The organism is Roseicella aerolata, from assembly GCF_020523605.1.
GTDB lineage: Bacteria > Pseudomonadota > Alphaproteobacteria > Acetobacterales > Acetobacteraceae > Paracraurococcus > Paracraurococcus aerolatus.
Genome location: NZ_JAJAQI010000030.1, coordinates 1 through 55460, shown reverse-complemented (window position 1 = coordinate 55460; position 55460 = coordinate 1). Strand labels below are relative to the sequence as shown.

The following is a 55460-nucleotide window of genomic DNA, read 5'->3' as shown; positions in this document are numbered from 1 at the left end:
GCCGAGCTCGCGCCCGCCCTGCATCAGCACGAAGGTCGGGGTGAAGCGCCAATGCGCGAAGCCGGCGAGGTCGGCCGGCATCCCCTGCGCGACATCCACCCGGCGCAGCGGCGCGCGGCGGCCGAGGTCGGAGGCGTTCCAGGACGCCTCTCCCACCTCGCGCAGCCAGCGCCGGCACCAAGGGCAGTCGTGCCGCTCGAGCATGACGAACTGCGCCACGGGCAGCTCCGCCGCGCCGGCGGCGCGCATCGCCATCCCGAGCCCGAGCAGCACGAGGCCGCGCCGGCGCATCGCCCCCGGCCTCAGCGCGCGCCGGTCGCCTGGCGCAGATAGGCGATCAGGTCGTTCATCTGCTGCTCGTTCCTGAGGCCGGCATAGGACATGGAGCCGGCCGGCACCACCGCCTTGGGGTTGGCGATGTAGGCGCGCAGGTTCTCCTCGGTCCAGGTGAGGCCGCCCTCCGCCTTCTCCCGCATCGAGGCGGAGTAGCGGAAACCCTCGACGCTACCCGCCTTGCGGTCGAAGACGCCGTGCAGGTTGGGGCCGACGCCGTTGCGTCCCCCCGCGTCCACGGTGTGGCAGGCGCGGCACTGGTTGAAGACGCGCTGCCCCGCCGCCGCGTCCTGCGCCAGGGCGAGGCCGGGCGCGCCAAGGGCAAGGGTCGCGGCAAGCAGGGCGGTACGGAATGCCATGGATCGGGTCCTCCCTCACCGTGCAAGCGCACGGGAATGAAACTGCGCCGTCGTGCGTCAGACACTCACTCTGGACACGCTGGGCTGGACCCTGGACGCAATGACAATGCCGCACGCACCAAGAAAGTAAAGCGAAACCGGAGGGAGGAACGGCCGGATGCGCAAAGCGACGATCCTGGCCCTGACCATGCTGGCGATGCCGGCAGCCGCGCAGGAGCGCGGCCTGCTGCTCGCCGGCGCGTGCCAGGGCTGCCATGGCGTCTCGGGTGGCGGGTCGCATGGCATACCGGCCATCGCGGCCACGCATCGCCGCGCGGAATTCGCCGCCATCCTGCGCGACTTCCGCGAGAACCGGCGGGAGGCGACGGTGATGGGCCGCATCGCCCGCGGCTATTCCGATGAGGATATCGCCGCCCTTGCCGCGCATTACGCGGCGCGCGACTGAAGGAGGACCGCAGCATGCCGATTCAGCGTCGCGCCCTCCTCGTCGCCGCGGCCGCCGGCGTCCTCGCCGCCCCGCGCCTCGCCCGCGCCCAGCAGGGCGGCGGCCGCCTCGTCATCCTCGGCGGCGGCTTCGGCGGCGCCTCCGCCGCGCGCTTCGCCCGCGACCACCACCCGGATCTCGAGGTCACGCTGGTGGAGCGCAGCCCGCGCTTCACCACCTGCCCCTATGGCAACCTGGTACTTGCCGGAAGGCGCGACATCGAGAGCATCACCTTCGGCTATGACCGCCTGGCGGCGCGCGGCGTGCGCGTGGTGCACCAGGGCGCGACCGCCGTGGATGCCGGGCGCAAGCGCCTGCGCCTCGCGGACGGGGCGGAGATCCCCTATGACAAGCTGATCATGTCGCCGGGCATCGACCTGCGCTGGGGCGCGGTCGAGGGCTATGACGAGGCGGCCGCGACGCGCATGCCGCATGGCTGGATCCCCTCGCAGCAGCCGATCACGGTGCTGCAGAAGCAACTGGAGGCGATGCCCGAGGGCGGCGTCTTCGTGATGACGATCCCGGACAATCCCTTCCGCTGCCCGCCCGGACCCTATGAGCGCATCAGCATGGTGGCGGAATACCTGCAGCGGGCGAAGCCGCGGGCGAAGCTGATCGCGCTCGATGCCAAGAACGGCTTCTCCAAGCAGCCGCTCTTCCAGGATGCCTGGGCGGAGCTCTATCCGGATATCGTCGAATGGCGCGGCGCCTCCGAGGATGGGCGGGTGGTGCGGGTGAATCCGGCTGCCATGGAGGTAGAAACGGAATTTGGCGACAAGGTGAAGGGCGATGTCGTCAACGTCATCCCGCCGCAGATGGCGGCGCGCATCGCGCGCGAGGCCGGGCTCGCCAACGAGACCGGCTGGTGCCCGGTGAAGCCGGCGACCATGGAATCCGCGCTGGTGCCGGACATCCACGTCATCGGCGACGCCTGCATCGCCGCACCCATGCCGAAATCCGGTTTCGCCGCGAATTCCCATGCCAAGCACGCGGTCGCCTGCGCCGCCGCCGCGCTGGCGGGACGGGCGGCGCCGCCGGCCACCTATTTCAACACCTGCTACAGCCATGTCGGGCCCGACTACGGGATCTCGATCGTCGGCGTGTATCGCGGCACGCCGCAGCGGCTGGAGGAGGTGCCGGGCTCGGGCGGCATCAGCCCGCGCACCGCCGTGCTGGGCGAACGCGCGGCGGAGCATCGCCGGCTGGAGGCGCTCTACGCCGATGGCTGGTACGAGAGCATCACCCAGGACATGTTCGGCATCGCCTGAGGCGGCGCGGACGGGAGGAGACGAGGCACCGCATGACGGAGTTGCAGCGATCAGGCACCGCGTCCCGGCGCGGCCTGCTGAAGGTGGCGGCGGCGGGCACGCTGGCCGCCGGCGCCGCCTCGGCGGCGGAGGGCAACCCGGCGAACCTGCCGCCCAACACGCCGGAATGGGCGAAGAGCCTCGGCCCCGGCGTGATCGAGGAGGCCTATGGCACGCGCAGCCGGCACGAGACGGCGGTGCGCCGCTACGTGCCCTGGCTGACGCAGGACCGGCAATCCTCCGTCTCCTTCACGCCGCTGGCGGAGATGCACGGCATCATCACGCCCTCGGGGCTGCATTTCGAACGGCACCATGGCGGCGTGCCGGATGTGGTGCCGGCGGACTGGCGGCTGATGATCCACGGCCTGGTGGAACGGCCGCTGCAATTCACGCTGGAGGACCTGAAGCGCCTGCCCAGCGTCTCCCGCATCCATTTCATCGAATGCCCCGCCAATGGCGGCATGGAATGGCGTGGCGCGCAGATGTCGGGCGTGCAGTTCACCCATGGCATGCTGTCCTGCTCGGAATGGACGGGCGTGCCGCTGAAGGCCCTGCTGGCGCAGACGGGGCTGCGGCCCAACGCCTCCTGGCTGCTGGCCGAGGGCGGCGATGCCAGCCTGATGACGCGCTCCATCCCGCTGGCCAAGGCGCTGGACGACGTCATCCTCGCCTATGGCCAGAACGGGGAGGCCGTGCGGCCGCAGCAGGGCTATCCCGTGCGGCTGGTGGTGCCGGGCTGGGAGGGCAATGTCTGGATCAAGTGGCTGCGCCGGATCGAACTGGGTGACCGCCCCTGGTACCACCGGGAGGAAACGCGCCACTACACCGATCTGATGCCGGACGGGCGCGCGCGGAAATTCACCTTCGTCAACGAGGTCAACAGCGTCATCACCGCCCCCTGCCCGGAGAAGCCGCTGCGCGGCAAGCCGGGCTTCGTCGAGATCACCGGCCTGGCCTGGAGCGGCGTGGGGCGGATCACGCGCGTCGATGTCTCGGTGGATGGCGGCGACAGCTGGCGGTCGGCGCAACTGCAGGAGCCGGTGCTGGGCAAGGCACTGACCCGCTTCCGCATCCCCTGGGAATGGCAAGAGGGGCAGCGCGCCTTCCTGCAATCCCGCGCCATGGACGAGACGGGGCGGGTGCAGCCGACCATGGCCACGCTGCGCAAGGCCCGCGGGGTCGAGAGCATCTACCACAAGAACGCGATCCATACCTGGCTGGTCGAGCCGGACGGGACGGTGGTCAATGTCCAGATCGATGCGTAAGGCGCTGCTCCTCGGTGCGCTTGGCCTCGCCGCGCTGGCGGCGGGCGGCGTGGTGCGGGCGCAGCCCGGCGGCGACCGCGCCGCGCTGTACCGGCCTTTCCCCCTGCCGCAAGGCGGCGGCGCCGCCGGCCCCTTCGCCGCCTGGCCGGCGCCGCCTGGCGCGGCGGAGGCGCTGCCGCGCCCCATCGCCGGCATCGGCCGCCCGGCCAGCCCGCAGGAGATCGCCGGCTGGGACATCGATGTGCGCGGCGACGGGGAGGGGCTGCCGCCCGGCCGCGGCACGGTGAAGGACGGCGAGGAGCTGTTCGTGCAGCAATGCGCCGCCTGCCACGGCGATTTCGGGGAGGGGCTGGAGCGCTGGCCGGCGCTGATCGGCGGCCGCGGCAGCCTCAACACCGATCAGCCGCGGCGGACCATCGGCAGCTACTGGCCCTATGCGCCGCCGGTCTTCGACTATATCCGCCGCGCCATGCCCTATGCGACGCCGATGACGCTCTCGAACGAGGAGGTCTACGCGCTGACCGCCTATGTGCTGCACCTGAACGAACTGCTGCCGGAGGATGCCGAGCTGGATGCGGAGAAGCTGAAGGCGATCCGCATGCCGAACCGGGAGGGATTCGTGCTGGAGGCGCGGCCGGACACGCCGGACGAGGCCTGCATGAGCGGGTGCCGCCAGGGCCGGCCGGTGACGGTCACCATGGACAGCCGGCAATTCGTGCAGCCGGGCTCCGATTCCGGCTTCTCGGAGCCGCAATAGCGGCGCCTCGGGCCGGCGCCCTTCAGGCGGGGGCCTGGCTCTCGGCCCAGGCGATGATGGTGCGGGCGGGCATGGCGCCGGCCTGACGCGCCACTTCCCGCCCCCCGGCGAAAAGGGCGAGCGTCGGGATGCTGCGGATGCCGAGCTCGGCCGCGAGGCTGGGCGCTTCCTCGGTGGAGACCTTCACCAACCGCATGCGCGGCTCGAGCGCCTGCGCCGCCTGCTCGAAGGCGGGGGCCATCATGCGGCACGGCCCGCACCAAGAGGCCCAGAAATCCACCAGCAGCGGGATGCCGCTGTGGCGGAGGTGGTGGCGGAAGCGCGCCTCGCCCAGCGCCACGGGCGCTGCCGTGAACAGCGCCGCCTTGCAGGCGCCGCAGCGTGGCCGCTCCGCGAGCCGGTGGGCGGGAAGCCGGTTGATGGCATCGCATTCCGGGCAGACGACCTGCAGGCTTTCGGTCATGCTTCGCTATCCTGTCCTGGGGCGGCGCGGTCCGCGCGCGGCGGCCGATCCGGGGTGGTGGTCCGGTCCCGGGTGCCTGCCCTGACGGCCGGCAGGCAGACGGCGCGCATCGGGCTCACATCCTTCTCCGCATGCCGGCCCGGCCCGGTGGTGGCGGGGCCGGGACGGAACCGGGCTGGGCCATCATATGGTGCTTCCACGGCGTCCGGTCTGCCTTGACCCGCCGCAAGCGGTCCGCCCGGCCTTGGCCAGCGCCCGCTCCGGCGGCACACTTCCCGGCAAGCAAACCCGGGAGTGAAGCGCATGTCCGCCCCTGCCGCCGCGGCAGCCGAAACCCGCACGGGGTCCGTCCCCACCCACGACGCCATCATCATCGGCGCCGGCATCGCCGGCATGTACCAGCTCTACCGCCTGCGGGAACTCGGCCTTTCGGTCCAGGTCTTCGAAACCGGCAGCGGCGTGGGCGGAACCTGGTACTGGAACCGCTATCCCGGCGCCCGTTTCGACTCCGAGAGCTATACCTACGGCTATGCCTTCGACGAGCAGTTGCTCCAGGAGTGGAACTGGAGCGAGCATTTCTCCGCCCAGCCGGAGACGCTGCGCTACCTGAACCATGTGGCGGACCGCTTCGACCTGCGGCGCCACATCCGGTTCAACAGCCGCGTCGCCGAAGCCAGCTTCGACGAGGCGAAGCGGGAATGGGAGGTCGCGCTGGAAAGCGGCGAGCGCCAGCGCAGCCGCTTCCTCATCACCTGCATCGGCCCGCTCTCGGCCGATACCCTGCCGCGCATTCCCGGGGTGCATGACTTCGAGGGGCAGTCCTTCCACACCTATCGCTGGCCGCATGAGCCGGTGGACTTCGCCGGCAAGCGCGTGGCCGTCATCGGCACCGGCGCGACCGGCGTGCAGGTGATCCAGACCATCGCGCCGCTGGTCGGGCAACTCACCGTGTTCCAGCGGACGCCCAATTGGTGCACGCCGCTGCACAACCGTCCGATCACGGAGGAGGAGCAGGCGAGGATCAAGGCCAACTACCCCGCCATGTTCGAACTGCTCCGCACGACACCCGGCTGCTACATCCACAACACCGACCCGCGCGGCACCTTCGAGGTGACGGAGGAGGAACGCGAGGCCTTCTGGGAGAAGCTGTATGGCGAGCCGGGCTTCGGCATCTGGATGGCGAATTTCCGCGACGTCCTGACCGATCCGAGAGCCAATGCGCTGTTCAGCGACTTCGTCGCGCGCAAGATCCGGCAGCGCGTGAAGGACCCGGCGACGGCGGAGAAGCTGATCCCGAGATGCCACGGCTTCGGCACCCGCCGCGTGCCGCAGGAGACCCGCTACTACGAGGCCTTCAACCTGCCGCATGTCCGCCTGGTGGACACGCGGGAGACGCCGATCGAGCGGATCACCGGGACCGGCATCCGGACCAGCGATGCCGAATACGACTTCGACATGATCATCTACGCGACCGGCTTCGATGCCATCACCGGCGCCTTCGACCGGATCGAGTTCCGCGGCACGGGCGGCGAGCGGCTGAAGGACCACTGGAAGGACGGGCCGAAGACCTATCTCGGCCTGATGTCGGCGGGTTTTCCCAACATGCTGACCATCGTCGGGCCGCACAATGCCTCGACGCGCTGCAACATCCCGCGCTGCATCGAGCAGAATGTGGACTGGGCGACGGACCTGCTGCGGCACGCGACGGAGCGGGGCATCACCCGGGTGGAGGCGACGCCGGAGGCCGAAGCCGAGTGGTCCCGCCATATCGAGGAACTCGCCGCGGGCATGCTCTACACCCAGATCGATTCCTGGGCGACCGGCATCAACCGCAATGTCGAGGGCAAGGATGTGCGCCGCATCCTGCAATATCAGGGCGGGGCGCCGCAGTACCGGGCGCGCTGCGAAGCGGTGGCGGCGCAGGGCTATGCCGGCATGACCCTGTCCTGAACGGGGGGGGCGGCATCTCCGTCCGCCGCGCCTTGGTCTGTCCGGGACGGGAAGGCCGGTGCCCGCTCCGCGCTACTCCGGCAGGATCTCGGCCTTCAGCGGCAGCGGGGGGCCGAGCCAGAGGGCGTGCCGGACATGGTCGGCCCGCTGCCGCCCCGTTTCCGGGTGCACCAGCACCGAGAGATCCCCGCGGTTCAGCGCCAGCCAGGGCACCAGCCCGGCGAAGAGCGCCGGGGCGAAGGCCACTTGGTACATGGCGGCGGTATGCGGCCCGACCGGCTGGTCGTGCCAGCGGCCGAGCACCGCCGCCGGGAAGGTTTCGGCAATGCCTGCGCGCACTGCCTCGGCCGCCGCGCGGGTCGCGGTGGGCTCGTAATAGACGTGCGCGTGCCAGCCGCTGATGGGAAGATCCATGGAAGGAAGGTCGGATCGGGCGGGCAGGCGGTCAAGTCAGGGGCTGGCCGCGAGCCGGTCGGCCAGCTTCTCGTGATCTGGCGGCGCCTTGCGGGGGGCGGCAGCGATCCGCAGCCCAGGGGCGCCGTCGATAGTTCCATCCCGGCGACCAGCATCCGGCATGGCGCCGAAGGAGCCAGGGTTGACCGGCAGGACATCCGGGCCGGGCGCCAATGCGGCCTTGCTGTCGCGCAGGAAGGGGCGGGGCAGCCACGGACGGCAAGTCGTTTCCGTGGCATCCTCCGCGAATGATCGATCTTGCGGCCTATGGCAGCCTCTTCCTGGCGGCCCTTGCCGCCGCGACCATTGTCCCGATGCAGTCCGAGGCCGTGCTGGTCGGCCTGCTGCTGGCTGGCGAGCAGCAGGCCTGGCTGCTGGTGCTGGTCGCCAGCATCGGCAATGTGCTGGGCTCGGTGGTGAATTGGGGGCTCGGCCGCTGGATCCATCGCTGGCGCGACCGCCCCTGGTTCCCGGTGAAGCCGGATGCCCTGGCGCGGGCGGAGGGCTGGTACCGCCGCTGGGGCCGCTGGTCGCTGCTGCTGAGCTGGGCGCCGATCATCGGGGATCCCTTGACAGTCATCGCGGGCGTGCTGCGCGAGCCCCTCTGGGTGCTCCTGGTCCTGGTCGCGATCGCCAAGGCCGGGCGCTACATCGCCCTCGCGCTGCTGACCCTGGGGCTGGTCCCGGGCGGCTGAGGCCGGAGCGGGCCCTGGCGCCGCGGCCGGACGGGGCGCCGCCGGTCACGTGCTGTGGCGCCGGGGGAAGGCCCGTGCCTCCCCCATGCCCGCACCGCCAAGGACCGAAGGGCCCTTGGGACCCTTGTGAGTCAACTCGTCAGAACGGCAGCAGGATGTCCAGCACCTGGGAGCCGAGGCGCGGCTGCTGCAGGTCCGAGAGCGTACCGCGCCCGCCATAGGCGATGCGTGCCTCCGCCAGCCGGTCGTGGCGGATGGTGTTGTCGCTGGCGATGTCCTGCGGCCGGATCACGCCCTGCACCGCCAGTTCCCGCAACTCCCCGCTGACGCGCACCTCCTGCTTGCCGCTGACCACCAGGTTGCCGTTGGGCAGCACCTGGGTGACGGTCGCGGCCAGGCGCAGCGCCACCGTCTCCGTCCGCCGCACCGTGCCGTTGCCGTCCGTCTCCTGCTGGCCGCTCGCCTGCACCAGCCGCTCGACATTGGCGGGCGGCGGGAACCAGCGGGTCTGCAGGCCGAAGACCTGCGGGATGCCCATGCTGTCGCTGCCGCTGCGCGCCCGCTGGGTGCGGTTCTGCAACTGCGCCTCGTCCTGGATGGAGACCAGCACGGTGATCAGGTCACCCACCTGCGCCGCGCGCTGGTCCCGCAGGAAGGTGCGGCTGCCCGGCCGCCACAGGCTGTTGGCCGGCGCCGGCGGGTCCTGCGCGGCCGGCATGGGCATCGCCACCGGCCGCCAGGCCGGGTCGGCCGTCGGGTCCTGCACCGCCGAGAGCGCCGGCGCGCCGCCGACCCGCGAGAGCCGCTCCAGCGTCCCGCAGCCTGCGAGCAGGAGGGCCGGAAGGAGAAGGGCCAGCGCGCGCATCACCGTGCCTCCGCCCGCAGCGGCGCCGCGCCCATCGCGACCCGCACCCGCCCCGGCCCGATCACCTGCCCTTCCACCACCGTCCGGCTGGCGAGGTTCATCACCGGCACCAGGGCACCGCGCGGCGCCGCTTCCAGCGCCCGCCCCTGGGCGGTGAGGGCGAGGCCCGGCGCCTCCACCTCCATCGTCACCAGCGCGTTCTTCTCGACCAGCGCGGGCGGGGCGAGATCGGCGCTGAGGAATGGGGCCTCCGCGCCCATCGGCCGCCTTAGCTGCTGGCCGATCACCTGCCCCGGCCGCTCCACCGTGCCGGGCCGCACCCGTTCGGCGCGCAGCCGGACCAGCCGGACATCGCCGGGCCCGACCACCTCGCCGAGCGCCAGCCGGCGCGTCGCCACCACCGCCGGCAGGGTGGCCACCACCCGCCCGGCGACACGCTGCCGGAGCACCGGCATCCCCTCCGCCATGACGACCAGCGTGGCGCCGAAGCGGCTCCTGGCCGGATCGAGGCTCGCCGCCTCGGCCGCCAGTTGCGGCGGCGTGCCGGGCGGGACCATCGGCGAGGTGAGCGGGCCCAGTTCCAGCTCGGCCTCCGCATCGAGGCCATGGACGAGCAGTGCCGCCCGCAGCGCCGCCAGGATCTCCTCCCGCGGCACGGCCTGGCCCGGCCGCTCCACCACCACCCGCTCCTGCGCCGAGAGCGGCCGCCAGGCAAGGCCATGTGCGCGCGCCAGCGCCAGGAGTTGCGGCGCCTCGATCACCAGCCGTTGGCCGGGCGCCGGGGCCGCGCCGACCGGCTGTGCCGCCCGCGGCCCGGCACCTTCGAAGATGTCGCCGAGGCGCAGCACGGGATCGGCCGCGACCACCAGCGGTCGCGGCCCGGCCAGTTCCTGCGCGGCGGCCGCCAGGGGAAGGCAGGATGCGAGGAGGAGCAGCAGGGCAGCGATGCGCATGGCCGCCTCACCGCATCCGCGACAGCGTCGAGAGCATCTCGTCGCTCGCCGTGATCACCTTGCTGTTCATCTCATAGGCCCGCTGGGCGGTGATCAGGCTGGTGATCTCCTGCACCACATTGACATTGGAGCTTTCGATGAAGCCCTGCAGCACCTGGCCATGGCCGGGCTGCCCAGGTGCCGCGAGCTGCGCCTGCCCGGAGGCCGGCGTTGCCAGCAGCAGGTTGTCGCCCATTGCCTCCAGCCCGCCCTCATTGGCGAAGATTGCGGTCTGGATCTGGCCGACATTCTGCGGCGCCACCTGGCCGTCCAGCTTGGCCAGCACCTCGCCCGCCGCATTGATGGTGACGTCGCGTGCCGCGGCCGGGATGGCGATGCCGGGCAGCACCAGGAAGCCCTCCGCCGTCACGATCTGGCCTTCCGCCGAAAGGCCGAAGGTGCCGTCCCGCGTATAGGCGATCTCGCCCGAGGGAAGCTGCACCTGGAAGAAGCCGTTGCCCCGGATCGCCAGGTCGAAGCGGTTCTCGGTCTGCTGCAGGCTGCCCTGCTCGCCGATGCGGTAGATGGCGGAGGTCTTCACGCCGAGGCCGATCTGCGCGCCGGAGGGCAGGATGCTGCCGTTCTCCGAGCTCTGCGAGCCGACGCGGCGGATGTTCTGGTAGAGCAGGTCCTGGAACTCGGCCCGCCGGCGCTTGAAGCCGGTGGTGCTCATATTGGCGATGTTGTTGGAGATGACCTCGACATTCGTCTGCTGGGCCATCATGCCGGTGCCGGCGATCTGGAGCGCACGCATCGTCACTCTCCCAAGCCGGCGAAGCGCCGGTGCAATGCGAAGGACCGGCCCGCGGTCTGCCAGGCGCGCATCGGTCAGCCTCCTCCGGATCAGCCGCGGCGGCGCAGAATGCGCTCGACGGCGGTCTGCAGCCGCTCGCCCTCGCGCTCGGCGAAGCTGGTGGCGAGCTGGAACTCGCGCACCTCCTCTGTCATGCGCACCATCTCCAGCACCGGGCGCACATTGCTGCCCTCCACCGCGCCCTGCACCACGCCGGGGCGTTCCACCGGCTGCGGCGCCTCCTCGGCGGCGAAGAGCCGGTCGCCCACCGCGCGCAGCTTCTGCGGCGCCTCGAAGCGCACCACGCGCAACTGGCCCAGCGGGCCATTCTCCGACCGGATGGTGCCGTCCCCCTGGATCTCGATGCGCGTGTCGCCGGGGCCGATCACGATGGGTGTGCCGCGCGCATCCAGCGCGGCATTGCCTTCCGCATCCACCAGCCGCCCATCGGGCGAGAGGCCGAAGCGGCCGGCACGGGTGTAGCGCTCCTCGCCGCCCGGGGTCTCGACCGCGAAGAACCCCTCGCCGCGCAGGGCGACATCCAGCGGATTGCCGGTGGTGGTCAGCGGGCCGGGCGTGGCCTGCCGCCAAGTGGCGCGGTCGATGCTGTAGGCGGTGCTAGCGCCGCGTGGCCCGTCCGGCGGCGTCTGCAGATGCTGCGCGAAGACCGGCCGCTGCGCCTGGAAGCCGGGCGTGTCGGCATTGGCCAGGTTGTGTGCGAGCACCTGCGTCGCGCGCAACTGGGCGCCGAGGCGGGAGAGGATGACGTAGCCGGGCGTGTCCATGCGTCCCTCCGGGGCGGCGCCCTCCTGGCGCCAGGTCACGCCGCCCCTGCCGCAAGCACCGTGCCAGCGGGGCTGGGCTCCTGGGCCGGCGGAGCCTGCCGCCTGCGGCAGGATCTGCCGCACCCCCCGGCCGCCCCTGCCGGTGCAAGCCTTCCTTAAGCCCCGGCGCGGCAGGATGGACCCCCGGAGAGGCGAGGAGCGGATGTCGGAGAAGGCGGTCGCGGCGGAGGGCGCGGAGGCACCGGCCAAGGGTGGCAAGCGCAAGCTGCTGCTGCTTGCGCTGCCGGTCGTGCTGGCCGCGATCGGCGGAGGCCTCTGGTTCACCGGCATCCTGCCCAAGCTGCTCGGCATGGGGGGCGGGGAAGCGGCAGCGGAGGAGTCCGCGCCGGCCGTCGCGGCCCGTCCGCCGGTCTTCTTCGACATGCCGGAGATCGTCGCCAATCTGAACGCCCCCGGCCGCCGCGCCAGCTACATCCGCCTGCGCAGCAAGCTGGAACTGGCGAAGCCGGAGGACGCGGCGGCGGTGCAGGCCGCCTTGCCGCGCCTGCTCGATCTCTTCACCACTTACTTGAGGGAGATGCGGCCCGAGGAGCTGCGCGGCAGCGCCGGCACGCAGAGGTTGCGGGAGGAGCTGATCGCCCGCGCCAGCCTGGCCGCCGCGCCCGCCCGCGTCACCGACGTGCTGTTCACGGAGATCCTGCTCCAATGAGCCCGTCCCCGCAGGAGGAGGAAGACCTCGCCGCCGCCTGGGGCGAGGCGCTGGAGCAGGAGGAGGCCGCCCCGGCCCCGGCCGCGCCGGCGCCCGAGGCCACGCGCGTCCTGAACCAGGCGGAGATCGACAGCCTGCTCGGCTTCGGCGGCGACAGCGCCAAGCAGGAGGACCAGACCGGCATCCAGCGCATCGTCAGCGCAGGCCTCGTCTCCTACGAGCGCCTGCCGATGCTGGAGATCGTCTTCGACCGGCTGGTGCGCATCCTCTCGACCTCCCTGCGCAATTTCACCTCCGATAATGTCGAGGTCTCGATCGACAGCATCGTCTCCCTCCGCTTCGGGGACTACCTGAACAGCGTACCGCTGCCGGCCATGCTGGCGGTCTTCAAGGTGGAGGAGTGGGACAATTACGGCCTGCTGGTGGTTGATTCCGCACTGATCTATTCGGTGGTGGACGTGCTGCTCGGTGGCCGTCGCGGCACCGCGGCCATGCGCATCGAGGGCAGGCCCTATACCACCATCGAGCGGACGCTGGTCGAGCGCCTGATCACCGTGGTGCTGCAGGACCTCTCGGATGCCTTCAGCCCGCTCTCGCCAGCCACCTTCCGCTTCGAGCGGCTGGAGGTGAACCCGCGCTTCGTGGCCATCTCCCGCCTGTCCAACGCCTGTATCCTGGCGCGCCTGCGCGTCGACATGGAGGATCGCGGCGGCAAGGTGGAGCTGCTGCTGCCCTATGCCACGCTCGAGCCGGTGCGGGAGCTGCTGCTCCAGCAATTCATGGGCGAGAAATTCGGCCGTGACAGCATCTGGGAGACGCATCTGGCCGAGGAGCTGCGGCACACCGAGCTCTCGCTGAATGTGGTGCTGGACGAACAGGCGATGCCACTTGCCAGCGTCATGTCGCTGCAGCGGGGTGACTGCATCACGCTGAATGTCGCGCCCGGCGCGCCGGTGACGCTCCGCTGCGGGGAAGTGCCGCTCTTCGAGGCGGAACTGGGCCGGCGGGAGAACCGGCTGGCCGTGCGCATTTCGCGCGAGCTGCGCCGGCAGGCGGAGGACTGAGCCGATGAGCTGGGCCGAGCTGCTCCTGGAACTGGCGATCATCTTCCTGCTCGCGCTGGCGCTGCCCTTGGTGCTGCGGCTCGAGCGCAGCCTGGCGGCGGTGCGGCGGGACCGCGCGGCGCTCGAGAGCAGTGCCGGCAACCTGACCGAGGCGACACGGCTGGCCGAGGCCGCATCCATCCGCCTGCGGGCCGCGGCGGAGGGCGGCGGGCGGCAACTCGCCGAACGCCTGGCCGCGGCCGAGCCCATGCGGGACGATCTCCGCTACCTGGTCGAGCGTGCCGAGGCGCTGGCCGACCGGCTGGAGGCGCTGGTGCGGACGGCGCGGCCCCTGGCACAGGAGGCGCCGCCCGATCCGGTCCCGGAGGCCGGTCGCAGCCAGGCGGAGCGCGCCCTGCTGCGGGCGCTGAGGGCCGGGCGATGAGGCGGCCGCGACTGCTTCCGGCCATGCTCGGCGGCATGGCGCTGCTGCTGGGCATCAAGCTGCACGGGCTCCTCTCGACGGATGCTCCGCCGCCGCTTGCCCTGGTTGCGCCGGCGAGGGCCAGCGGCGAACAGCGGCCTGCCGCCGCCGCCATTGCGCCGTCGCCATCGCCCGCCCGCCCGCTGCAGGCGGTGCCGCCGGAGGCACCGACACCCGAGCAGCAGGCCGAGCGTGCGCTGCTGGAGGGGCTGCGCGCCCGCCGCAGCGAGCTGGAGGCGCGGGAGCAGGCGCTGGCGGCGCGCGAGATGGTGCTGGCCGCGGCGGAGCGGCGCCTTGGCCAGCGCATCGAGGAACTGACCGCCCTGCAGCAGCGGCTGCAGATGCTCGACCGCACCCTCTCCGAGCGCGAGGAGAGCGGCTGGAGACAGATGGTCAAGCTCTATGAAGGCATGCGCCCACGCGACGCCGCGGCGATCTTCGACGAGCTGGAGACGCCGGTGCTGCTGCAGATCCTCGACCGCATGGGGGAGCGCAAGGCGGCGCCGGTGCTGGGCGCGATGAAGCCGGAGCGCGCCCGGACCATCACCGCGGAGCTGGCCCGTCACCGGGCCCGCCCCGCCGACTGACCCGCAACCCGAAACCCTGGCAGAGGAAGCCCGAGGCTGCCCATGGACAAATCCACCCATGTCCTCATCGTCGATGACTACAAGACCATGCTGCGGATCATCCGCAACCTGCTCAAGCAGCTGGACTTCAACAATGTCGAGGAGGCGACCGACGGACAGGAGGCACTGGCGAAGCTGCGCGCCGGCCAGTTCGGCCTGGTCATCAGCGACTGGAACATGCAGCCCATGACCGGGCTCGACCTGCTGAAGGAGGTGCGGGCTGATGCGCGGCTGAAGAACACGCCCTTCATCATGATCACCGCCGAGAGCAAGACGGAGAATGTGGTCGCCGCGAAGCAGGCCGGCGTCTCCAACTATATCGTCAAGCCCTTCAACGCCGAGACCCTGCGCGAGAAGATCGAGAAGGTGATGGCCCATGCCTGACGGGGTGCCCGGCCAGGACCGGATCGAGGAGGCGGTGCGCGCCGTCCTCGGCAGCCTCTCCGGCGCCATGACGGTGACCGAGGCCGCGCTGCTCGCCGAGCTGGAGGCGCTGGGGCGCGAGGTGGCGCGCGCCAAGTCCGAGATCGCCGCGCTGCGGGTGGATGACATCAATGACAGCCACATCCCGACTGCGACGGATGAGCTGGACGCGGTGGTGGAGCACACCGCGGATGCGACCAACGAGATCCTCGACTGCTGCGAGCGGCTGGAGGCGCTGCAGGGCAAGCTCGCCGGCGAGGCGGCCGAGACGGTCGCCTCTGCCGTCACGCGGATCTACGAGGCCTGTAGCTTCCAGGACATCACCGGCCAGCGCATCGGGAAGGTGGTGGCGGCGCTGAAGGCGATCGAGCGACGGGTCGCGGCGGCCACCGCCGCCTTTGCCCGACCGGGGGAGCCGGAGCCGCCGCCCGCGCCGGAGCCGCAGGCGGATGGCCGGACGGAGGGCGAGAAGCTGGCGAACGGACCGCAATTGCCGAGTGCGGCGAGTTCCCAGGCCGATATCGACCGGCTGCTGGCGAGCTTCGATTGATGCGGGTCGCGCTGGCGGCGGTGCTGGCGCTGCTGCCGGCGCTCGCCATGGCGGAACGGGTGCCGGTCCGTGCCGGTGACCATCCCGGCCATGGCAGGTTGGTCTTCGACTGGCCGGCGCCGCCCGCCTACAGCCTGCAGCAGCAGGGCGAGCGGGTCCTGCTGCGCTTTCCGCCAGGCAGCACGGTGCAGTTGCCGCGTCGCCTGCCCCGGAACGTGCTGGCCGCGGCGGAGGAGGCGGGGAACATTCGTCTCACCCTGCGGCCCGGGGCGAGCGCGCGGCATTACCGGCTGGGGGACCGGGTGGTCGTGGATCTGCTGGATCCCCCGGCCAAGCCCGAGCCGGTTGCGGCCGGGGCACCGCCGCGCCCGCCCCAGGCTGCGCGCGCCGGAGCCGCGACCGGCCGGCCCCTGGCGCGCCCGACCCGGGTGGAGGCAGCACAGCCGGCCCAGGCACCGGCGGCAGCCCTCCCGCCTGGTCTGCCCAATCCGGCCCGTCCCGCGCCGTCCGTTGCCGAGAATGCCCCGGCTGCGCCGATGGGCGCCGCTGCGCTGCCTGCGGGGCCGACGCCCGTCCCGGCCACGGAGGGGGCGCGTCAACCCGCACCGCCTCCGCCGATGTCTGCGCCCGGTGCTGCCGCCACGCGGCTTGCGGCAAGCCAGGGCATCCAGGCCTCCGTGCTGCTGCCGTTTCCCGCCGGTACGGGGGCCGCGCTGCTGCGCCGGGGTGGCGATGTCCTTGCAGTCTTCGATCGGGCCGAGGCACCCGATCTCCGCCCGCTCCGCGGCGATCCGGTCTTCGGTGCCCTGACCCTGGAGGCCCTGCCCGGCGCCACGCTGCTGCGCCTGCCGCTCGCGCCCCCGGCCCGCATCCGCGCCCGGCGCGACGACGCCGGCTGGGTGCTGGACGCCCTCCGGCCCACCGGCGCGGGCGAGCCGGCGCAGGCGGCCCCGGCGATCGGACTGGAGGCCGAGTCCGGACCACCGCCCCGCCTGCTGCTGCGCGCCGCGGCGCCCGGCCGGGTAGTGCCCGTGACCGATCCCGAGACCGGCCTGCCGCTTCTGGTTGGCACCCTGCGGGAGGGGGCGGAGGCGATGCCCCTTGGCCGCCGCCTGCCGGAGCTGGACCTGCCGCCGACCCTGCTCGGCGCGGCCGTGCTCGCCCGCTCGGACGGGATCTCGATGCAGCCGGGCAGCGATCGCTTCGCCGTTATCGCTTCCGGCGGCGCCCGCTTCGCACTGGACCCGGGGGTCACCCAGGTGCCGGCCGCTCCGGCCATGACGCGCAGCTTCGACCTGCCGGCCCAGCCGCCCGCGGAACTGCTTGCCCGCCTGCAGGCGCTGCAGGCCGGGATCGCCGGCGCCCCGCCGCTCGGCCGCATGCCACAACGCCGCGCCGCGGGGGAGGCGATGCTGGCGCTCGGCCTGCCGCAGGAGGCGCAGGCGATGCTGGCGCTGGGCTTCGCGGAGGACCCGCGCGCCGCCGCCGATCCGCGCTATGCGGCGCTCGCCGCCGCCGCCGCGCTGCTGGCAGGCCGGCTGTCGGAGGCCGGGGCCCTGCGGGCGGCCGAGTGGCCCGAGAGCGACGAGGCGACCCTGTGGCGCGCCGCGCTCGCCGCCGCCCGCGCCGAATGGCGGGAGGCCGGCCCCGGCTTCGCAGCCACGCTGCCGCTGCTGCTCGCCTATCCCTCGGGGCTGCGGGCCCGGCTGTTGCCGCTCGCGGCGCTGGCGCTCGCCGAGGCCGGGGAGCGCGCGGCGCTGCTCCGGCTGCTGCAGGCGGCCGGCCCTGCCGCCGAGGAGCTTGCCCTGCCTGGCGCCATCCTGGCCGAGGCGGAAGGCCGGACGGAGGAGGCGCTCGCCGCCTATGACCGCATCGCCGCCGGGCGTGACAGGCAGGCACGGGCGAGGGCGATCCGGCGCGCGGTGGAACTCCGCCTCGCGGCCGGCCGGATGGACACGAAGCAGGCAGCCCGCGCGCTGGAAGCCGCGCTCTTCGCCTGGCGCGGCGATGCGGCGGAACTCGAGACGCGGCAGCGCCTCGCCGCCTTGCGGCGCGAATCGGGCGATGCGCGCGGCGCGCTCGCCCTGCTGCGGGAGACGGTGGCGATGGCGCCGGATCATGCCATGGCGCTGCAACCGGCGCTGCGGGACGCTTTCCTCGCGGCGCTTGCCGAATCGCCACCGCTTGCGGCCGTTGCGCTGTTCGACGCCTATCCGGACCTGATGCCGGCCGATGCGGGTGGAGAAGCCGCGGTGCAACTCCTGGCCGAACGCCTGTTGGCGCTTGATCTCGGTGATCGCGCCGCCACGCTGCTGGGACAGGCGATGACGCGGGCGGAAGGCGCCGCGCGCGCCGCGCTCGGTCTGCGTCTTGCCGCGCTGCGGCTGGCCGAGGGTGATGCGGCCGCCACACTCGCCGTGCTGGCGGACAGCGCCGCGGACGGGCTGCCGCCCGCCCTCGCGCAGGATCGCGCCGTGCTGGGCGCGCGCGCGGAGGCGCGGCGCGGGCGGCAGGCTGAGGCGATCGTGGCGCTGCGGGCGCTCGGCCCCGCGGGTGGCGAGGCGCTGTCGGAATTGCTGGCGGAGGCCACCGATTGGACAGGCGCGGCGGTGGCGCTCGGCGAGCATCTTGCCGCCGCTCTGCCGCGCCCGCCCGCGCCGCTCGAGGGGCCGCAGCGCCGGCTGCTGCTGCGGCAGGCGGCGCTGCATGCGCTCGCGGGCGAGGATTCGGCGCTTGCCGCACTGCGGGCCGCGGAGACGGCGCGCATGGGCGAAGGACCGCTGGCCGAGGCTTTCGCGCTGCTCACGGCGGATCCGCTGCGTGGCCTCGCCGACCTGCCGCGGCTGCAGCGCGAGCTGCAGCTTTTCCGCAGCCTGCCCGGACGGCTGGAGGCATTGCGGGCGGGCGCGCCGGTCACGCGCTGAGTCCCGCGTCCCCCGCGGGGGAGGGCGGCAAATTTTTCGGCCGAGCGGGACAGAAAATGGCTTGCGTCGCCGACCCCCTTGCCCCATATGCCGCCGCCGTTGACCTGATCGATATCCGATCACCCCGGTCATCTACTGGTGGGAACAGGGGCCCGAAATGGACGCTCTACTCCAACTGGGGATGGTCTCGGAGCAGCTCCCGAGCGAAGCCCAGAACTCTGCAACCTCGGTGAGCGAGGCCAAGGATTACTTTGTCAGCCGTGATGGCGTGAAGTTCGCCGGCACGCATCTGATCATTGATCTGTGGGATGCCACCAACCTGGCGGACCCGGAGCATATCGATGCGGTGCTGCGAGAGGCAGCGATCGCGACAGGTGCGACGATCCTGCACGGCCACTTCCACCATTTCGGCCCGAACAGCGGCGTGTCCGGCGTGCTGGTGCTGGCGGAGAGCCATGTCTCCATCCACACCTGGCCGGAGCGCGACTATGCGGCGCTCGACATCTTCGTCTGTGGCGTCTGCAACCCCTATCTCGCCATTCCGGTGCTGAAGAAGGGGTTCCTGCCCGGCCGCGTGCAGCTGGCCGAGCACAAGCGCGGCCTGGTCGGCTGACACGAGACCGGGCGTGAAGGTTCCGGGGCGGGGCCGTGAGGTCCCGCCCTCTCTGTTTCAGGGGTGCCGGCATGGCGACCGATTCTTGGGTGAATGAGACGCTCTACAGCGCCTGGGGCCAGCGCTTCCGGGTGAAGCGCGAGCTCGCGCGGGTGCAGAGCGATTTCCAGGACATCATGCTGTTCGAGAGCGAGACGCATGGCCGCGTCATGCTGCTGGACGGCGTGGTGCAGATCACCGAGGCGGACGAGTTCGTCTACCAGGAGATGCTGACGCATGTGCCGCTGCTGGCGCATGGTGCGGCGCGGCGCGTGCTGATCATCGGCGCGGGCGATGGCGGCGTGCTGAAGCGCGTGCTGCAGCACAAGGGCGTCGAGCGCGCCGTGATGGTCGAGATCGACGGCGAGGTGATCCGGCTGTGCAAGGAGCACATGCCGGGCATCGGCGGCGATGCCTGGACAGACCCGCGCGCCGAGGTGATCGTCGGCGACGGCATCGACTATGTCCGCAAGGCGCCGGCCGGCAGCTTCGATGTGGTGATCGTGGACAGCACGGACCCGATCGGCGTCGGCGAGGTGCTCTTCACCGACGAGTTCTACGCGAACGCCGCGCGCCTGCTGTCGGACCGGGGGCTGATCGTGAACCAGTGCGGCGTGCCCTTCATGCAGGCCGATGAGTTGCGCGAGACCTCCATCCGCCGCGGCAAGGCCTTCCCGGATATCTGGGCCTATGTCGCCGCCGTCCCGACCTATGTCGGCGGCTTCATGACGCTCGGCTGGGCCTCGAAGGATGCGGCGCAGCGCAAGGTGCCGGTAGAGGAGATCCGCAAGCGGGCCGAGGCGGCCGGCATCCTGGGCGCGACGCGCTACTGGACGCCGGAAATCCATGTCGGCGCCTTCAACCTGCCGCCCTATATCGCCGAGAACCTGCCGAAGGGCTGAGCAGCCCTGACCAGGGCGATGGTTGGCGGCTTCGCCTCCCGCCGGCAGGCGGATCAGGTCCCGGGGTGGAACGGCCAGGCCGGCCCGCCCCGCACCTCCCCGAGCACCCGCGCGAGAGTCCGCCCGACCCGCGCCACGGCTTCCGCCCAGGGCAGCACGGCGAAGGCGTCGAATTCCGGGATCCAGCGCCCCTCCGGCGTGCGCATCACGGACCGGCAGCGCAGCCCTGCCGCATCCGGCATCGCCGCCAGGCACCAGGCGTACAGCGCCAGATCCTTGCCGCGCAGATAGGCATGGAGCCCAAGCCCGATCAGCGCCTCGGCCGGCGCCTGCAGCCCGGTCTCCTCTTCCAGCTCGCGCCGGGCCGCCGCGGCGAAATCCTCCCCCGGCTCGGCGATGCCCTTCGGGATGTCCCAGAGCGCCGAGCGGGTGGCGTGTCCCAGCAGCAGGTGCCGCCCATCGGTCACCAGCACCCCGCAACTCGTCCGCCGCGCGGGCACGGGGAACAGGTCACCCTGGTCCGGCGGGCCGGGGCGCCTCATCCGCCGGGCCGCGTCCAGGGGCTGGCCGGCGGCTCGATGCCCTCCCGCTTCAGGGCTACGGCGGTGCCGCTCGCGCTCACCATCAGCATGCCGTTATTGCTGCCCAGCACCTCATAGTCGATATCGATGCCGATCACCGCATCGGCGCCGAGCGACTGCGCCTGCGCCAGCAGCCCCTGCAGCGCCGCGTCGCGCGCCGCGCCCAGCTCTCGCTCATAAGTGCCGGAACGGCCGCCGATAATGTCCCTGAGGCCCCCGAGCAGGTCCTTGAAGACATTCACGCCGAGCACCGAATCGCCGAAGACGACGCCGAGATAGCGCTCGACCTCGCGCCCCTGGATGGTCGAGGTGGTGGACAGGATCATCGCGCGCTCCTCCGTTCCGCAGCCGGATATGGAAATGGGACGGGCGGAGCAAACCGCCGCCTCAGGGGCCGAAACCCTGCACCAGCCCGCCCGCCACCAGCCGCCAGCCATCCACCAGCACGAAGAAGATCAGCTTGAAGGGCAGCGCCACCACGTTCGGCGGCAGCATCATCATGCCGAGCGACATGAGCAGGCTGGCCACCAGCATGTCGAGCACCAGGAAGGGCAGGAAGAGCAGGAAGCCGATCTCGAAGGCCCGCTTCAACTCGCTGACCAGGAAGGCGGGCAGCAGGGCGCGCCAGGGGATCTGCTCGGGCGGCGCGCCCTCCGGCACCGGCGGCAGCCGCGCGAGGTCGAGGAAGAGCGCCAGATCGGCCTCCGCCACCTGTGCGGCCATGAAGCGCCGGAAGGGCTCGGCCGCGGCGGCCAGGCCTTCCAGCTCGCCGGTCCGGCCCTCCATCAGTGGTTGCAGCCCGGCCGCCCAGCTCTGCTCGAAGACCGGCTGCATGACGAAAAGGGTGAGGAACAGCGCGAGGCCGATCAGCGCCGGGTTGGGTGGCACGCCCTGCGCCCCGATCGCGCTGCGCAGCAGGGCGAGGACGATGATGATGCGGGTGAAGGCGGTGGCCATCACCAGCAGGGAGGGGGCGAGGGAGAGCAACCCGATCAACGCCGTCAGCAGCACGAGCCGGGAGGTGGCGCCAGGTTGGCCGGCAGTGCCGAGATCGATGCTGACGCTCTGTGCCGCTGCGGGGCCGGCCGCGAGCAGCAGCAGGAGAAGCAGGGCCGCCTTCATGGCGCGGGCCGCTCCGGCAGCCAGCCGATCACCGCATCCTGGCCGCCGCCGGTGAGCAGCAGCACCTCCCGCCCGTCGCAGCGCACCAGCAGCAGCCGCCGGCGGGCATCGAGCGCCAGGACCTCCTCGACGGCGAGGCGCCGCCCGGCGCCGCGGCCGGTCCTGCCGCCGCGGAACGCCCTCGCGCCGAGCCAGAGCGGTAGCGCCACGGCGGCCAGTGCGCCGGCCGATTTCAGGATGAGATCTGGGTCGAGGAACAAGCCGGCGGCCTCCTGCCGACGGGGTGGCGGGGTCAGCGCGGGGTGAGGGCGGCGCCGAGCCCCTCCACCTGCGCGAGAAGCTCAAGCAGGGCGGGGCGCAGGGGCCGGGCCGACTCGGGCGGCAGGGTGGCAATGGCCGCGCAGAGGGCGGCGGCGCCCGCATCAAGGCCGGTGAGGTCGATCTGCCGGCCGGACTCGACCAGGGCGCGCGCCAGCAGGAGCGTGCCATGCATTGATTCGATGGCGGCGAGGGGTGGGGCAGGGGCGTGGGCGCAAGGGCTCATGGCGGCCAGTCTCGCGCGGCCGGGGTTAAGGAAGCCTCGCCATGCCCCGACCCGCGCTTTACCGAATCTTCGGCAAGGCGACCGCAGCATCGCGGCATGGACCCGTCGCAGAGCGCCCCCATCGCCCTCGCCGAGCGCCGCCTGGCCTGGCTGGATGCCCGGCAGCGCGTGCTGGCCCAGAATATCGCGCATGCCGATACGCCCGGCTACCGGCCGCGCGACCTGCCGGATTTCGCGCGGCTCGTCGTCCAGGGCGGCGCGCCGGGTGTCGGCCTTGCCCGCACCGACCAGCGCCACCTGGCCGCAGCGAGCGACCCGCGTGCCCGGCTCGACCGGCAGGCGACGGAGGCGGCGCCGAACGGCAATGCCGTCTCGCTGGACCGGGAGGCGCTGAGGGTCGCCGACACCGATACGGCGCATGCCCTGGCCATCGGCCTGCACCGGCGCTGGCTTGGCCTGTTCCGCACCGCACTTGGCCGCATGCAGTAGGGGAAGGCGTCGCATGGATCTCGACCGCGCGCTGCGCATCTCGGCCGCCGGCATGGCGGCGCAATCCACCCGGCTGCGGGTGGTGGCGGAGAACCTGGCGAACCGCGACAGCACGGGGGAGGCACCGGGCGCCGACCCGTATCGCCGCAAGACCGTGACCTTCGGCACCCGGCTGGATCGCGCGCTGGGCGCGGAGACGGTGGCGGTGCGCCGCATCGGCACCGCGCCGGGTGAGTTCCCCCAGGTGCATGACCCGGGCCATCCGGCCGCCGATGAAAAGGGCTATGTCAAGCGCCCGAATGTCGACAGCCTGGTGGAGGTGATGGACATGCGGGAGGCGCAGCGGAGCTACAGCGCCAACCTCTCGGTGCTGGAGGTCACGCGCGGCATGCTGACCCGCACCATCGAGGCGCTGCGCTGATGCCGGCCGCACTCGGTCCCGTCCAGGCGGCGGCGGCCTATCGCACGGCGCAGGCGCAGCCGGAAGCGGCCGCACAGGGCGCCGATTTCGGTGCGACGCTGCGGCGCGCGGTCGAAGGGGTGGTGGAAATCGGCCATTCGGCGGATGCCACCAGCACCCAGGCGCTGCTTGGCCAGGGCAGCGTCACCGATGTCGTGCTCGCCGTCGCCCGGGCGGAGACTGCGCTGCAGACCGCGGTCACGCTGCGCGACCGGGTGGTCGCGGCCTATCAGGACGTCATGCGCATGCCGATCTAGGGGCGCTGCCGGATGACGGAGGATCCGACCGCGCTGGCCTTGCGCGAGGCGTTGTGGCTGACCCTGCAACTCGCCTCGCCGCCCCTGCTGGCGGTGCTGGCGATCGGGCTCGTGATTTCCGTGCTGCAGGCGGTGACACAGATCCAGGAAGCGACGCTCGCCTTCCTGCCGAAGCTGGCCGTCATGGCGGTGGTGCTGCTGCTGACCGGGCCGGCGATGACCGTCGCGCTGCAGGGCTACGCCACCCAACTCTTCGAGCGCATGGTCGCGCTGGGCGGCCAGGCGCGGTGACGGAGGCGCTGCCCGACCTCGTCTTCCATCCCATGCTGGTGCTGGCGCGCATCGGTGGCGCGCTCATGCTCCTGCCGGCGCTCGGCGCGCCGGAGGTGCCGGCGACCATCCGGCTTGCGCTCGCCCTGGCATTGACCGCGCTGGTGCTGCCGGTGGTGCAGCCCGGCCTGCCGGCGCTGCCCGCCGAGACGCCCGAAATGCTGCGGCTGCTGTTCCTGGAGACGGTGATCGGCCTCTGGCTCGGCCTGCTGGCGCGGCTGCTGGAATTGGCGCTGGCCCAGGCGGGGCAGGTGGTGGGGCTGATGGTGGGACTGGCCAGCCCGCTGCAGGCGGACCCGGCCTTTGGCGCGCAGGGCACCGCACTGTCTCGCCTGTTCGGGCTCACGGCGGCGGTGCTGGTGCTCTCGACCGGACTCTACGCCCTGCCGCTGCGGGCGCTGGCCGAGAGCTATGCCCTGTTCCCGGCGGGAGCGGCGCTGCCGGTGCCGGCGCAGGTCGCAAGCGTGGCGCAGGCGGTGGCGGAGAGCCTTTCCCTCGCGCTGCGGCTGGCGGCGCCGCTCCTGCTGGCCGGCGTGCTGGGGCAATTCGCGCTTGGCCTGCTCTCCCGCCTCGCGCCGCAGGTGCCGGCCTTCGTCCTGGCCGCGCCGGGGCAGATCCTGGCGGGGTTGCTGCTGCTCGCCCTGATCCTGCCCGCGCTGCTGGGCAGCTGGCTGGCGGCGATGCGGGAGGGGCTCGCGGCTCTGCCGGGGCTGCCCTGAGCCATGGCCGAGGGCGATCCGAAGGAGGCAGAGGACCGTACGGAAGCCCCGACACAGCGGCGGCTTGAGCGGGCGCGGCAGCAGGGCCAGGTGCCGCTGTCGCGGGAGGCGGTGGGTTTCGCCACCCTGCTGGCCGCGACCCTGGCCGGCTTCCTCGCCCTGCCGCCGCTCGGGCTGGAATGGCTGCGGGCGCTGCGCATGCTGGCCGAGGCGCCGGAGCCGGGGGGCGAGGCCGCACTCGCCCTGCTGCGCACATCGGTGCTGGCCCTGCTGCCGGTGCTGGCGGCGGTCGCGCTCGCTGGCATCCTGGCCAGCCTGGCCCAGACCGGCCCGCTGCTGCGCGGCGAGGCGGTGCTGCCGGACCTGTCGCGGCTGAACCCGCTGGCCGGGCTGCGGCGGCTGTTCGGGCTGGATGGGCTGATCGAACTGCTGCGGACGCTGCTGAAGCTGGGCGTGGTCGGGGCGTCGCTCTGGTTCGCGCTCGACCTGCCGGCGCTGCAGGCGGCGCTGCACCAGCCGCCGGGCGCGCTGCCCGGCCTGATCGGCCGCGGGGTGCTGCATCTGCTGGTCGTGGCCCTTGGCGCCTTCGCTGGGATCGCCGTGCTGGACGTGCTGGTGGTGCGCTGGCGCCATCTGCACCAGCTCCGGATGAGCCGGGAGGAGCTGAAGGAGGAAATGCGGGAGGCAGAGGGCGACCCGCAGGTGAAGGCCCGGCTGCGGCGGATCCGGGAAAGCCGTGCCCGGCGACGGATGCTGGCCGCCGTTCCGAATGCCACGGTTGTCATCACGAATCCGACTCATTACGCTGTCGCTCTCGCCTATCAACAAGGCCAGGCCGCTGCGCCGCGGCTGGTGGCGAAAGGGGTGGACGCGATGGCGGCGCGGATCCGCGCGACGGCGGAGGAGCACGGGGTGCCGATCGTCGCCAACCCGCCGCTCGCCCGTGCCCTGCACCGGCTGGAGGTGGATACCGAGATCCCGCAGGAACACTGGCAGGCGGTGGCGGAGATCATCGCCTATGTCTGGCGCCTGCAGGGGCGCGCGGCGCATGGCTGAGCGCAGCCTGCTCGGCCGGCGCAGGCCGTCGCCCGGATTCGACGCAGCCTTCCGGATCCTGGCGGAGACCATACCGGACGGGCTGGCGCTGCTGGATGCGCAGGGGCGGGTCGTCCTCGCCAACCCGGCGCTCGCGCGGCTGGCGGGGCCGGCCGCCCTGCTCCGGCCCGGCCAGCCGGTCGCATCGATCCTGGCAGCGGCGGTGCGGGAGGAATTCGCGGCGGCCCTGGCCATGCTGCGGGCCGGCGGGCAGCCGGCGCCACTGCGCGCCAGGCCGGCCGATCCTGCGGCGCCCGAGGATGCCGAATGGGCGCTCAGCCTCTCGCCCCTGCCAGGGCCGGAAGCCCGGCTGCTGCTGCGGATCGAGGACCGGACCCAGGCGCGGCGGGCGGAGGCGCAGCGCGCGGAATCCGGCCGGCTGGAAACCGTGGGGCGGCTCGCCGGCGGGATCGCGCATGATTTCAACAACCTTCTCGCCGCCATCCTGGGCGGGGCGGAGGCGGTGCGCGCCGCCGGCCTGCCCCCCGGCGCCGAGGCCGATCTGGCGCAGGTCGAGGATGCCGCCCGGCGCGGCGCGGCGCTGGTCGGGCAACTGCTCGCCTTCGCCCGGCAGCAGCGGCTGCAGCCACGGGTCATCGAATTGAACGAGGCGGTGGCCGCCATCGCGCCGCTGCTGCGGCGGCTGCTCGGGCGCGGGGTGCGGCTGGAACTGGCACCGGAGAGCCCGGGGCGGCGCGTGCGGGTGGACCCGACGCAACTCGACCAAGTGATCCTGAACCTCGCGGTGAATGCGCGGGACGCCATGCCGCAAGGCGGAACGCTGCGCATCGCCACCGGCCACCGCGTGGTGCTGCGGCCGGAGGGGGAGGGGGCCGGGGCCGTGCCGCCGGGTCGCTGGGTGATGCTGGAGGTGAGCGATACCGGCGCCGGCATCCCGCCCGAGATGCTGCCGCGGCTCTTCGAGCCCTTCTTCACCTCGCGGCCGGAGAAGGGCGGTACCGGGCTTGGCCTCGCCACCGTGCACGGCATCGTCGCGCAATCGGGTGGGCATGTCTCGGTCGAGAGCAGGGTTGGCATCGGCACTACCTTCCGCATCCACCTGCCGCGGCAGGACGGGCCGGCGGAGGCGCGCGTGGCGGCCGCCCTACCGCCGGCACCGGCCTGCCCGCCGCCCGGCGGGCCGGTGCTGCTGGTGGAGGATGAGGCACCGCTCCGCCAGCTCGGCACCCGGCTGCTGGAGCGGGCGGGCCACAGCGTGCTCGCCGCCGACAGCGCCGAATCGGCCCTCGCCCTCATCGATGGCGGCACGGTGCCGGCCGCGCTGGTCAGCGACGTGGCCATGCCGGGGCTGGACGGGCTGGAACTGGCCCGACGTCTGCGGTCGCGCTGGCCGCGGCTGCCCGTCCTGCTGCTCTCCGGCTATGCCGGGCGGACCCTGGAGGAGGATCTGGGCGCCGAGGGGGTGCGCTTCCTCGCCAAGCCCTTCGGGGCGGCGGAGCTGCTGCGGGAAGTCGGCGTCACCCTGGGCCAGGGACCGCCCACGCAGCAGTGAGCGACAGCTTTCCTCATCCCCATCCATGTTTTCTAAATGTTCTTGTTTTCCGGTGCCGGCACGCTCATAGTCTCCGCCGTGAGGCCGTGACGGCCAGGGTGATTCGGATCGATCCGGTTCCATTTGCCTGCTGCGACGTGGTAGGTTGCAGGCGATACGACCGTATGCAGGTGCGCGCGACGGTTGCGGACGGGGCGGATCCAAAGCAGGGGCAGCCAGGATGGATAAGTCAAAGGCGCTGGACGCCGCGCTCAGCCAGATCGAGAGGTCCTTCGGCAAGGGCTCGATCATGCGGATGGGCGCAAAGCAGCAGGCCGAGAACGAGATCGAGGTGGTCTCGACCGGCTCGCTCGGCCTCGACATCGCGCTCGGCATCGGCGGCCTGCCGAAGGGCCGCATCATCGAGATCTACGGGCCCGAAAGCTCGGGCAAGACCACGCTGGCGCTGCACGCCATTGCCGAGGCGCAGAAGAAGGGCGGCACCTGCGCCTTCATCGATGCCGAGCATGCGCTGGACCCCGGCTATGCCAAGAAGCTCGGCGTCGATATCGATAACCTGCTGATCAGCCAGCCCGATGCCGGCGAGCAGGCGCTGGAGATCTGCGACACGCTGGTCCGCTCCGGCGCGATCGACGTGCTGGTGGTGGACAGCGTGGCCGCGCTGGTGCCGCGGGCCGAACTCGAAGGTGAGATGGGCGACAGCCATGTCGGCCTGCATGCCCGCCTGATGTCCCAGGCGCTGCGCAAGCTGACCGGCACCGTTTCCCGCTCCAACTGCCTGCTGATCTTCCTGAACCAGATCCGCCTGAAGATCGGCGTCATGTTCGGCAACCCGGAGACGACGACGGGCGGAAACGCGCTGAAATTCTACGCCTCGGTCCGCATGGAGATCCGCCGCATCGGCTCCATCAAGGACCGCGACACCGTGGTCGGCAACCAGACCCGGGTGAAGGTGGTGAAGAACAAGATGGCGCCGCCTTTCCGCGTGGTGGACTTCGACATCATGTATGGCGAGGGCATCTCGAAGCTCGGCGAGCTGATCGATCTCGGCGTGAAGGCGACGATCGTCGAGAAGTCGGGCGCCTGGTTCAGCGCCGAGGGTCAGCGGATCGGCCAGGGCCGCGAGAACGCCAAGCAGTTCCTGCGGGACAACCCACAGATCGCGGCCACCATCGAGAACAAGGTGCGGGCGCAGGCCGGCGTGGTGGCAAATGCGATGCTGGTCGGCGACGAGGGCGAGGGGGCCGAGGAGGCCGCCGCAGCGGAGTAAAAGAGTGCGGGGGAAAGTATTCCCCCGCATCCACTTCTGTTCCTGCGAGTTTTTCGTGCGCAGGTCTCTCCGCGCGACCTGTGCCGGACCCGGGCCGGGTTCAGGGGGTGCCTGCCCCCTGACGGGGCGGTTTGAAGGGGGTAGCGCCCCCTTCACTCAGGCCGCCCCGCGGCTCCCCTTGGTCTGGTCGTTCGCCGGCTGCTTGCCGAGCGCCGCCGGGTTCACCTCGGACTCCGCCAGCTGGGTCAGCAGCTCGTCGGTGTCCTTCTCCTCCTTCAGCGTCTGCGCCAGCAGATCGGCCGCCTTGGTCTCGCCCATCGCCTTCAGCATGGCGGTCAGGGTGCCGTAGGCCGCCATCTCGTAGTGCTCGACCTTCTGCGCGGCGCCGATCAGCGCGGCATCGAGCACCGGGCCCTCATCGAGTTCGTCGATGATCTCCTCGCCTTCCTCGACCAGGCCTTCCATGGCCTCGCAGGTCTCGCCTTCCGGCTCGACGCCAAGCATCTTGCAGACCTGCTCCAGCCGCTCGACCTGGCGCTGGGTGACCTGCAGGTGTTCCTGGAAAGCCTGCTTCAGCTTCGGGTTGGTCGCCGCTTCCATCATTTGCGGCAGGGCGTCCAGGATCTGAGTCTCGGCGCTGTATGTGTCCTGCAACTCCATTGTCAGCAGGTCGCGGATGTCGCTGGCCATGACGTTCTCCTTCATTCCCAGGCGGTGCCGCCGCCTCTGCAGGGGGAACGGCGGTGCCCCGGGCGGGGTTGCCCGGGGCTACCGCAACGTCACGCGGCGCGCCCCTCGACGCTCCCGCCCCCGCGCGCTAGAGCAGTCTTTTAAGGGCGCGGGGTCGCGGCAATGGCGAAAACCGCCCTGCAATCAACGGGCTGATGGGTGACCATCGGCGCAGCTTTCGCCCCATTGATTCGCCCCCTGGGCCGGGGCTGGAGACGGGACCCCCACCGGCGATGACCAGCAGCAACGATATCCGCGCCACCTTCCTCGACTACTTCGCCCGCAACGGGCACCAAGTGGTCGAAAGCTCGCCGCTGGTCCCGCGCAACGACCCGACGCTGATGTTCGCCAACAGCGGCATGGTCCAGTTCAAGAACGTCTTCACCGGCCAGGAAAAGCGTGCCTACTCCCGGGCCACCACTGCCCAGAAATGCGTCCGTGCCGGCGGCAAGCACAACGACCTGGACAATGTCGGCTACACCGCCCGGCACCACACCTTCTTCGAGATGCTGGGGAATTTCAGCTTCGGCGACTACTTCAAGGAACAGGCCATCGCCCATGCCTGGGAGTTGCTGACCAAGGATTTCGCGCTTCCGAAGGATCGCCTCCTCGTGACCGTCTACAGCGAGGATGAGGAGGCTCCCCTCTACTGGAAGAAGGTCGCGGGCCTGCCGGACAGCCGGATCATCCGCATCCCGACCTCCGACAATTTCTGGCGGATGGGCGATACCGGCCCCTGCGGCCCCTGCTCCGAGATCTTCTTCGACCACGGCCCCTCCATCCCCGGCGGCCCGCCCGGCTCCCCGGATGAGGATGGTGACCGGTTCATCGAGATCTGGAACCTGGTCTTCATGCAGTTCGAGGAGGGGCCGCCCGGCACCCGCGTACCGCTGCCGCGGCCCTCGATCGACACCGGCATGGGGCTGGAGCGCTTCGCCGCCATCCTCCAGGGCAAGCACGACAATTACGACACGGACACCCTGCGTGCGCTGATCCTGGCCTCGGCCGAAGCGACGGGCCAGGATCCGGACGGCCGCTGGAAGGTCAGCCACCGCGTGGTCGCCGATCATCTCCGCGCCGGCACCTTCCTGATCGCCGACGGCGTGCTGCCCTCCAATGAGGGGCGTGGCTATGTGCTGCGCCGCATCCTCCGCCGCGCCATGCGCCATGCGCACATGATGGGCTCGCGCGAGCCGCTGCTGCACCGCCTGGTCCCGGCGCTGGTCCGCCAGATGGGTGCCGCCTATCCGGAGATCCAGCGCGCCGAGGCGCTGGTGATCGAGACCCTGAAGCTGGAGGAGACCAAGTTCCGCTCCCTGCTCGAGCGCGGCCTCGGCCTGCTGGCCGAGGAGTCGGGCAGGCTGGGCGAGGGCGGCACCCTCTCCGGCGAGGTCGCCTTCCGCCTCTATGACACCTACGGCTTCCCGCTGGACCTGACCCAGGACGCCCTGCGCTCCGAGGGCAAGACGGTGGATGTCGAGGGCTTCAACGCCGCCATGGCGGAACAGAAGCGCCGCGCCCGCGCCGCCTGGGCCGGCTCCGGCGAGGCCGCGACCGATGCCGTCTGGTTCGACATCAGGGAGAAGGTCGGGGCCAGCGAGTTCCTCGGCTACTCCACCGAGACGGCCGAGGGCCAGATCCTTGCCATCGTGCATGACGGCAAGCCGGTGGAGAGCGCACCCGTAGGTGCCGAGGTGGCGGTGGTGCTGAACCAGACGCCCTTCTATGGCGAGAGCGGCGGCCAAGTGGGCGATACCGGCCTGATCTCGGCCGGTGAGGCCTGCCGCATCGTGGTCCGCGACACCCAGAAGAAGCTTGGCGACCTGTACGTGCATCTCGGCACCGTGGCGCATGGCGAGGCGGTGGTCGGGCTCGCGGTCCAGGCTGAGGTGGATCATGCGCGGCGCTCGACCATCCGCGCCCATCACAGCGCGACGCATCTGCTGCATGAGGCGCTGCGCCGGCGCCTCGGCACCCATGTGGCGCAGAAGGGCTCGCTCAACGCGCCGGACCGGCTGCGCTTCGACGTCTCCCAGCCGACGCCGATGACCGATGCCGACCTCGCCTGGGTGGAGGAGGAGGTCAATGCCCGCATCCGCCAGAACAGCGAGGTCACGACCCGGCTGATGACGCCGGAACAGGCGGTGGCCGCCGGCGCCATGGCGCTGTTCGGCGAGAAGTATGGCGACGAGGTCCGGGTGGTCGGCATGGGCGCCGACCCGGCCGCGGCCGAGAAGCACGGCATCTACTCGCTGGAGCTCTGCGGCGGCACGCATGTGCGGCGCACCGGCGATATCGGCCTGTTCAAGATCGTCTCCGAGGGTGCGGTCTCGGCCGGCGTGCGGCGCGTGGAGGCAGTAACCGGGGCCTTTGCCGAGAAGCTGGTGGAGGCGGCGGATGCCCGCCTGCGGGAGGTTGCGGCGGCGCTGCGCGTCGCGCCCGCCGAGGTGCCAACCCGCGTCGCCGCCCTGCTGGAGGAGCGGCGCAAGCTGGAGCGCGACCTGGCCGATCTGCGCAAGCAGCTGGCGACCGGCGGCGCGGCCGCGGAGGTGGAGCAGATCAACGGCCTCCGCGTCGCGCTTCGCAACCTGGGCGAGCTTCCGGCGCGCGACCTGAAGGGCCTGGCGGAGGCGATCCTGAAGGGCGGCACGGCGGATGTCGTGGCGCTGGTCTCCACCGCCGAAGGCAAGGCCAGCATCGTCGCCGGCCTCGCCGACGGCGCGAAGGGCAAGGCGGATGCCGTGGCCCTGGTGCGCGCGGCGGCGGCGGCGGTCGGCGGCAAGGGCGGCGGCGGCCGGCCGGAGATGGCCCAGGCCGGCGGGCCGGAAGGGGGCAAGGCCGAGGAGGCGCTGGCTGCCGTGCGGGCGGTGCTGGCCGGCTAAACAGAAACCGGCACCACCAGATTGAGGGGCACGCCGGTTCTCATCCCCGGTGGGTCGGCCATTCCGGTGGGCAGCTGATGCTGTGCCGCACAGATGCTGGCGCATCTATGTTGCCTCAGCCGCCGATGGCGGCTGCGGGTCGGGACTGATGCGGGCTGGTGCGGCCCGGCATCGATCGGACCTTCATGCCGGTGCATCCCTGCTCCGCTGCCTCCGTCGTTAGCGCGGCGCTGACTCCTGCCTGGCATCCTGGCCTGCCATGGTCGAGCTGCTTGGCGTCCTTCTCGCCCTGGTCCTATTTGGCCTCGGCGTGCTGATCTGGCGGTTGCTGCGCTGGGCGCGGCGCGGCCTCGGCCTGCTGTTCGGGGCTGCGCGCCCCGACCATCGGCTCGCGAGTTTGCGCGGTGTCCGCCTCCGCGCCGCCCGCGCGCTCTCGCGCCAGCAGGCGGCGCGGATCGCGGCCTTGATGGAGGAGCTGGCGCGAACCCGCCGGGCCCTCCACCTCGCGGAGGCCGCGCGCGCCTGTCCTGGCCTGCCCGATGATCGCTTCCGCCGCGCCAAGCAGGCTTTCGCCGTCCATTTCCACCCGGACCGGCTGCGCTGCGCCGAACCCGAGCGCGGCATCCGTGTCAGGATCTTCCAGCAATTCTGGCAGGTGCTTCGGCGGATCGAGCGTGGCTGAGGCCGACGACCCTTGCAGGCCGGCGGCTTGGGTATGGGCGCCGTGCAGTAGACGGCCTGATCGCCCGGCCTGCTGCCTGCGCCCGGTCGGGGTCCATCCGGGGCGCCGCTACCCCTCCCGCAGCGCCTCCCGCACCACGCTGCGGAATTCCCGCCGGTAGAGCTCCTGCACCACGAAGGCCGTGGCTATGACGAGGGCCAGCGGGTGCAGGATCCAGGCGAGTGCCGCCAGGCCGAAATAATAGGCCCGCAGCCCGGTGTTGAAATGCCGGGCGGCGCGGTTGGCGACCTTGGCGGCCATCTCGGCATGGGTCTCCCGGTTCGGGTCGTCCGCGTCGTGCGAGAGGCCGCCGATCACGATGGAGCAGTAGTTGAACTGCCTGAGCGCCCAGGTCAGCTCGAAGAAGGCGCGCACGAAGATCAGCAGCAGCAGCGCCACCTTCATCTCCCAGGCCGCCGGGTCCGAGGTGGTGGCGAAGGGCAGGGCGCCGAAGACCCGCGCGCCGAGCTCCGGCGATCCCATCATGGCCACCAGGCCGCCCAGGATGAAGATGGCGGTGTTGGCGAGGAAGCCCGTGCTGTTCATCAGGTTGCCGATGATCTGCGTGTCCATGATGCGGTTGTCCCGCGTCACGGTGGTGCGCAGCCAGCGGCGCCGGTGCTCGTCCATCGCGGCGATGACGCTGCGCCGGATGAAGGAGGGGACCTTGTCGACGGTGTAGGAGTAGCCCAGCCAGCAGCCGGCGAAGACCAGGAGCGCGATCCAGTCGAGGATTGAGAGCGAGTGCATGCGCCAACCCTAACGCGATTCGCCGCGACCTGCCCCGGGCCGACCCGAGGAATGTTGCACTCGCCGGCGGCCCCGAAGGCAGCTTCCTTGTGGTATGCTGCCTGCCACAACCGCCGGGCCGGTCACGGGCCCGCGACGGCAGGACAGGAGGCCCCATGAGCGACGCCTGGTACCTGACGATCCGCCGCTACAGCGGCACCGGCGCGCCGGAGGAGATCGCGCAGCGGGTGCGGGAGGGGCTGCTGCCCACCCTGCGGCAGGAGCCGGCCTTCCGCGCCTATTATGTCGCCCGCATCGATGGCGGGGGCGGCATCTTCTCCGCCACCGTCTTCGATGACCAGGCCACGGCGAGACGGATCAACGACCATGTGGTCCGCTGGGCGCGGGACAATGTGGCCGATCTGCTCATCGGTGCCCCGGTGGTGATCCGCGCGACGGTCGCGGTGCATCTGGATGCCGAGCGGAAAGGCGGCGAGAGCTACATGATGGTGCGGGTGACCGAGGGGCTGGGCCCCTCCGCCGGCATCCTGCCGACGGTGCAGGAGAAGCTGGTGCCGCTGACGCTGGAGCAGCCGGGCTTCCGCCACCTCTATACCGGCCGGGACGAGGAGCAGCCGGACCGCTCGGTCGCCGTCTCCGTCTTCACGAACCGGAGTACGGCAACGGCCGCGCATGCCCAGGTGGCGGCGCTGATGGCCCAGCACCGCGATATCTGGCCGCTATCGCCCAAGGTCCTGCTGGCGGGCGAGGTGATCGTCGCCTCCCTGGCCTGACCTGGCCCGGTGGCCGCGGCGACAAGGCTTGCGGAGGTCCGAGGCCCTTCGCCTGTTTGCGGGGCGCCCCATCCGCTACACTCCCCCCAAGGCGCTCAGGGCCGGGAGGAATGACGGATGAACAAGGAATTCCAGGCGCAGGTGCGCGAGGCCGTGCGCGACGAGGCGGCGCTGCGGGCGGCGCTGGCGGATGCCGATATCGCGCCGATGCTGATGGTGCTGGTGCAGCTCACCGGCGACCTCGCAATCCTTGATGAAGTGGCGCCGCACATCCACGGCGCCTGGAGCTTCCTGGAATCGGTGCCGGAGCCGCTGAAGCAGAAGCTGCGGGACCGGCTGGTGGAGACGCTCCAGGAATATGCGGTGCATGACCGCCCGCCGCCGCCGCTGCCGAATGCCGATACGCTGCAGCGCATGATGAGCGGCGGCGTCGGCCAGACCGTGCCGGAGGAATACATCCCGCTGCTGGTGGAGGAAACGCGCCTCGGCCCCGAGGACACCCGCGGGGTGCACTGGCGGCACAACCCGGCCCACCTCCCGATCCATGCCTTCAACGTGCTGATCGTAGGTGCCGGCATCGCCGGGCTCTGCATGGGGATCCGCCTGAAGGAGATGGGCATCCCCTTCGAGATCCTGGAGAAGAACGCGACCGTCGGCGGCACCTGGCTGGAGAACCAGTATCCCGGCTGCGCGGTGGACACGCCCAACCACTTCTTCTCCTACTCCTTCAATCCCAACAACAAGTGGACCCGCCACTTCTCGCAGCGGCAGGAGATCCACCGCTACATCGAGGACACTTTCGACAGGTACGATATCCGCCGGCATGTCCGCTTCGGCGTGGAGGTGACGCAGGCGCATTACGATGAGGCCGCGGCGCGCTGGCGGGTGACGTTCCGCCGCGCCGATGGCGGCGAGGAGACGCATTCCTGCAACGCCCTGGTCACCGCGGTCGGCCAGCTGAACCGGCCCTCCATCCCCGCGATCCCGGGGCTCGATGATTTCCGCGGCCCGATGTTCCACACCGCGCGCTGGGACAAGTCGGTGGACCTCAAGGGCAAGCGCGTCGCCATGATCGGCACGGGGGCAAGCGCGGTGCAGGCCGGCCCCTCCATCGCGCCGGAGGTCGGGAAGCTCATCGTCTTCCAGCGCACGCCGCACTGGGCGATGAACAACCCGAACTACCACAAGGCGGTCAGCCCCGGGAATCTGTGGTGCCTGGAGCACATCCCCTATTTCGGCAAGTGGCTGCGCTTCCAGCTCTTCTGGGCGGGCTCGGACGGCTTCCATGCCTCGCTGCAGAAGGACCCGGACTGGCCGCAACCGGAGGTCTCGCTCAACGAGGCGAACCACAAGATGCGGGAGCTGATCACCGACTATGTGCGCCAGGAACTGGACGGCGACGAGGACCTGCTGCGGAAGGTGATCCCGCAGTACCCGCCCTATGGCAAGCGCATGCTGCGGGACAATTACTGGTATCGCATGCTCAAGCGCCCGAATGTGGTGCTGGAGACCAACCCGGTCGACCGCATCACCGACAACGCCATCGTCGTGCGCGACGGCACGGTGCATGAGGTGGACGTCATTATCCTCGCCACCGGCTTCCAGGCCAGCAAGATGCTGGCGCCGATGGACATCGTCGGACGCGGCGGGCGCACCATCCGCCAAGCCTGGGGCGATGACGACCCGCGCGCCTATCTCGGCATCACCGCGCCGGGCTTCCCCAACCTCTTCATGATCTACGGGCCCAATACCAACCTGGCGCATGGCGGCAGCATCATCTTCCACCACGAATGCCAGGTCCGCTACATCTGCCAGGCGCTGCGGGAGATGATCGAGCACGGCTACACCTCGCTGGAGGTGCGGCAGGACGTGCACGACGCCTACAACCACCTGGTGGACGAGAAGTGCCAGAGCATGGTCTGGACGCATCCCGGCGTCACCAGCTGGTACAAGAACAAGCAGAACCGGGTGACGGTCACCTCGCCCTGGCGGCTGCTCGACTACTGGAAGCTGACGCAGCATTTCGTGCCCGAGGAGTTCCGCGCGGGCAAGCCAGGCCATGCCGCGATGATCCCGGGACAGGAGCGGGAGGCGGTGGTCTCGGTCGAGCAGCTGACGGTAAGCTGAGGCGCCAGCGGCGCCGCGCCGCAGGACTGCGACCTGCTGAAGACGCGCCGCCCACAGAAGGCGGCGCCGGGGGAAACGATTATGGCCCTTCACACGCGCCTCTGCGCGCTGCTCGGCATCCGCTATCCGATCCTGCTCGCCGGCATGGGCCGCGCCAGCACGCCGGAACTGGCGGCGGCCGTCTCCAATGCCGGCGGCCTCGGCGTGATCGGCGCCGCGGGCTGCGGCCCGAACCAGCTCCGCGCCTGGATCCGCCGCACGCGCGACCTCACCGACCAGCCCTTCGGCGTGGATACGCTGCTGCCCGCCTCCGTCCGCCGCGGCGGCGGCAATGCCGGCGGCCCCTCGGCCGAGACGCTGGTGCCGCAGCACCGCGCCTTCGCGCGGGACTTCATGGAGAGGGAGGGGCTGGAGGCGGTTGACCAGGCCACCTTCGACCGGGTGCTGGACCGCGACCCCGCCGACAAGGACGGCCCCGCGCCGCTGTCGCGCGCCTTCTTCGAGGCGCAGATGGAGGTGGTGATCGAGGAGCGCGTGCCGGTCTATGCCGCCGGCCTTGGCAATCCGGCGCCCTGGCTGGACCGGCTGCACGCGAACGGGACCAAGGTGATGGCCGTGGTCGGCACCACCCGCCACGCGAAGCAGGTGGTGGAGGCCGGCATCGATATCATCGTCGCCCAGGGCCATGACGGCGGCGGGCACAATTCCCCGATCGGCACCATGGCGCTGATCCCGCAGGTGGTGGATGCGGTCGCGGGCCGCGTGCCCGTCGTCGGCGCCGGTGGCATCGGCGATGGCCGCGGCATTGCCGCCGCGCTCATGCTGGGCGCCGAGGGCGCCTGGATCGGCACCGCCTTCCTGGCGACGGAGGAAGCCGGCATCAGTGGCCCGCAGAAGCAGGCGCTGGTCGAGGGCAATGACGAGGGCACCACCGTCTCCCGCTCCGTCACCGGCAAGCCGGCCCGCATGGTGAAGAACCGCTGGGCCGCGGCCTATGTCGAGGCGGGGCTGGAGCCGCTGCCCATGCCGTTCCAGGGCATGGTTTCCTCCCAGGTCACCGCGGCGGCGCTGGCCGCCGGCCGGGCGGATGTCTGGGGCGGCTTCGCCGGGCAGGGGCTCGGCATGGTGCGCGCGGTGCGGCCGGCGGCGGCCGTGATGCAGGACCTGGTTTCGGGTGCCGAGCGCGTGCTGGCGCGCGCCGGCGGCTTCGTCCAGGGCTGAGAGCATGGACCTGACGCTCTCCGAACGGCACCGCGCCCTGCAGGCGGCGCTGCGTGAATTCATCGCCCGGTACGGCCATCTCTCGCCGCCGGTGGGCGGGGGCGGCGGCCGCAAGCGGCCCGACCGGAAGGTGCTGGACTGGCAGGCGCTGCTGATCGAGCACGGCTTCGCCGCCCGGGCCGTGCCCCGCCAGTATGGCGGCTACGGGGCCGAGCCGGACGTGCTCGACGCCGCCATCATCACGGAAGAGTTCAACAAGGCCGGCCTCAGCCTGGGCATCCAGGGCCAGGGCATCCGCATGCTGGTGCCGACCCTGCTGGAGGTCGGGACGGAGGAGCAGCGCCGGCGCTGGATCGGCCCCACCATCCGTGGCGAGGTGATCTGGGCCCAGGGCTATTCCGAGCCGGAGGCGGGCAGCGACCTCGCCTCCCTGCGTACCCATGCCCGCGTCGAGGACGGGCATTTCGTCATCAACGGCCAGAAGATCTGGACCAGTTCCGCGCATTTCGCGGACATGATCTTCCTGCTCTGCCGGACGGAGCCGGACCGGCCGAAGCATCTCGGCATCTCCTACCTGCTGGTGCCGATGACGGCGCCGGGCATCGAGGTGCGGCCGCTGCCGACCATGACCGGCCATGCCACCTTCAACGAGGTCTTCTTCACCGAGGTCCGCGTGCCGGTCGATCAGATCGTGCTGGGCCGCGGCGAGGGCTGGAAGGTGGCCAATGTCACCCTGAAGCATGAGCGCATGCTGCTGGGCGATTCCGCCAAGCTCGTGCATCGGCTGCACCGGCTGCGCAGCCTGCTGGCCGAGACGGTGGTGGAGGGCGAGCCGCTCCTGCAGAAACCCGTCTGGCGGGACCGGCTGATGCGGCTGCAGGGGGAGGTGCTGGCGGCCAAGTACCACCAGATGCGCCTGCTGAGCGAGGCGGCCCAGGGGCAGGCCCAGGGGCAGGCCCAGGGACGGGACAGCGGGCTCGGCCTGCTGGTAGTGAAGTATTACGGCTCGACCCTCGCCTGGCGGCTGGCGGCCCTGGCCGTGGATGCGCTCGGCGATGCCGGCCTGCCCTATGAGCCGCATGACGAGGTGGCGGAGGATGATGCCGCGACGGCCTGGTACGCCGATTGGATGTACGATCTCGGCCTGATCATCGGCGGCGGCAGTTCGAACATCCAGAAGAACATCATCGCGGAGCGTGGCCTTGGCATGCCGCGCGAGCCGAAGATCAACGGGAGCGCCTGACATGCATTTCGGGCTGAGCGAGGAGCAGCGGCTCTTCGGCGATGCGCTCCGCGGCTTCCTCGCGGCGCGTGTGACGATGGAGGCGCGCCGCGCGGCGGCGGAGTCCAGCAGCCTTGCCGGGTTCTGGAACGGGCTGACGGAACTCGGCCTGCCCGGGCTGCTGGTGCCAGAGGAGCATGGCGGCGCCGGCCTCGGCCTGCTGGACGCGGCGCTGGCGGCGGAGGCGCTCGGCGAGGCAGCGGCGCCCACCCCCTTTCTCGGCAGTGCGGTGCTGGCGCCGCTGGCGCTGTGCCTGCTCGGCGATCCCGCGCAGCAGGAGGCGCACCTGCCGGCCATTGCGGCCGGCCGCGTGCGCGTGGCGGTCGGGCTCGGCGCGCTCACCGGTACCACTGGCACCTGCACCCTGCGGCGGGAGGGCGAGCGGATCTCCGGCAGCATCACCGGCCTGATCGAGCCGGCCTGCGCGACGCATTGGCTGCTCGCCCTGCGGGAGGGCGGGTTTGCCCTGGTCGCGGCCGACGCGCCCGAGGTCAGGATCCGGCCCAGGCGCAGCCTCGACCGGCTGCGGCCGCTCGCGGATCTCGACCTCGCCGGGGCACCGGCCGAATGGCTGACCGCCGGCGATGCCCGCCGCGTGCTGGATGCCGGCCGCGTGATGCTGGCGGCCGAGACGCTCGGCGCCGCGCGATCCATGCTCGACCAGGCCGTTGCCTATGCCGGGCAGCGGCGGCAATTCGGCCGGACCATCGCCAGCTTCCAGGGCGTGAAGCATGCCTGCGCCGATATGGCCGCCTGGCTGGAGCCCTGCCGCGCCTTCCTCTGGTACGCCGCCCAGGCGCAGGACGCACCGGACCCGGAAGCACGGATGCTCGCCTGCCAGGTGAAGGCGCATCTGGACGAGGTCGGGCGCGAGGTGGCGCGCCATGCCACGGAGGTGCATGGCGGCATGGGCTTCACCGAGCTTCTGGGCCTGCCCTTCTGGTTCAAGCGCATCGCCGCCAACCGGCAATTGCTGGGCGGGCCGGAGCGCTGCCGGGAGGAGGCTGCCGAGGCGCAGGGCCTGATCGCCTGAGGGGTCAGGCGGCAGCCCGCCGCGGCCCGCGCGCCAGGAGGACGAAGAGGATCGCCGCCGCCGAGGCCGCCATGTAGAGGCCGAAGGCATTGACATAGCCGATCATGGCGGCCTGCCGGTCGATCTCCTTCGACAGCCGCGCGAGGCCCTGCAAGGTCTCCGTGCTCCAGCCGCCCATCAGTTCCGGGACCGAGAGCGCCCGGTTGTAGGGCGAGATCAGCTCCGTCATGCGGCTGTAGTTCATCGTCGTGGACCGCACGATCGTGGTCACGCTGAGCGAGATGAACAGGCTCGACCCGATATTGCGCAGCAGGTGGAACAGCGCCATCGCCTCCGCGGTGTGGCGGGCATCCAGCGTGCGGAAGGTGAGCACCGTCAGCGGCACCCAGATGACGCCGACCGCGACCCCCTGGAGCACCGCATTCAGCAGCAGCGTGTCCACATCGACATTGAGGTCGAGGCGCATCAGCCAGAGGCCGGAAAGAACCAGCAGGCCGAAGCCGATGCTCATGCCGATGCGCGGGTCGAGGCGGCCGATCAGCAGCGTGCTGCCGAAGCCGATCACGCCGCCGATGCCGCGATAGCCGACGATCTGGCCGATGATGCTGTCGGGATAGCCGGCATAGCCCTGCAACAGGGTCGGTAGCAGCACGATCGGGGTGAAATTCACCATGCCGTGGATGAAGACCAGGATTAGGCCCAGGGCGTAGTTGCGGTCGAGCAGCAGCCTCAGGTTCAGGAAGGGCCGCTCCGTCGTCAGGGAGTGCGCGAGGAAGACATAGAAGGCGAGGGCGGCGATGCCGGTCTCGATGATGATCTCCGGGCTCTCGAACCAGTCCAGCCGCTGCCCGCGGGAGAAGACGAGCTGCACGCAGGCGATGCAGACGGACAGCGCCAGGAAGCCGGTCCAGTCGAGCGGCAGGCGCGTGCCGGGCCGGTCGGGCGGCAGGGTCAGGTGCAGGCAGAAGGCGGCGACCGCCCCGGCGGGGACGATCATGTAGAAGGCCCAGCGCCAATTGTAGGTCTCGGCCAGCATGCCGCCGAAGACCGGGCCGATCACCGGGCCGAGCACGACGGTCATCCCGAAGATCGAGCTGACCAGCCCGGCCTGCCGGCGCGGAAAGCTGTCCAGCACGATGGCATTCGCCAGCGGCACCACCGGCGCCCCGATGCCGCCCTGCAGGATGCGCCAGAGCACCAGCGCCTCCAGGCTCTCCGCCTGGCCGCAGAGCCAGGTCGCCGCGGTCGAGCCGATGACGCTGAACAGCATGACCCGGCGACGGCCGAAGCGGGCCGCCAGGAAGCCGCTCGTCGGCGTCACAATGGCGGTGGCCAGGATGTTGAAGGTTGTGGTCCAGGCGATCTCGTCCGGCGTCGCCGCCATGCTGCCCTGCATCTGCGGCAGCAGGGTGGAGGCGACGAGGAGGGTGGTGGCGTAGAGGGTCGAGCCAAGCACGACCGAGGCCAGGATCATGATCCGGCGGAGGAGCGAAAGCTCCTGGCTCCCGGGCGAGTCAGACATTGTGCGCGGCTCGGGCGGCCATGGGGCACCTCGTAAGCTTGACGAAAGTCTGCTGGGCGATGATGAGTTAGGCAACAAACAAGGCGAGCCCCGCCATGCATTGTCCAGGTCCGGCCCGCGCCCCGGAGGTCCCCCATGCCCCCGCCGGATGACCGGCGCCATATCGGCTTCCTGATCGCCGATGTGGCGCGGCTGATGCGCTCCTCCTTCGACCGCAGGGTGCGGCGGATCGGCCTCACCCGCTCGCAATGGCTGGTCCTCAGCCGGCTGCACCGGCATCCCGGGATCAGCCAGTCCGAACTGGCCGAGATGCTGGAGGTGGAGCGGGCGACGGCCGGCCGGATGATCGATCGGATGGAACGGCGAAATTGGCTGGTCCGCCGGCCGGACCCGGCCGACCGTCGGATCAACCGGCTCTATCTGACCACCGAGGCGGAGCGGGTGCAGGCGGAGATGGGCCGGATCGCCGAGCAGTTGCTGGACGATGCCATGGCCACCCTTGATGATGGCGAGCGCGAGTCCCTGACCGACATGATGGAGCGGGTGAAGGTCCAGCTTCTGGGCATGGGGGCGAGGAGGGCGGAGGTGGAGCCGGCCCGGCTCCCCGCCGCGGCGCCATGAACGGAAAGGCCCCGGCCGGCAGGCGGCTGCTGCGGCTGGTCCTGCTGCTGGGCGTGCCGGCGCTCGCCCTGGCCGGGGCGGCGGTGATCTGGCAGCGCGGCGGGCGCTACATCACCACCGAGAATGCCTATGTGAAGGCCGATATCGTCCAGATCGCGCCGGAAGTGGCCGGCCGGGTGCTGGAGGTCGCGGTGCGTGACCACAGCCGCGTCCAGGCCGGTGACCTGCTGCTGCGGATCGACCCCGAGCCCTTCCGCCTGGCGCTGGCGAAGGCCGAGGCGGAGCTGGACGCGGCGCGGACCGTGGTGGAGACCGCCCGCGCCACCTACCGCGAGACCGAGAGCGAACTGGGCGAGCTGGAGAGCCGGGCCGAGTTCCTGACGCGCCAGGCGCGCCGCCAGCAGGAGCTCGCGGCGCGCGGCGTGGCGCCCGCCACGCGGCTGGAGGAGGCGCAGAACGAGGCGCAGGTCGCGCGCGAGCGGATCAATGTGGTGCGGCAGCGCCTGCTCCGGCTGCTGACGGCACTGCAGGGCGACCCCGACCTGCCGGTGGATGACCACCCTACGGTGCGGGAACGCATGGCCGACCGGGACCGCGCGGCGCTCGACCTGGCACGCACCACCATCGCCGCGCCGGTCGGCGGCACCATCGTCAACATGCGGCTGCAGCGCGGGGAGCAGGTGCGGGCGGCGACGCCGGTCTTCGCCCTGGTCTCGGAACGCCGGCCCTGGGTGGAAGCCAACCTGAAGGAGACCACCCTGACCCATGTGACGGTGGGGCAGCGGGTGCAGGTGGTGCTGGACATCTACCCGGACGTGACCTGGGTGGGGGAGGTGGAGAGCATCAGCCCCGCCACCGGCGCCGAATTCGCGATCCTGCCGCCGCAGAACGCCTCGGGGAATTGGGTGAAGGTGGTGCAGCGCCTGCCCGTGCGCATCCGCCTGCTGCCGCGGCCGGAGGAGCCGCCGCTGCGCGCGGGCATCACCGCGTCGGTGGCCATCGACACCGGGCGGCAGCGGCGCTTCGAGGATGTCGCCATCGCGGTCGGCAACTGGTTCCGCGGCAGCGCCAGCGCGGCGGATCCGGCACCGACGACCCTGGCCGATCGCTGAGGCCGGGGCGCGCCCCGGCCTCGCCGGTCAGGCCAGCCCCAGTTCCGTCGCCTGGATCTGCATCGCCAGGTATTTCGAGTACATCCGGCATTGCGAGAAGGAGCCGCCGGTGAACCACAGGCCGGGCTGCGGCGTGCGCACCCACATGTTGCGCAGTTCCTGAGTCTCCTCATCGAATCCCCAGACGCGGCCGACGCGCTGTGCGACGTCCGGGCCGAAGAGCTGGCCCACCAGGTGGTCCGGGCCCTTGTAGCCGGTCGCCAGCACGACCAGCTCGCCGGGCAGCGTCCGGCCGTCCTTCATCTGCACGCCCGCGGCATCGAAGGACTCGATGTCGTGGTACTGAATCAGCCCAATCTCGCGCTTCACGATCAGGTCGGAGGCGCCGACATTGAAGTAGTAGCCGCCGCCGCGGGTGCGGTACTTCAGTGGCCAGCCGGTGCCGTCCTCGCCGAATTCCAGCCGGAAGCCGGCGCGCTCCAAGCCTTCCAGCAGCTCTGCATCCAGCTCCCGCGTCTTCGCCGTCAGCAGCTTGTGCGCCTGCTTCATGACGTCGCGCGGGAAGGAGGTGTTGATGAGGTCGCGGTCCTCCAGCGTCGGGCCTGGTCCGTAATAGATGCCGTCATAGAGCTGCGCGCTCGGCTCGACATTCACCACCAGGGTCGGGCTGCGCTGCACCATGGTCACCAGGGCGCCGTTGCCGTGCAGGTCCTGCGCGATGTCGTGCGCGCTGGTCCCGGTGCCGAAGACGAAGACCGGCTTGCCGCGCCACTCGGCGCCATTCCCGAAGCGGCTGGAATGCACCACCTGGCCGCCGAAGCGGTCCAGCGTCGGGATCTCCGGCAGGTTCGGCGTGCCGCTGACACTGGTCGCCATGACGATGTGGCGCGGGCGCATGACGCGTTCACTGCCGTCTGCACGCTTCAGCCGCGCGGTCCAGCACCCTGCGGCGGCGTCGTACTCCGCACCCTCGAAGCCGGTCAGGGTCCAGACATCGATCTCCATGGCCTCGGCATAGAATTCGAGCCAGTTGGCAATCTTGTCCTTCGGGATGTAGTTCGGCCAGGTCTTCGGGAAGGGCAGGTAGGGCAGGTGGTTGCTGTAGACCTGGTTGTGCAGCTTCAGCCCGTGATAGCGCTTGCGCCAATTGTCACCGATGCGCTCGTAGCGGTCCACGACCAGCGCCTCCACCCCGATCGCCCTGAGCGAGGCCGCAGCGGTGAGGCCCGCATGGCCGCCGCCGACGATCAGCACCGCCGGGTCGCGGCCTTCGTAGCGCAGCGAGTCCTGCCGCTTGTCCAGCCAGTTGGGGCCGTGCCAGTCCCGCTCGAAAGCAGGTTCCTCGCGGGAGAGGCGCACCGTCTCCTCGTCATGGCCGGCAATATGGTGGAGCGAGGTCATCAGGGTCCAGGCCCACGGCGGGTCCGCCGCCGCATCGGCGCGCTTGAGCCGCAGAATGCCGGCGCCCGGGCCGATCGCGGTCTCGAAGCGCAGGATCGCCTCGACCGTCTCCTCGCCCGCACGCTCAACGAAGCGCGGGGGAAAGCGATCCTGGTCGATGGCGAAGCCCCGCGCGGCGCGGTCGCCCGCCGCCGGCAGCAGGGCGGCGGCGGCCGCGTCCCGCCCACTGACGGTCGCGATCCGCCAGGTCAGGCCCAGTATGTCGCGCCAATGGCCATCCGGCCGGAACAATGCGCCGATCTGCGCCGGATCCCGCGCTTCCAACGCCGCGTTGAAGCGGGTGAGCCAGGCTTCGACGACCTGGTCGGCACGCATATCCGCACCCATGGCCATGGGGGTTCCTCTGTCTTGCTTCCTCGGACGGCGGACAGGTTAGGGGGAGTCCGGCCGGGGCGGCAAATCAGGGAGCGCTGGCGTCTGAGCCGCTCCAAGGGCTGTCGCCTCCCGTGCAGCGGCCATGCAGCCGGGCCGGCCGGGGTGGCGCGACGGCATGGGGCCTTCCGGCATGGCGGCAGCCGAGGCTTCCGCCTTCCCGGCCCAAAGGGGCAACCCGGCCCGGCCGGGATGCCCCCGCGGTCTAGCCGGCGTCCCTGGAATGCCGGGGCCGGTTCGGCCGCCACTCCCGGCTGCTGGTCGGACTCGGGCCGTCGGTTGCGTGCGACTTCGAACTTCTCATCGGGTCGACATGGCTGTGCTTCTCATCGCGCTCCCCGCCACCCCCGGAGCGTTGGCTGACCCTCGGATTGGTGCTCACCGCGCCATCGGGATGTGGTTGCGTCGGATCGGGCATCGGCTTGGTCGCGTCCTCATGGCTTGCGCCCGGACCGCCCCAGCGATGGGTGTTCGGATGCTTCTCCGGCATGCTGTGCGCGGCTCCTCAGAGCACGCCAAGCAGCAGGAGAACCAGGATGATGGGGATCGGGATCCCGATCAGCCAAAGCAGTCCACCTTTCAGCATCGTCATCCTCCGTCCAATGGTTCGTCACGAACGTGGTGGCAGCGCATGGGGTTGCGTTGGACGGATGGATGGCGTTCCCGATTGTGCTCGGCCGCGGTCAGCTTGGGCCTTGAGGGAAGGTCTCAACCTGCGCGTGGTGATCTGGGCGGGGCGCTTTTGAAGAGGTCGTGGCAAGCGGCCCGTTCAGGCCGACCGGCGGCATGGCCCATCATGGAGCCAAAGGAGATTCCAGGGTGACACGGGCCGAGGACGCGCGACCCGATCTGGAAAGTCTCTGGCGGCCTTGCTCGTTCTCCCTGGGATTCGCCAACTCTCCGACAGTCCCGACAAGGAGGCGGACAGGGCAAGGCCGTGGCGCAAGCGCCGTGCCGCCTCGGTCGCGCCCGGTTCAGCACGACACCGTCCTTCCCCCAGCCTTCGGCTGCCGGAAGAGTCCGGCCGGTTCAGCCCCCTGCGAGGGTGTCGAACCAGGTTTTCCAGTCGGGCACGGCGCGCGTGAAGGTGCCGCGGTGGGAGGTCGGGCCGGTGGAGACGGCCTCCACCTTGTCGTTGCCGATCGCCCGCTGGAACTCCATCGCCAGCCTGCCGAGGCCGATGCTGATGACTTCGTCCCGTTCGCCGTAGTGGTTGCGCACCGGGGTGCGGATGACCCAGCGATAGGCCTGGTTGGCGGCCATCAGGCGACCGAAGCCGGATTCGGCGAAGAAGCGCGGATCGAAATAGGCATCGGCAACCAGGCTGCGCAGATCGGTCGGGACCTGCGCCGGATCGACGGCCTGGCCCTGATAGGCGCGCAGGCACAGGTCATAGTGCTCAGGCTTCAGGATGGAGCGCGCGAGCCCTGGCGCACCATAGTAGTTCTCGAAGGAAAAGGAGGAGAGGATGAAGAGCGTGGTGATCCAGGGCGCGTCGATCGGCCGTGGGAAGTTGAGGAAGCCGTTCAGCGCCACCCACGGGTCGACCGGTGCGCTGGCGGTGGCGGCGGCCTGGACCGGCATGCCGATCTGCTCCAGCCGTTCGAGCAGCGCCATCGTGACGTAGCCGCCCTGCGACCAGCCGGCCAGGAACAGGCGCGAGTCGGAAAGCCCGTTTGCCCGGAGCACCGCGCGGGCGGCGGTGATGAAATCGGCTGTTGCCTGCTGGTGGCTGCCCTTCACCATGTAGCCTTGCGGTTCGGTGGACTCGCCCATGCCGATGTAGTCGGCACCGATCAGCGCGTAGCCCTGCCCGGCGAATTGCGCGATCATCAACCCTGTCTCGGGCGATTGCTCGGGGAAGGAGGGAACCTCCTGTTTCCCGTAGACCGTGCCGTGCTGATAGGAGAGGAGCGGCAGCGTGGTCTGGCTGGTCTCCGGGAGAGCGACCAGGCCGGTGAGGATGACGGGCCTGTTGCCGCGCTCCGGCACAACGGACGGGTAGCTGACACGATACAGCCGCACCGCGTTGCGCGCCGGGCTGTAGGTGACGGGCAGCCCCGAGAAGGCAGGCGTGTCCGCGGAGAGAATGCGATTGAGCCGCTCGGTATCCCAGCGCGCGATGAGGCGGTGGCTGACGCCGCCGGATGTCGGCTGCGCGGTGGCTGACTGGGCGGAGGCGGGCTGCGCGGCAGCCGGCGAGGACGCCAGGGCCACCGCCCCGAGGCCGAGACTGGCGGCCGCGCTGGCCATTTGCCGGCGATTCACGCCATGCGGCGACTGGTCCTTGCTCATGGCGTCCCTAATCGGCCTCGTTCCCCGCCCGCATGGCGCGCCAGCGGTAACATTGCGCCGATCTTGAATCAATGATTGTTGAGGGTGGTGCGGCGCAGCACAGGAGTTCCTGTGAGGAGGTGCGATCCCGCCGGCGCAGCGCGGCAGCGACGATCCCGCGCGCGTCGCTCAGAACAGGCGGGCACGGCACGTCTGCGCCTTGGCTGACATACGGAGGGGAGCAGACCGGGGAGTCCTGCAGTGCGAGTGCAGGACAGCAATGGCGGAGGGAGTGCGTCCAGATTCGAACCGTTTCCTGATGCCGGGCTCAGGAGGTCCTGACCCTTCGCAAAGCCGCCCCGGCCGGACCTGAGTCCTCGTCGCGAGGCACGCTACACCGGACACGCAACGGTCAGGTTCCGGCACCGGGCATGAGACCCAGCCGGGCTACGCTTATCGCGTTGATTCAGCGCGATCTACGTGCTTCAAGTTTCTCTCGACCCGACGTTTTTCAACCTAGGTGCTGGATTGGACTTCTCGAACACGCCGCGATTGGCTCCGCAAGCAAAGCACCGGACGGAGCGAAGAGATCCTCAATCTCTGGAAGCAACGCTACTCAAGCTTCCGGCACTTGGAACTGTGGAGGCCATCGTCGAAGATCGTGGCTTCGGCTTCTTCAAGTGCGATTCAAAGACAGACAAACTTTTTTTTCACATCACTACCAATCTGGTTGGTCGTCGCGATTTTTCCGGCATAGCGGAAGGCGGCCGGATATTGTGTCAGCTAGGGAGCAACCCTCGTAAGCCTGGGCAGAAATGCGCAGTACGATGGGCACATGTCGACGATCTAGACTGGAGCAATGTCGCGCCACCCGAGGATCAGCAGAAGCTCGATGCGGCGCGACGAGATGTCTTGCGCAAGAGATCATTCAACGACTTACAGAACCGCGTGGCAGCCGATTGGTATTTAAGGTTGTGGAAGGGTGAAGCGCCGGCAGATCTGCACGATCCGGTCCTCGAGGCGATCTGGCGAGAAAAGCTTGGCCAACTTGATCCGGAAACACTTCGTAGAGCTCGGATTTCGGAGAAATTGCAGCATTGCGTGTATGATTTTGGGGCAAAACTGGATCCTGCCGATCCGCACTGTTCTGTAGAAGATCTGCTCACGACCTTCCAGCCCGATCAACTGGCAGTGTTGGGAGTGCCAAAAAACGCGTGGGTGTCCTCCGCTAGTGAAGCCAATAAAAGTATCCTTTTGGAATGGCTTCTTCTAAGCGCCGCCTCGCCCGAAATAGGCACTGACTACGAAGATTGGTTCAAAGGAGACGCGAAATATGAGGCTGCGGCTGCGGAGCGATTCCTTGACCGCGGAAAGTTTCTGCCCGGGATCGCGCGGCAATGGGTCTTCGATTTGGCGAACAAAGGTCTGATTTCTCAAGCCTATATCGACCATCTTGCCACAGAAGATCGTGCTGCGGCGGCCGTCCTATTTAAACGGCTTTCGGCTGGGGCTCGGAACAGCGCGCTTGCAGCATGGAAGCAGTCACCTGACTTGCTGGCGCAGGCGCTGGAAGACAGACCTGAACTCGGTCCACAGATCGCAGTAAGCCGCGCACTGGCGATCGACCTAGAAACCGATGGTGAGCATATCTGGGAGGTGGGGTGCGCCCAAGGTGATGTGGCAACCCGTCTGCATGATGAGCGGAGTGGCACAGATCTTTCCGCCGCTTTGACCGATCTCGCCAGCCGCGTGCGCGATGCCTCCGTTGTTGTCGGTCACAACATTCTAACGTGGGACTGGTCGATCCTTGCACCACGGCTAGCGCTCGACGCCGAACCGTTGATCTGGGACACGCTGCTGGTGAAGTGCCTGTTGGAGCCGCAGTCGGCTTCTCATGCGCTTGGCGGAACGCACCGTGCAGAGGCGGATGCCGAGGCGACACTCGCGCTATTCGCGCAGCAATTGGCACAGCTGCCACCGGCCTTCGCCGCGCAGGTATTGACTGGACAGTTTCACAGCGCCGGCGAATTGATGAAGGCGATAGCCACTGCTGTCGCGAGCGCAGGTTCGCTTGCGCGCCACGCGCCGCAGATCCTGCGGGACTGCGGTCATGAGCCGCCAAGGATCCTGCTGCTGCCCGAGGGGGCCATCCGCAACATGGATTGGGTTCCGGGCGTGTCAGTCGTTCAGGTGGACCCGCAGCAGCGTCTGCCGCAGCCGTTTTGGCAGATCGACGCAACACGCCTCGAAGCGCAAATCACTGTCGAGCAGAGGAGAAACCCATTCACTCAGGTGCTGCTGGCACTTGCCAAGCGAGCACATGCTGAAGACATCGCGCTGCGCCGGAATATGCTGCCTGTATGGTTGTTGGAGTCCTTTCCCGAGTTGTCGGCGGCGGTCGACAGAGCCTGCGTGATTCCAGAAGTGGGAGAAAGGACCTGTCTCTCTCCCTTGCCAAATTCGGCTGAATGGTGGGCACAAGCCAACGCCTCTTCGGTGCGGGCAATGCTGCCGAATGGCCCCGTGTTGATTGTCGACCGGTCGACTTCGCTCGACGACAAGATAGTAGGGCCCCATGGGCAGAATGCTGCCTGCTTGTTGCGCTTCAGCGGGTTGTTGGCAGAGAGATGGGTGTTCCGGGACCGCCCTGCCCAGCTTTTGAATTTGCGGGGGGGATGGCAAAGTTTCCGCACGGTGAAGGTGCCAAAGTCGCTCACCGTCGACTTCCAGTCGCCTGTCGCCCCTACCTGCCGGCCGGTTCTTGCTACGCGGCAGCATCCGGTACTGCATCCCGGTTCTCAAGACCAGGCGACGTATTGGACCGGGGTATTGCAGTCGTTCCGAGAAGCGGTGGCCTCGAACGCCGGCGCAATACCTGTATTGCTGATCGGCAGCACCGCAAGTCGTGAAATGATCGGTTTGTTGGCGACTGTGCTCGCAGAGATCGGGATGGGTGAAATCTGTCCCGCCCACCGCAGTCGGCGCGAGCATCTGAGGCGCGCAGCGCAGAGCGGGTTCGTCATCGTGGACGTCGCGGACCGCTGGCAGGACTGGCAGTCATTAGCCGTTGAGGCGGGGATAGCGCTGCAACCTGTTGTCGAGGCGCTTCCGGTAGAGGAGTGGTTCGCGCTTGAAGATGCCGCGACACGAGGCACCAACACCGATGAGGAGCGGCGCGCCGGATACGGGGCATCCGCACCACCGGCCGAGATGGTCGCCGTGTCGGGCGCCGAGCTGCTCGAGGCACTGCCGAACCTCATCGGACACCATCTCGCGCCCTGGCTGAGGCGAACCGGGCTGGGCCTGTCCGACCGAGCACCGATAATCATCGATCCACGTGCCGACGCAATCAGTTTTCAGGTCCGAGCGTTTATGGAAATCCGGCCATTGACCGGGTCTCCTCTACCGATGGCGCAGCGGGCGCGGCTGGACGTCGTCTTCGCTCCGCTTCAAATCACGCGCGAAGAGGCGCCATCCGACCTGGCGTCCATGCAGACTTTCCTGGTCGCCAACTGGCAACCGTCGGGCAAATCCGGAGGAAATGCGGTCACTGGCTTCAAGCCGACACAAGAACTGGCAATGGAAGCGATCCGCACCCGAGCGAACGATGTGATGGTGGCGTTGCCGACCGGCGAGGGCAAGTCGGTGCTTTTTCAGGTGCCGGCGTTGTGCAGGGGCTTGCGGAACCGAAGATTGACGCTGGTGCTGTCCCCACTCAAGGCGCTGATGCGGGACCAAGTTGCGAGGCTACACGAACAAGGATTCGCCGAATCCGTCGACTATCTCACCAGCGACCGATCGTCTTTCGAGAACGCGGAAGTTCTGCAAGGCGTGCTCGACCACCGGATTGTCTTGCTGTACGTCGCACCAGAGCGGCTGCGGAACGCGACATTCGTCGATGTCCTTGACCGGAGAATGCAGTCAGATGGCGGGCTGGAATACGTGGTGTTCGACGAGACCCACTGCGTCAATCAATGGGGGTACGAATTCCGGCCAGATTATTTCTATGCATTCCATTGCCTTCTGCAGCGATTACGGGGCATCGGCCGTGGCCAAGGCGATGTTACGCCATTCCTGCTCCTGTCGGCGACGATCACAGCGTCCGATCGTCGGAATTTAAGGGAAATTCTCGATGTTGGATCGAGCGGCGGCGCTGTACTACCACTGAAAATCTGCCCTGATCCCGAGACCTTTCCCAACCCTCTTCGGTCTCACATTCAAGTCGAACCCCTGCAGGTCCGGGGAAACATCTTCGACAATCAGGATTTTGAAACCGCACTGGCCGAGCGCCTGCCGTACCTGGTCGACGTGGTGCGGAAGGCGCAGCAGAATCGCGAAGCAACCGGCCAGCGCAGCGCTGTCATTGTGTTTGTTTCCCGTCGCGCGCATGCCGAGGACGTTGCGAGCCGGCTCGCAAAGGCTGTGACATGCGATGTCGAGTGCTTTCATGCGGGACTGGATTCCGCCACACGCGACGACACCTACTCCCGCTTTCGCGACGGGAACCTCGACGTTCTTGTTGCCACCAAGGCATTTGGCATGGGGATGGATATTCCCGACATCCATTGGGTCGTCCATCTGTCACCACCAGCCTATTTGGAAGACTATCTGCAGGAAGTCGGCCGCATTGGCCGTGGCGTCAACGAACGAAAACGTGCGGGACTTCGTAGACTAAGCGCCGTGATGCTATTTTCGCCAGCAGACTTTGAAAATAGCCGTAATCTGCGTGCAACTAACCAACTTCGGGCGCCTCAGATTGGTGACATTGAGGCCGAAATTGTCAAACGCGCCCAGGAGATCGGCGGACAGAAGATCGCCTTTGTGCCGCAGCACGGATTTGAGCCCTACAAGAGCGCATCGCAGATGCGCGCGAACGCAACGCGGCTGCGCATGGCACTGCATTGGCTGGAGAAGGCGGAGCACCTCACTCAGCTTGGCATGGTCGCTGATCTTGTAACGGTCGATCTGTTTCCGACAAAGCTGTCCGAGCTTGCCAAAGAGCAGTCAATCGTAGGGGCGGTCGCACAGGCCGTCCTGTCGCTGGCGTCTGAGCCGAAAGAGGATCACACCGGCGAAAACCTAAGGCCATCCCCGGCGGAGAGTAAGGGAATTCTCGGCACTCTGCTTCAGCGGCTGTCAGACATGATCGGTGTGAGAGTTGACAGGCCTCGGGAAGTGGCCTCGCAACACTTCGTATCTACGCCCGATTTAGGGGCCGTCATTAATCTTTCTCAGCTCCGTATGCAGTGCCGGATCAGGACCATGGACGATACCATGGCATGCCTGGTTGACCTTCAACGCCGTGGCGGGCTGGTGCTCCGCTGGACACTCGAATTCGCTAAACGCCCATTGCTGTCCGAACATCCCGAACGGATTGATGCCTTGTTTCGAACCGTTGGAGGCGCCGTACGGCAACTGATCCGGCAGCTTGGGACGAAGGGGCGAGCCGAATTCGACCCCTTTCAATGGTTGGACGAATCGGATTGGGGCTTGGCTGACCCCGAACAGCTAGGCGCCGCAAGCCGCAAGGAGAAAGCGGAATTAGAGGCGCGACTGAAGCGCTATAGACGCGCTTACCTGCACGGATTTCGCTCTCTTGCCCGCGCGAGCGGCGTCCGGCTCGAGCAAGCAGTTCGGGAGGAAAGTGAAGGAGTCGTCTGGCGGGGATCGCTTGCTCGGTCCAAGGGCAGGACTGCACTTGATCGATGCGATGAGGTTCTGGGCATGGCTCCATCGCTTCTCTCGATCTTTGCTGAGGCAGAAGAATCAGGCATGCATGCCGAAGTCTATGCTTTGATTCGCAGGGCCCAAGAGGCACATCCTCACAAGCGGTTCCACAGCGCAGACCTTGAGGCATTGCTTCGCCTGTTCTCAGCGATGAATCTGGTAAGTACGCAGCCAGATTTGGTTCCACTTTCTTATGTGCTGGCGCTTCATAATGTGCCGTCGGGACTGGAGGCTCACCCAGAACTTGTTGAAGAGTTGAACGGGGTGAATGATCTGGCAGAGACCCGAATCTTTGCAATGGAGGTCTTCGCCAATTTGCCAGAGCAGGTCCGAGAGTCCTTCATCGGCGGCTATTTCGCTAAGGCGAATGCGGGCGAGATCAAGGGTTTTCTAGAAGCGCAGCTTGGCGAAATTGAAGACGACGGCGAGAATTCGTCCTCCTTCATCGCAGAGAAGCGCGATCAACTGCGCGCCACCAAAGCCAGCGAGTTTTTCTCCCGGTTCCAGCAATCAGAGGAGCCCGCGCAATGGGAGGCCATCCGGTATCCATTTGACCGGCATCTGATTGTGAATGCAGGTCCGGGAGCAGGCAAGACCTCTGTGCTCGTCGGCCGCATTGCGCATCTCATTCGGGAGCAGCACGTCAAGCCGTCCGAGATCATGGTGCTAGCGTTCAATCGCGCCGTGGTCTTTGAAATCAAGCAGCGCGTTCGCGAATTGTTTCGATCGCTCGGTTACGCAAGTTATGCCGGGCAGGTGCGGGTTTCCACCTTTCATTCGCTGGCAATGCGCAGCCTGCACGAGGCCGAAGGCCGCGACGAACAGAACCGCTGGGACGATCTGCTGACTGTTTTTGCCTCCAAGCTGTCTTCGAATGCGCAAATCCGCGAACGGGTGGCGGGTGGCTGCCGTAGCATTTTGGTAGATGAGTTCCAGGATGTGACCGAGGACGTCTATTCGATCATCCGCACCCTCTATCTGGGAAGCGGAAGCCGCGCGGGGGTGATGGTGATCGGGGACGACGATCAGGACATCCTCCGCTGGCAACGCAGGAACACAAGCCAAGGCGGCAGCGAGTTTTCTGAGGTTTTCTTTGACCGGTTTAAGACGGATTTCGGGGGTGAGAAGCTGCAGACGCTTGATCTAAAGGTAAACTTTAGGTCGGGAAAAGAGATTGTGGACTTGAGTCAGAGGATGATCTCGACCTTTTTCTCAAAACACACGATTTCTCGGAGACTAAAAAATACGCGGTTGCGTCAATGCGATGGCGCAGCCGCAGATCGCTGCGAGCGAATCGACTGGCGCGGTAAGAGTTGGCACGAATCCCTTGATAGGGTTGCAAACATCTGTGCTCGGCTGCTTACGGAAAATCCGGGCTCGCTCGCTGTGCTGTGCCGCTCTAACAGCGAGGTTGCTCAGGTTCACCACTACCTTAAGCATAGAATCCATAGGCTCGCAGTCCAGAGCGGCGCCAATATGCGGATCGGTTGTTTGCGGCACGTCGGACATTGGATTGATTTCGTCGAAGCCGAGATCATCGCGCAGGATCGGCTGCTCACTCAGTCAGTCAAAGAAGAATTGTTGGGCAGCTTTAGGGAAAAGTTCATCATCCCCGAAACGAGATCAGCAGATGATCCGGGCGTCGACCTTTCTATTCTTTGGGAGCTGTGCCGCGAAGAACATGCGTTGCCTCACCTTTCGAATTTGGTCCGCTTCATAAAAGACCTGCAAATTGATGAACTTCAACGCCTTCAAGGGTCCCGTCGAGGGGGCACGAGCTCGGTAGTGTCGACGATCCACAAGGTGAAGGGGTTAGAGTTCGACAATGTTGTCATTGTGCCGTCCAGGACAGGATTCGGCGAAGATTCTGCGCCGGTCGCTTCGCTCGAAAAGGATGCTGTAGAGGAAGCTCGGCTGCTTTACGTGGCGATGACACGCGCGAAGACGCGATTGGCTTACCTGGTCGGTGATCGTGAGTACGATTGGGCAGCCTCTCCTCCACGTCAGTTTGCGGGGCAAAACGGACGGAGTCGGGTCTTGGCGGGGGGGCTCGATGAAGTCGGCTTGGGTTGGGCGATGCAGATGAGCTCGTTCAACCCCGACCCTGATGACTGCCAGCGCTACATCGAACAAGAAGTCTGTGTTGGAGATCCGATTTTTCTGGGAGGTCTTGGCTCAGGTGCCAACAAAGGGTTCATGCATGTCGGGAAGTCAGGAAAATCGCGGCAGATTGGGTTTCTTGCGAAGAAGTATGGGGCTGGCGACAGCACCGCAGATCTGAAGGTAAGTGCCGTGGTTCGGTACAGTCCGGATGAAAAAGATTGGGCGATAACTGGGAAGCTGGTCAGGGAACGCGGGTGGGGATATGCCGTGCTGGTCGCGGGGCGACTTCGATAGGATCGGGTTACCGTCAGCAGGATTTCAGATGGACGGGACCGCGGTCCACCGTTTGGCAGGCGAGATGGCGGTGCCCCCGTTCCGCTTCCGGAAGTCTCTGCCTACGGCACCCGCCGCTTCGTCACCGCCACCGATAGCGTGGCTGTTGATTGCCACTGAGAGCTGACCCGGGATTGCCATGAGGATTTGACCCGGGTTGTGGCTGGAAGTTCGGGGTTTTCGGCTTCTGTCAGGTGGGTTGTGGCCTCCTTTCGTGCTTGGC

General features: G+C 69.3%; 51 protein-coding genes (1 of these 51 running past the window's edge). 33 read left to right on the top strand and 18 right to left on the bottom strand.

What is annotated here, in order from left to right; all coding sequences use genetic code 11:
* Window positions 1-291, bottom strand: partial view of a transcriptional regulator gene (locus LHA35_RS18525; protein WP_226610784.1) — the 5' portion only. The gene continues 105 nt to the left of window position 1, outside the view; 291 of the gene's 396 nt are visible here — the first part of the coding sequence; it begins with the start codon at window positions 289-291; its stop codon lies off the left edge, out of view.
* A gap of 11 nt (window positions 292-302) precedes the next feature.
* Window positions 303-692 carry a c-type cytochrome gene (locus LHA35_RS18520; RefSeq protein ID WP_226610782.1) on the bottom strand — a complete coding sequence of 130 codons (390 nt, stop codon included), beginning with the start codon at window positions 690-692 and terminating at the stop codon, window positions 303-305.
* 157 nt (window positions 693-849) lie between these two features.
* Between LHA35_RS18520 and LHA35_RS18515 the strand changes: the two genes are divergently transcribed.
* Genes LHA35_RS18515 through LHA35_RS18500 form a run of 4 tightly spaced genes read left to right on the top strand, consistent with a single transcriptional unit; the run spans window position 850 to window position 4505 of the window.
* A complete protein-coding gene (locus LHA35_RS18515; protein ID WP_226610780.1) occupies window positions 850-1137 on the top strand; it encodes a c-type cytochrome in 288 nt (95 codons plus the stop codon).
* Between the two features lie 14 nt (window positions 1138-1151).
* Complete coding sequence (locus LHA35_RS18510) at window positions 1152-2444, top strand: NAD(P)/FAD-dependent oxidoreductase (protein WP_226610779.1); 1293 nt, start codon at window positions 1152-1154, stop codon at window positions 2442-2444.
* Window positions 2445-2476: 32 nt separating this feature from the next.
* A complete protein-coding gene (gene soxC, locus LHA35_RS18505; protein ID WP_226610776.1) occupies window positions 2477-3748 on the top strand; it encodes a sulfite dehydrogenase in 1272 nt (423 codons plus the stop codon).
* Window positions 3741-4505 (top strand): c-type cytochrome, encoded by a 765-nt coding sequence (locus tag LHA35_RS18500; protein WP_226610775.1) that lies wholly within the window; start codon window positions 3741-3743, stop codon window positions 4503-4505. Before soxC ends, LHA35_RS18500 begins: the two co-directional genes overlap by 8 nt.
* 22 nt (window positions 4506-4527) lie before the next feature.
* Here LHA35_RS18500 and trxC read toward each other — a convergent pair whose 3' ends face one another.
* The gene (gene trxC / locus LHA35_RS18495; RefSeq protein ID WP_226610773.1) at window positions 4528-4968 is read right to left on the bottom strand and encodes a thioredoxin TrxC; all 441 of its coding nucleotides are present in this window, start codon (window positions 4966-4968) and stop codon (window positions 4528-4530) included.
* A 303-nt stretch (window positions 4969-5271) separates the two neighbouring features.
* Between trxC and LHA35_RS18490 the strand changes: the two genes are divergently transcribed.
* Entirely contained in the window at window positions 5272-6918 is a 1647-nt protein-coding gene (locus tag LHA35_RS18490; protein WP_226610771.1) for a flavin-containing monooxygenase, read from the top strand.
* A 72-nt stretch (window positions 6919-6990) separates the two neighbouring features.
* Here the strand turns inward: LHA35_RS18490 and LHA35_RS18485 are convergent, their stop codons facing one another.
* Complete coding sequence (locus LHA35_RS18485) at window positions 6991-7332, bottom strand: DOPA 4,5-dioxygenase family protein (RefSeq protein ID WP_226610769.1); 342 nt, start codon at window positions 7330-7332, stop codon at window positions 6991-6993.
* A 287-nt stretch (window positions 7333-7619) separates the two neighbouring features.
* Here LHA35_RS18485 and LHA35_RS18480 point away from each other — a divergent pair, with 287 nt between their 5' ends.
* A complete protein-coding gene (locus LHA35_RS18480; protein WP_226610767.1) occupies window positions 7620-8066 on the top strand; it encodes a YqaA family protein in 447 nt (148 codons plus the stop codon).
* Window positions 8067-8205: 139 nt separating this feature from the next.
* On the opposite strand, the gene flgH is transcribed toward LHA35_RS18480, so the two are convergent.
* The 4 genes from flgH to flgF all read right to left on the bottom strand — a co-directional run bounded on the left by flgH (window position 8206) and on the right by flgF (window position 11540).
* The gene (flgH, locus tag LHA35_RS18475; protein WP_226610765.1) at window positions 8206-8931 is read right to left on the bottom strand and encodes a flagellar basal body L-ring protein FlgH; all 726 of its coding nucleotides are present in this window, start codon (window positions 8929-8931) and stop codon (window positions 8206-8208) included.
* Entirely contained in the window at window positions 8931-9884 is a 954-nt protein-coding gene (gene flgA, locus LHA35_RS28735) for a flagellar basal body P-ring formation chaperone FlgA (RefSeq protein WP_264185636.1), read from the bottom strand. Before flgA ends, flgH begins: the two co-directional genes overlap by 1 nt.
* 7 nt (window positions 9885-9891) lie before the next feature.
* The gene (flgG, locus tag LHA35_RS18460) at window positions 9892-10677 is read right to left on the bottom strand and encodes a flagellar basal-body rod protein FlgG (protein ID WP_226610763.1); all 786 of its coding nucleotides are present in this window, start codon (window positions 10675-10677) and stop codon (window positions 9892-9894) included.
* 89 nt (window positions 10678-10766) lie between these two features.
* Window positions 10767-11540 carry a flagellar basal-body rod protein FlgF gene (gene flgF / locus LHA35_RS18455; RefSeq protein WP_226610761.1) on the bottom strand — a complete coding sequence of 258 codons (774 nt, stop codon included), beginning with the start codon at window positions 11538-11540 and terminating at the stop codon, window positions 10767-10769.
* A gap of 136 nt (window positions 11541-11676) precedes the next feature.
* Here flgF and LHA35_RS18450 point away from each other — a divergent pair, with 136 nt between their 5' ends.
* The 9 genes from LHA35_RS18450 to speE all read left to right on the top strand — a co-directional run bounded on the left by LHA35_RS18450 (window position 11677) and on the right by speE (window position 19814).
* A complete protein-coding gene (locus LHA35_RS18450; RefSeq protein WP_226610759.1) occupies window positions 11677-12210 on the top strand; it encodes a flagellar basal body-associated FliL family protein in 534 nt (177 codons plus the stop codon).
* Window positions 12207-13274 carry a flagellar motor switch protein FliM gene (gene fliM, locus LHA35_RS18445; protein WP_226610757.1) on the top strand — a complete coding sequence of 356 codons (1068 nt, stop codon included), beginning with the start codon at window positions 12207-12209 and terminating at the stop codon, window positions 13272-13274. Before LHA35_RS18450 ends, fliM begins: the two co-directional genes overlap by 4 nt.
* A gap of 4 nt (window positions 13275-13278) precedes the next feature.
* Window positions 13279-13698, top strand: a complete 420-nt coding sequence (locus tag LHA35_RS18440; RefSeq protein WP_226610755.1) for a DUF6468 domain-containing protein — start codon at window positions 13279-13281, stop codon at window positions 13696-13698.
* Window positions 13699-13721: 23 nt separating this feature from the next.
* Window positions 13722-14324: a MotE family protein gene (locus LHA35_RS18435; RefSeq protein WP_226610753.1), complete on the top strand. Its 603-nt coding sequence runs from the start codon at window positions 13722-13724 to the stop codon at window positions 14322-14324.
* A gap of 42 nt (window positions 14325-14366) precedes the next feature.
* Complete coding sequence (locus tag LHA35_RS18430; protein ID WP_338050919.1) at window positions 14367-14747, top strand: chemotaxis response regulator CheY; 381 nt, start codon at window positions 14367-14369, stop codon at window positions 14745-14747.
* The gene (locus LHA35_RS18425; RefSeq protein WP_226610752.1) at window positions 14740-15336 is read left to right on the top strand and encodes a protein phosphatase CheZ; all 597 of its coding nucleotides are present in this window, start codon (window positions 14740-14742) and stop codon (window positions 15334-15336) included. The genes LHA35_RS18430 and LHA35_RS18425 overlap by 8 nt, the downstream gene beginning before the upstream one ends.
* Window positions 15336-18260: a hypothetical protein gene (locus LHA35_RS18420; protein ID WP_226610750.1), complete on the top strand. Its 2925-nt coding sequence runs from the start codon at window positions 15336-15338 to the stop codon at window positions 18258-18260. The genes LHA35_RS18425 and LHA35_RS18420 overlap by 1 nt, the downstream gene beginning before the upstream one ends.
* 157 nt (window positions 18261-18417) lie before the next feature.
* Window positions 18418-18873 (top strand): adenosylmethionine decarboxylase, encoded by a 456-nt coding sequence (gene speD / locus LHA35_RS18415; protein WP_226610748.1) that lies wholly within the window; start codon window positions 18418-18420, stop codon window positions 18871-18873.
* A gap of 71 nt (window positions 18874-18944) precedes the next feature.
* A complete protein-coding gene (speE, locus tag LHA35_RS18410) occupies window positions 18945-19814 on the top strand; it encodes a polyamine aminopropyltransferase (RefSeq protein WP_226610745.1) in 870 nt (289 codons plus the stop codon).
* A gap of 53 nt (window positions 19815-19867) precedes the next feature.
* Here speE and LHA35_RS18405 read toward each other — a convergent pair whose 3' ends face one another.
* From LHA35_RS18405 to LHA35_RS18385, 5 genes are all read right to left on the bottom strand, one after another.
* Entirely contained in the window at window positions 19868-20356 is a 489-nt protein-coding gene (locus LHA35_RS18405) for an NUDIX hydrolase (protein WP_226610744.1), read from the bottom strand.
* Entirely contained in the window at window positions 20353-20721 is a 369-nt protein-coding gene (locus LHA35_RS18400; protein ID WP_226610742.1) for a heavy metal-binding domain-containing protein, read from the bottom strand. The genes LHA35_RS18405 and LHA35_RS18400 overlap by 4 nt, the downstream gene beginning before the upstream one ends.
* Window positions 20722-20782: 61 nt before the next feature.
* Window positions 20783-21517, bottom strand: a complete 735-nt coding sequence (gene fliP, locus LHA35_RS18395; RefSeq protein WP_226610740.1) for a flagellar type III secretion system pore protein FliP — start codon at window positions 21515-21517, stop codon at window positions 20783-20785.
* Entirely contained in the window at window positions 21514-21777 is a 264-nt protein-coding gene (locus LHA35_RS18390) for a flagellar biosynthetic protein FliO (protein WP_226610738.1), read from the bottom strand. Before LHA35_RS18390 ends, fliP begins: the two co-directional genes overlap by 4 nt.
* 32 nt (window positions 21778-21809) lie before the next feature.
* A complete protein-coding gene (locus LHA35_RS18385; protein WP_226610736.1) occupies window positions 21810-22010 on the bottom strand; it encodes a hypothetical protein in 201 nt (66 codons plus the stop codon).
* A 147-nt stretch (window positions 22011-22157) separates the two neighbouring features.
* On the opposite strand from LHA35_RS18385, the gene LHA35_RS18380 reads away from it, so the two are divergent.
* From LHA35_RS18380 to recA, 8 genes are all read left to right on the top strand, one after another.
* On the top strand, window positions 22158-22550 hold the full coding sequence (locus tag LHA35_RS18380) for a flagellar basal body rod protein FlgB (protein ID WP_226610734.1): 393 nt from the start codon (window positions 22158-22160) through the stop codon (window positions 22548-22550).
* A gap of 13 nt (window positions 22551-22563) precedes the next feature.
* Window positions 22564-22971, top strand: coding sequence for a flagellar basal body rod protein FlgC (gene flgC, locus LHA35_RS18375; protein ID WP_226610733.1), 408 nt, complete (start codon window positions 22564-22566; stop codon window positions 22969-22971).
* Complete coding sequence (locus LHA35_RS18370; protein ID WP_226610731.1) at window positions 22971-23267, top strand: flagellar hook-basal body complex protein FliE; 297 nt, start codon at window positions 22971-22973, stop codon at window positions 23265-23267. Before flgC ends, LHA35_RS18370 begins: the two co-directional genes overlap by 1 nt.
* A 12-nt stretch (window positions 23268-23279) precedes the next feature.
* Window positions 23280-23558 carry a flagellar biosynthetic protein FliQ gene (locus LHA35_RS18365; RefSeq protein ID WP_226610728.1) on the top strand — a complete coding sequence of 93 codons (279 nt, stop codon included), beginning with the start codon at window positions 23280-23282 and terminating at the stop codon, window positions 23556-23558.
* Entirely contained in the window at window positions 23555-24316 is a 762-nt protein-coding gene (locus tag LHA35_RS18360; protein WP_226610726.1) for a flagellar biosynthetic protein FliR, read from the top strand. Before LHA35_RS18365 ends, LHA35_RS18360 begins: the two co-directional genes overlap by 4 nt.
* Window positions 24317-24319: 3 nt before the next feature.
* On the top strand, window positions 24320-25372 hold the full coding sequence (locus tag LHA35_RS18355; RefSeq protein ID WP_226610724.1) for an EscU/YscU/HrcU family type III secretion system export apparatus switch protein: 1053 nt from the start codon (window positions 24320-24322) through the stop codon (window positions 25370-25372).
* Window positions 25365-26924, top strand: a complete 1560-nt coding sequence (locus LHA35_RS18350; protein ID WP_226610721.1) for an ATP-binding protein — start codon at window positions 25365-25367, stop codon at window positions 26922-26924. The genes LHA35_RS18355 and LHA35_RS18350 overlap by 8 nt, the downstream gene beginning before the upstream one ends.
* A 220-nt stretch (window positions 26925-27144) precedes the next feature.
* On the top strand, window positions 27145-28194 hold the full coding sequence (recA, locus tag LHA35_RS18345) for a recombinase RecA (RefSeq protein ID WP_226610719.1): 1050 nt from the start codon (window positions 27145-27147) through the stop codon (window positions 28192-28194).
* A 156-nt stretch (window positions 28195-28350) separates the two neighbouring features.
* On the opposite strand, the gene LHA35_RS18340 is transcribed toward recA, so the two are convergent.
* Window positions 28351-28884, bottom strand: coding sequence for a YciE/YciF ferroxidase family protein (locus tag LHA35_RS18340; protein ID WP_226610717.1), 534 nt, complete (start codon window positions 28882-28884; stop codon window positions 28351-28353).
* A gap of 272 nt (window positions 28885-29156) precedes the next feature.
* Here LHA35_RS18340 and alaS point away from each other — a divergent pair, with 272 nt between their 5' ends.
* Window positions 29157-31805 carry an alanine--tRNA ligase gene (gene alaS / locus LHA35_RS18335; RefSeq protein WP_226610715.1) on the top strand — a complete coding sequence of 883 codons (2649 nt, stop codon included), beginning with the start codon at window positions 29157-29159 and terminating at the stop codon, window positions 31803-31805.
* Window positions 31806-32064: 259 nt separating this feature from the next.
* Entirely contained in the window at window positions 32065-32487 is a 423-nt protein-coding gene (locus LHA35_RS18330) for a hypothetical protein (protein ID WP_226610713.1), read from the top strand.
* Between the two features lie 108 nt (window positions 32488-32595).
* Here LHA35_RS18330 and LHA35_RS18325 read toward each other — a convergent pair whose 3' ends face one another.
* Entirely contained in the window at window positions 32596-33276 is a 681-nt protein-coding gene (locus LHA35_RS18325; protein WP_226610711.1) for a DUF599 domain-containing protein, read from the bottom strand.
* Window positions 33277-33431: 155 nt separating this feature from the next.
* Here LHA35_RS18325 and LHA35_RS18320 point away from each other — a divergent pair, with 155 nt between their 5' ends.
* The 5 genes from LHA35_RS18320 to LHA35_RS18300 all read left to right on the top strand — a co-directional run bounded on the left by LHA35_RS18320 (window position 33432) and on the right by LHA35_RS18300 (window position 39712).
* Window positions 33432-34049 (top strand): hypothetical protein, encoded by a 618-nt coding sequence (locus LHA35_RS18320; RefSeq protein WP_226610708.1) that lies wholly within the window; start codon window positions 33432-33434, stop codon window positions 34047-34049.
* 117 nt (window positions 34050-34166) lie between these two features.
* The gene (locus LHA35_RS18315) at window positions 34167-36176 is read left to right on the top strand and encodes a flavin-containing monooxygenase (protein WP_226610706.1); all 2010 of its coding nucleotides are present in this window, start codon (window positions 34167-34169) and stop codon (window positions 36174-36176) included.
* 81 nt (window positions 36177-36257) lie between these two features.
* Complete coding sequence (locus tag LHA35_RS18310; protein WP_226610703.1) at window positions 36258-37397, top strand: NAD(P)H-dependent flavin oxidoreductase; 1140 nt, start codon at window positions 36258-36260, stop codon at window positions 37395-37397.
* Between the two features lie 4 nt (window positions 37398-37401).
* Window positions 37402-38640 (top strand): acyl-CoA dehydrogenase family protein, encoded by a 1239-nt coding sequence (locus LHA35_RS18305; protein ID WP_226610701.1) that lies wholly within the window; start codon window positions 37402-37404, stop codon window positions 38638-38640.
* Between the two features lies 1 nt (window position 38641).
* Window positions 38642-39712, top strand: a complete 1071-nt coding sequence (locus LHA35_RS18300; RefSeq protein WP_226610699.1) for an acyl-CoA dehydrogenase family protein — start codon at window positions 38642-38644, stop codon at window positions 39710-39712.
* Window positions 39713-39716: 4 nt separating this feature from the next.
* On the opposite strand, the gene LHA35_RS18295 is transcribed toward LHA35_RS18300, so the two are convergent.
* Complete coding sequence (locus LHA35_RS18295) at window positions 39717-41186, bottom strand: DHA2 family efflux MFS transporter permease subunit (RefSeq protein WP_226610697.1); 1470 nt, start codon at window positions 41184-41186, stop codon at window positions 39717-39719.
* A gap of 183 nt (window positions 41187-41369) precedes the next feature.
* Here LHA35_RS18295 and LHA35_RS18290 point away from each other — a divergent pair, with 183 nt between their 5' ends.
* The gene (locus LHA35_RS18290) at window positions 41370-41855 is read left to right on the top strand and encodes a MarR family winged helix-turn-helix transcriptional regulator (protein WP_226610695.1); all 486 of its coding nucleotides are present in this window, start codon (window positions 41370-41372) and stop codon (window positions 41853-41855) included.
* A complete protein-coding gene (locus LHA35_RS18285) occupies window positions 41852-42967 on the top strand; it encodes an HlyD family secretion protein (protein WP_226610693.1) in 1116 nt (371 codons plus the stop codon). The genes LHA35_RS18290 and LHA35_RS18285 overlap by 4 nt, the downstream gene beginning before the upstream one ends.
* Window positions 42968-42994: 27 nt before the next feature.
* Here LHA35_RS18285 and LHA35_RS18280 read toward each other — a convergent pair whose 3' ends face one another.
* Both LHA35_RS18280 and LHA35_RS18275 read right to left on the bottom strand, forming a co-directional pair.
* Entirely contained in the window at window positions 42995-44755 is a 1761-nt protein-coding gene (locus LHA35_RS18280) for a flavin-containing monooxygenase (protein ID WP_226610691.1), read from the bottom strand.
* Between the two features lie 1074 nt (window positions 44756-45829).
* Window positions 45830-47095, bottom strand: coding sequence for an alpha/beta hydrolase family protein (locus LHA35_RS18275; protein WP_226610690.1), 1266 nt, complete (start codon window positions 47093-47095; stop codon window positions 45830-45832).
* Window positions 47096-47713: 618 nt separating this feature from the next.
* Between LHA35_RS18275 and LHA35_RS29000 the strand changes: the two genes are divergently transcribed.
* Entirely contained in the window at window positions 47714-55198 is a 7485-nt protein-coding gene (locus LHA35_RS29000) for a UvrD-helicase domain-containing protein (RefSeq protein WP_226610688.1), read from the top strand.
* Window positions 55199-55460: the final 262 nt, after the last annotated feature.

Coding starts and splice junctions, on each gene's coding strand:
- LHA35_RS18500 (WP_226610775.1), top strand. CDS start 3,741: ATGCGTAAGGCGCTGCTCCTCGGTGCGCTTGGCCTCGCCGCGCTGGCG.
- LHA35_RS18315 (WP_226610706.1), top strand. CDS start 34,167: ATGAACAAGGAATTCCAGGCGCAGGTGCGCGAGGCCGTGCGCGACGAG.
- LHA35_RS18320 (WP_226610708.1), top strand. CDS start 33,432: ATGAGCGACGCCTGGTACCTGACGATCCGCCGCTACAGCGGCACCGGC.
- LHA35_RS18380 (WP_226610734.1), top strand. CDS start 22,158: ATGGACCCGTCGCAGAGCGCCCCCATCGCCCTCGCCGAGCGCCGCCTG.
- flgA (WP_264185636.1), bottom strand. CDS start 9,884: ATGCGCATCGCTGCCCTGCTGCTCCTCCTCGCATCCTGCCTTCCCCTG.
- LHA35_RS18520 (WP_226610782.1), bottom strand. CDS start 692: ATGGCATTCCGTACCGCCCTGCTTGCCGCGACCCTTGCCCTTGGCGCG.
- LHA35_RS18480 (WP_226610767.1), top strand. CDS start 7,620: ATGATCGATCTTGCGGCCTATGGCAGCCTCTTCCTGGCGGCCCTTGCC.
- alaS (WP_226610715.1), top strand. CDS start 29,157: ATGACCAGCAGCAACGATATCCGCGCCACCTTCCTCGACTACTTCGCC.
- LHA35_RS18425 (WP_226610752.1), top strand. CDS start 14,740: ATGCCTGACGGGGTGCCCGGCCAGGACCGGATCGAGGAGGCGGTGCGC.
- LHA35_RS18485 (WP_226610769.1), bottom strand. CDS start 7,332: ATGGATCTTCCCATCAGCGGCTGGCACGCGCACGTCTATTACGAGCCC.
- LHA35_RS18350 (WP_226610721.1), top strand. CDS start 25,365: ATGGCTGAGCGCAGCCTGCTCGGCCGGCGCAGGCCGTCGCCCGGATTC.
- LHA35_RS18510 (WP_226610779.1), top strand. CDS start 1,152: ATGCCGATTCAGCGTCGCGCCCTCCTCGTCGCCGCGGCCGCCGGCGTC.
- LHA35_RS18400 (WP_226610742.1), bottom strand. CDS start 20,721: ATGATCCTGTCCACCACCTCGACCATCCAGGGGCGCGAGGTCGAGCGC.
- LHA35_RS18310 (WP_226610703.1), top strand. CDS start 36,258: ATGGCCCTTCACACGCGCCTCTGCGCGCTGCTCGGCATCCGCTATCCG.
- LHA35_RS18365 (WP_226610728.1), top strand. CDS start 23,280: ATGACGGAGGATCCGACCGCGCTGGCCTTGCGCGAGGCGTTGTGGCTG.
- LHA35_RS18290 (WP_226610695.1), top strand. CDS start 41,370: ATGCCCCCGCCGGATGACCGGCGCCATATCGGCTTCCTGATCGCCGAT.
- LHA35_RS18440 (WP_226610755.1), top strand. CDS start 13,279: ATGAGCTGGGCCGAGCTGCTCCTGGAACTGGCGATCATCTTCCTGCTC.
- LHA35_RS18295 (WP_226610697.1), bottom strand. CDS start 41,186: ATGATCCTGGCCTCGGTCGTGCTTGGCTCGACCCTCTACGCCACCACC.
- LHA35_RS18300 (WP_226610699.1), top strand. CDS start 38,642: ATGCATTTCGGGCTGAGCGAGGAGCAGCGGCTCTTCGGCGATGCGCTC.
- LHA35_RS18280 (WP_226610691.1), bottom strand. CDS start 44,755: ATGGGTGCGGATATGCGTGCCGACCAGGTCGTCGAAGCCTGGCTCACC.
- soxC (WP_226610776.1), top strand. CDS start 2,477: ATGACGGAGTTGCAGCGATCAGGCACCGCGTCCCGGCGCGGCCTGCTG.
- LHA35_RS18420 (WP_226610750.1), top strand. CDS start 15,336: ATGCGGGTCGCGCTGGCGGCGGTGCTGGCGCTGCTGCCGGCGCTCGCC.
- LHA35_RS18515 (WP_226610780.1), top strand. CDS start 850: ATGCGCAAAGCGACGATCCTGGCCCTGACCATGCTGGCGATGCCGGCA.
- fliP (WP_226610740.1), bottom strand. CDS start 21,517: ATGAAGGCGGCCCTGCTTCTCCTGCTGCTGCTCGCGGCCGGCCCCGCA.
- flgG (WP_226610763.1), bottom strand. CDS start 10,677: ATGCGTGCGCTCCAGATCGCCGGCACCGGCATGATGGCCCAGCAGACG.
- speD (WP_226610748.1), top strand. CDS start 18,418: ATGGACGCTCTACTCCAACTGGGGATGGTCTCGGAGCAGCTCCCGAGC.
- LHA35_RS18285 (WP_226610693.1), top strand. CDS start 41,852: ATGAACGGAAAGGCCCCGGCCGGCAGGCGGCTGCTGCGGCTGGTCCTG.
- LHA35_RS18325 (WP_226610711.1), bottom strand. CDS start 33,276: ATGCACTCGCTCTCAATCCTCGACTGGATCGCGCTCCTGGTCTTCGCC.
- LHA35_RS18405 (WP_226610744.1), bottom strand. CDS start 20,356: ATGAGGCGCCCCGGCCCGCCGGACCAGGGTGACCTGTTCCCCGTGCCC.
- LHA35_RS18490 (WP_226610771.1), top strand. CDS start 5,272: ATGTCCGCCCCTGCCGCCGCGGCAGCCGAAACCCGCACGGGGTCCGTC.
- LHA35_RS18340 (WP_226610717.1), bottom strand. CDS start 28,884: ATGGCCAGCGACATCCGCGACCTGCTGACAATGGAGTTGCAGGACACA.
- trxC (WP_226610773.1), bottom strand. CDS start 4,968: ATGACCGAAAGCCTGCAGGTCGTCTGCCCGGAATGCGATGCCATCAAC.
- LHA35_RS18450 (WP_226610759.1), top strand. CDS start 11,677: ATGGACCCCCGGAGAGGCGAGGAGCGGATGTCGGAGAAGGCGGTCGCG.
- flgH (WP_226610765.1), bottom strand. CDS start 8,931: ATGCGCGCGCTGGCCCTTCTCCTTCCGGCCCTCCTGCTCGCAGGCTGC.
- LHA35_RS18370 (WP_226610731.1), top strand. CDS start 22,971: ATGCCGGCCGCACTCGGTCCCGTCCAGGCGGCGGCGGCCTATCGCACG.
- LHA35_RS18385 (WP_226610736.1), bottom strand. CDS start 22,010: ATGCATGGCACGCTCCTGCTGGCGCGCGCCCTGGTCGAGTCCGGCCGG.
- LHA35_RS18430 (WP_338050919.1), top strand. CDS start 14,367: ATGGACAAATCCACCCATGTCCTCATCGTCGATGACTACAAGACCATG.
- LHA35_RS18330 (WP_226610713.1), top strand. CDS start 32,065: ATGGTCGAGCTGCTTGGCGTCCTTCTCGCCCTGGTCCTATTTGGCCTC.
- fliM (WP_226610757.1), top strand. CDS start 12,207: ATGAGCCCGTCCCCGCAGGAGGAGGAAGACCTCGCCGCCGCCTGGGGC.
- speE (WP_226610745.1), top strand. CDS start 18,945: ATGGCGACCGATTCTTGGGTGAATGAGACGCTCTACAGCGCCTGGGGC.
- LHA35_RS18355 (WP_226610724.1), top strand. CDS start 24,320: ATGGCCGAGGGCGATCCGAAGGAGGCAGAGGACCGTACGGAAGCCCCG.
- LHA35_RS18275 (WP_226610690.1), bottom strand. CDS start 47,095: ATGAGCAAGGACCAGTCGCCGCATGGCGTGAATCGCCGGCAAATGGCC.
- LHA35_RS18435 (WP_226610753.1), top strand. CDS start 13,722: ATGCTCGGCGGCATGGCGCTGCTGCTGGGCATCAAGCTGCACGGGCTC.
- flgC (WP_226610733.1), top strand. CDS start 22,564: ATGGATCTCGACCGCGCGCTGCGCATCTCGGCCGCCGGCATGGCGGCG.
- recA (WP_226610719.1), top strand. CDS start 27,145: ATGGATAAGTCAAAGGCGCTGGACGCCGCGCTCAGCCAGATCGAGAGG.
- LHA35_RS18305 (WP_226610701.1), top strand. CDS start 37,402: ATGGACCTGACGCTCTCCGAACGGCACCGCGCCCTGCAGGCGGCGCTG.